This is a genomic window from Terrabacter sp. 2YAF2, assembly GCF_052114705.1.
Lineage (GTDB): Bacteria > Actinomycetota > Actinomycetes > Actinomycetales > Dermatophilaceae > Terrabacter.
Genome location: NZ_JBFRFG010000002.1, coordinates 1 through 56947 on the forward strand (window position 1 = coordinate 1; position 56947 = coordinate 56947).

At 69.9% G+C, this 56947-nt stretch carries 52 protein-coding genes and 2 tRNA genes (1 of these 54 cut by a window edge); 36 read left to right on the forward strand and 18 right to left on the reverse strand.

Going from position 1 to position 56947, the window contains the following annotated elements; translation table 11 throughout:
- Positions 1–181: hypothetical protein (locus AB4030_RS02950; protein WP_442277694.1), on the reverse strand; the 181-nt coding region annotated here is incomplete at its 3' end.
- A 54-nt stretch (positions 182–235) separates the two neighbouring features.
- The gene (locus AB4030_RS02955; RefSeq protein WP_442277695.1) at positions 236–535 is read right to left on the reverse strand and encodes a hypothetical protein; all 300 of its coding nucleotides are present in this window, start codon (positions 533–535) and stop codon (positions 236–238) included.
- 256 nt (positions 536–791) lie between these two features.
- Between AB4030_RS02955 and AB4030_RS02960 the strand changes: the two genes are divergently transcribed.
- From AB4030_RS02960 to AB4030_RS02970, 3 genes are all read left to right on the forward strand, one after another.
- Positions 792–870 (forward strand) — tRNA-Gln (locus tag AB4030_RS02960).
- A 235-nt stretch (positions 871–1105) separates the two neighbouring features.
- Positions 1106–2566, forward strand: coding sequence for a bifunctional UDP-N-acetylglucosamine diphosphorylase/glucosamine-1-phosphate N-acetyltransferase GlmU (glmU, locus tag AB4030_RS02965; RefSeq protein ID WP_442277696.1), 1461 nt, complete (start codon positions 1106–1108; stop codon positions 2564–2566).
- Positions 2563–3543: a ribose-phosphate diphosphokinase gene (locus AB4030_RS02970; protein ID WP_442277697.1), complete on the forward strand. Its 981-nt coding sequence runs from the start codon at positions 2563–2565 to the stop codon at positions 3541–3543. The genes glmU and AB4030_RS02970 overlap by 4 nt, the downstream gene beginning before the upstream one ends.
- Positions 3544–3714: 171 nt before the next feature.
- Here the strand turns inward: AB4030_RS02970 and AB4030_RS02975 are convergent, their stop codons facing one another.
- On the reverse strand, positions 3715–4275 hold the full coding sequence (locus tag AB4030_RS02975; RefSeq protein ID WP_442277698.1) for a CGNR zinc finger domain-containing protein: 561 nt from the start codon (positions 4273–4275) through the stop codon (positions 3715–3717).
- A gap of 108 nt (positions 4276–4383) precedes the next feature.
- Here AB4030_RS02975 and AB4030_RS02980 point away from each other — a divergent pair, with 108 nt between their 5' ends.
- The 10 genes from AB4030_RS02980 to AB4030_RS03025 all read left to right on the forward strand — a co-directional run bounded on the left by AB4030_RS02980 (position 4384) and on the right by AB4030_RS03025 (position 15556).
- The gene (locus tag AB4030_RS02980; RefSeq protein ID WP_442277699.1) at positions 4384–5448 is read left to right on the forward strand and encodes an EamA family transporter; all 1065 of its coding nucleotides are present in this window, start codon (positions 4384–4386) and stop codon (positions 5446–5448) included.
- Positions 5449–5712: 264 nt separating this feature from the next.
- Positions 5713–6393, forward strand: a complete 681-nt coding sequence (locus AB4030_RS02985; RefSeq protein WP_442277700.1) for a 50S ribosomal protein L25/general stress protein Ctc — start codon at positions 5713–5715, stop codon at positions 6391–6393.
- 122 nt (positions 6394–6515) lie between these two features.
- Entirely contained in the window at positions 6516–7109 is a 594-nt protein-coding gene (gene pth, locus AB4030_RS02990; protein ID WP_442277924.1) for an aminoacyl-tRNA hydrolase, read from the forward strand.
- 312 nt (positions 7110–7421) lie between these two features.
- Positions 7422–8252, forward strand: coding sequence for a 3'(2'),5'-bisphosphate nucleotidase CysQ (locus AB4030_RS02995; RefSeq protein WP_442277701.1), 831 nt, complete (start codon positions 7422–7424; stop codon positions 8250–8252).
- A gap of 65 nt (positions 8253–8317) precedes the next feature.
- Positions 8318–9163 (forward strand): sulfate adenylyltransferase subunit CysD, encoded by an 846-nt coding sequence (gene cysD / locus AB4030_RS03000; RefSeq protein ID WP_442277925.1) that lies wholly within the window; start codon positions 8318–8320, stop codon positions 9161–9163.
- A 4-nt stretch (positions 9164–9167) separates the two neighbouring features.
- Positions 9168–10424, forward strand: coding sequence for a sulfate adenylyltransferase subunit CysN (cysN, locus tag AB4030_RS03005; RefSeq protein WP_442277702.1), 1257 nt, complete (start codon positions 9168–9170; stop codon positions 10422–10424).
- A gap of 131 nt (positions 10425–10555) precedes the next feature.
- On the forward strand, positions 10556–11644 hold the full coding sequence (locus AB4030_RS03010) for a glycosyltransferase family 4 protein (protein ID WP_442277926.1): 1089 nt from the start codon (positions 10556–10558) through the stop codon (positions 11642–11644).
- The gene (cysC, locus tag AB4030_RS03015) at positions 11641–13068 is read left to right on the forward strand and encodes an adenylyl-sulfate kinase (protein ID WP_442277703.1); all 1428 of its coding nucleotides are present in this window, start codon (positions 11641–11643) and stop codon (positions 13066–13068) included. The genes AB4030_RS03010 and cysC overlap by 4 nt, the downstream gene beginning before the upstream one ends.
- Positions 13065–14039, forward strand: a complete 975-nt coding sequence (locus tag AB4030_RS03020) for a sulfite exporter TauE/SafE family protein (RefSeq protein ID WP_442277704.1) — start codon at positions 13065–13067, stop codon at positions 14037–14039. The genes cysC and AB4030_RS03020 overlap by 4 nt, the downstream gene beginning before the upstream one ends.
- A gap of 14 nt (positions 14040–14053) precedes the next feature.
- Positions 14054–15556, forward strand: coding sequence for an oligosaccharide flippase family protein (locus tag AB4030_RS03025; RefSeq protein WP_442277705.1), 1503 nt, complete (start codon positions 14054–14056; stop codon positions 15554–15556).
- A gap of 87 nt (positions 15557–15643) precedes the next feature.
- Here the strand turns inward: AB4030_RS03025 and AB4030_RS03030 are convergent, their stop codons facing one another.
- The 4 genes from AB4030_RS03030 to AB4030_RS03045 all read right to left on the reverse strand — a co-directional run bounded on the left by AB4030_RS03030 (position 15644) and on the right by AB4030_RS03045 (position 18967).
- Entirely contained in the window at positions 15644–16414 is a 771-nt protein-coding gene (locus AB4030_RS03030) for a sulfotransferase family protein (protein WP_442277706.1), read from the reverse strand.
- Positions 16407–17552 carry a hypothetical protein gene (locus AB4030_RS03035; RefSeq protein ID WP_442277707.1) on the reverse strand — a complete coding sequence of 382 codons (1146 nt, stop codon included), beginning with the start codon at positions 17550–17552 and terminating at the stop codon, positions 16407–16409. Before AB4030_RS03035 ends, AB4030_RS03030 begins: the two co-directional genes overlap by 8 nt.
- A gap of 76 nt (positions 17553–17628) precedes the next feature.
- Complete coding sequence (locus AB4030_RS03040; protein WP_442277708.1) at positions 17629–18573, reverse strand: sulfotransferase domain-containing protein; 945 nt, start codon at positions 18571–18573, stop codon at positions 17629–17631.
- Positions 18574–18802: 229 nt separating this feature from the next.
- A complete protein-coding gene (locus AB4030_RS03045) occupies positions 18803–18967 on the reverse strand; it encodes a hypothetical protein (RefSeq protein WP_442277709.1) in 165 nt (54 codons plus the stop codon).
- A 28-nt stretch (positions 18968–18995) separates the two neighbouring features.
- On the opposite strand from AB4030_RS03045, the gene AB4030_RS03050 reads away from it, so the two are divergent.
- The 4 genes from AB4030_RS03050 to AB4030_RS03065 all read left to right on the forward strand — a co-directional run bounded on the left by AB4030_RS03050 (position 18996) and on the right by AB4030_RS03065 (position 23194).
- Complete coding sequence (locus tag AB4030_RS03050; protein ID WP_442277710.1) at positions 18996–19442, forward strand: hypothetical protein; 447 nt, start codon at positions 18996–18998, stop codon at positions 19440–19442.
- Between the two features lie 376 nt (positions 19443–19818).
- Entirely contained in the window at positions 19819–21234 is a 1416-nt protein-coding gene (locus AB4030_RS03055) for an O-antigen ligase family protein (protein ID WP_442277927.1), read from the forward strand.
- Positions 21235–21432: 198 nt separating this feature from the next.
- Positions 21433–22686 (forward strand): phytase, encoded by a 1254-nt coding sequence (locus AB4030_RS03060; protein WP_442277711.1) that lies wholly within the window; start codon positions 21433–21435, stop codon positions 22684–22686.
- Positions 22687–22768: 82 nt separating this feature from the next.
- Positions 22769–23194: an Ig-like domain-containing protein gene (locus AB4030_RS03065; protein ID WP_442277712.1), complete on the forward strand. Its 426-nt coding sequence runs from the start codon at positions 22769–22771 to the stop codon at positions 23192–23194.
- Between the two features lie 54 nt (positions 23195–23248).
- Here AB4030_RS03065 and AB4030_RS03070 read toward each other — a convergent pair whose 3' ends face one another.
- Positions 23249–24271 (reverse strand): hypothetical protein, encoded by a 1023-nt coding sequence (locus AB4030_RS03070; RefSeq protein ID WP_442277713.1) that lies wholly within the window; start codon positions 24269–24271, stop codon positions 23249–23251.
- Positions 24272–24833: 562 nt separating this feature from the next.
- On the opposite strand from AB4030_RS03070, the gene AB4030_RS03075 reads away from it, so the two are divergent.
- The gene (locus AB4030_RS03075; protein ID WP_442277714.1) at positions 24834–27293 is read left to right on the forward strand and encodes a hypothetical protein; all 2460 of its coding nucleotides are present in this window, start codon (positions 24834–24836) and stop codon (positions 27291–27293) included.
- Positions 27294–27414: 121 nt separating this feature from the next.
- A complete protein-coding gene (locus tag AB4030_RS03080; RefSeq protein ID WP_442277715.1) occupies positions 27415–27594 on the forward strand; it encodes a hypothetical protein in 180 nt (59 codons plus the stop codon).
- Here the strand turns inward: AB4030_RS03080 and AB4030_RS03085 are convergent.
- Positions 27576–28523 carry a sulfotransferase gene (locus AB4030_RS03085; RefSeq protein ID WP_442277716.1) on the reverse strand — a complete coding sequence of 316 codons (948 nt, stop codon included), beginning with the start codon at positions 28521–28523 and terminating at the stop codon, positions 27576–27578. The genes AB4030_RS03080 and AB4030_RS03085 overlap by 19 nt on opposite strands.
- Entirely contained in the window at positions 28520–29797 is a 1278-nt protein-coding gene (locus tag AB4030_RS03090) for a glycosyltransferase (RefSeq protein ID WP_442277717.1), read from the reverse strand. Before AB4030_RS03090 ends, AB4030_RS03085 begins: the two co-directional genes overlap by 4 nt.
- A 219-nt stretch (positions 29798–30016) precedes the next feature.
- On the opposite strand from AB4030_RS03090, the gene AB4030_RS03095 reads away from it, so the two are divergent.
- From AB4030_RS03095 to AB4030_RS03125, 7 genes are all read left to right on the forward strand, one after another.
- Positions 30017–30754, forward strand: coding sequence for a hypothetical protein (locus AB4030_RS03095; RefSeq protein ID WP_442277718.1), 738 nt, complete (start codon positions 30017–30019; stop codon positions 30752–30754).
- Positions 30755–30774: 20 nt separating this feature from the next.
- Positions 30775–31752: a hypothetical protein gene (locus tag AB4030_RS03100; protein ID WP_442277719.1), complete on the forward strand. Its 978-nt coding sequence runs from the start codon at positions 30775–30777 to the stop codon at positions 31750–31752.
- Positions 31749–33215: a hypothetical protein gene (locus tag AB4030_RS03105; RefSeq protein ID WP_442277720.1), complete on the forward strand. Its 1467-nt coding sequence runs from the start codon at positions 31749–31751 to the stop codon at positions 33213–33215. The genes AB4030_RS03100 and AB4030_RS03105 overlap by 4 nt, the downstream gene beginning before the upstream one ends.
- A complete protein-coding gene (locus AB4030_RS03110) occupies positions 33212–34051 on the forward strand; it encodes a sulfotransferase family protein (RefSeq protein WP_442277721.1) in 840 nt (279 codons plus the stop codon). The genes AB4030_RS03105 and AB4030_RS03110 overlap by 4 nt, the downstream gene beginning before the upstream one ends.
- A gap of 155 nt (positions 34052–34206) precedes the next feature.
- The gene (gene mfd / locus AB4030_RS03115; protein WP_442277722.1) at positions 34207–37854 is read left to right on the forward strand and encodes a transcription-repair coupling factor; all 3648 of its coding nucleotides are present in this window, start codon (positions 34207–34209) and stop codon (positions 37852–37854) included.
- 72 nt (positions 37855–37926) lie between these two features.
- Positions 37927–38448 carry a hypothetical protein gene (locus AB4030_RS03120; RefSeq protein ID WP_442277723.1) on the forward strand — a complete coding sequence of 174 codons (522 nt, stop codon included), beginning with the start codon at positions 37927–37929 and terminating at the stop codon, positions 38446–38448.
- Between the two features lie 19 nt (positions 38449–38467).
- Positions 38468–39457 carry a MazG family protein gene (locus AB4030_RS03125; protein ID WP_442277724.1) on the forward strand — a complete coding sequence of 330 codons (990 nt, stop codon included), beginning with the start codon at positions 38468–38470 and terminating at the stop codon, positions 39455–39457.
- A 189-nt stretch (positions 39458–39646) separates the two neighbouring features.
- On the opposite strand, the gene AB4030_RS03130 is transcribed toward AB4030_RS03125, so the two are convergent.
- A complete protein-coding gene (locus AB4030_RS03130; RefSeq protein ID WP_442277725.1) occupies positions 39647–41089 on the reverse strand; it encodes a sugar transferase in 1443 nt (480 codons plus the stop codon).
- Between the two features lie 373 nt (positions 41090–41462).
- On the opposite strand from AB4030_RS03130, the gene eno reads away from it, so the two are divergent.
- The 4 genes from eno to AB4030_RS03150 are packed head-to-tail and all read left to right on the forward strand — an operon-like array spanning position 41463 to position 45064.
- Positions 41463–42764 carry a phosphopyruvate hydratase gene (gene eno, locus AB4030_RS03135; protein ID WP_442277726.1) on the forward strand — a complete coding sequence of 434 codons (1302 nt, stop codon included), beginning with the start codon at positions 41463–41465 and terminating at the stop codon, positions 42762–42764.
- 5 nt (positions 42765–42769) lie between these two features.
- The gene (locus tag AB4030_RS03140; RefSeq protein WP_442277727.1) at positions 42770–43480 is read left to right on the forward strand and encodes an FtsB family cell division protein; all 711 of its coding nucleotides are present in this window, start codon (positions 42770–42772) and stop codon (positions 43478–43480) included.
- 35 nt (positions 43481–43515) lie between these two features.
- Entirely contained in the window at positions 43516–44085 is a 570-nt protein-coding gene (locus AB4030_RS03145; protein WP_442277728.1) for a DUF501 domain-containing protein, read from the forward strand.
- Positions 44078–45064 carry a Ppx/GppA phosphatase family protein gene (locus AB4030_RS03150; RefSeq protein WP_442277729.1) on the forward strand — a complete coding sequence of 329 codons (987 nt, stop codon included), beginning with the start codon at positions 44078–44080 and terminating at the stop codon, positions 45062–45064. Before AB4030_RS03145 ends, AB4030_RS03150 begins: the two co-directional genes overlap by 8 nt.
- Before the next feature lie 9 nt (positions 45065–45073).
- Here the strand turns inward: AB4030_RS03150 and mptB are convergent, their stop codons facing one another.
- Together mptB and AB4030_RS03160 are read right to left on the reverse strand one after the other, a co-directional pair.
- Positions 45074–46657 (reverse strand): polyprenol phosphomannose-dependent alpha 1,6 mannosyltransferase MptB, encoded by a 1584-nt coding sequence (gene mptB / locus AB4030_RS03155; protein WP_442277730.1) that lies wholly within the window; start codon positions 46655–46657, stop codon positions 45074–45076.
- Between the two features lie 204 nt (positions 46658–46861).
- A tRNA-Leu gene (locus tag AB4030_RS03160) sits at positions 46862–46936 on the reverse strand.
- A 139-nt stretch (positions 46937–47075) separates the two neighbouring features.
- Between AB4030_RS03160 and AB4030_RS03165 the strand changes: the two genes are divergently transcribed.
- The 3 genes from AB4030_RS03165 (at position 47076) to AB4030_RS03175 (ending at position 48905) form a co-directional block, all read left to right on the forward strand.
- On the forward strand, positions 47076–47960 hold the full coding sequence (locus AB4030_RS03165) for a Bax inhibitor-1/YccA family protein (RefSeq protein WP_442277731.1): 885 nt from the start codon (positions 47076–47078) through the stop codon (positions 47958–47960).
- Positions 47961–47967: 7 nt separating this feature from the next.
- On the forward strand, positions 47968–48282 hold the full coding sequence (locus tag AB4030_RS03170; protein ID WP_442277732.1) for a hypothetical protein: 315 nt from the start codon (positions 47968–47970) through the stop codon (positions 48280–48282).
- A gap of 344 nt (positions 48283–48626) precedes the next feature.
- The gene (locus tag AB4030_RS03175) at positions 48627–48905 is read left to right on the forward strand and encodes a hypothetical protein (RefSeq protein ID WP_442277733.1); all 279 of its coding nucleotides are present in this window, start codon (positions 48627–48629) and stop codon (positions 48903–48905) included.
- A gap of 344 nt (positions 48906–49249) precedes the next feature.
- On the opposite strand, the gene AB4030_RS03180 is transcribed toward AB4030_RS03175, so the two are convergent.
- Complete coding sequence (locus AB4030_RS03180) at positions 49250–50473, reverse strand: acetyl-CoA C-acetyltransferase (RefSeq protein WP_442277734.1); 1224 nt, start codon at positions 50471–50473, stop codon at positions 49250–49252.
- Between the two features lie 287 nt (positions 50474–50760).
- On the opposite strand from AB4030_RS03180, the gene AB4030_RS03185 reads away from it, so the two are divergent.
- Entirely contained in the window at positions 50761–51516 is a 756-nt protein-coding gene (locus AB4030_RS03185; protein WP_442277735.1) for a hypothetical protein, read from the forward strand.
- Positions 51517–51589: 73 nt separating this feature from the next.
- Here the strand turns inward: AB4030_RS03185 and AB4030_RS03190 are convergent, their stop codons facing one another.
- Positions 51590–52651, reverse strand: coding sequence for an SGNH/GDSL hydrolase family protein (locus AB4030_RS03190; RefSeq protein ID WP_442277736.1), 1062 nt, complete (start codon positions 52649–52651; stop codon positions 51590–51592).
- A gap of 149 nt (positions 52652–52800) precedes the next feature.
- On the opposite strand from AB4030_RS03190, the gene AB4030_RS03195 reads away from it, so the two are divergent.
- Positions 52801–54171 (forward strand): cystathionine beta-synthase, encoded by a 1371-nt coding sequence (locus AB4030_RS03195; protein ID WP_442277737.1) that lies wholly within the window; start codon positions 52801–52803, stop codon positions 54169–54171.
- 93 nt (positions 54172–54264) lie between these two features.
- On the opposite strand, the gene AB4030_RS03200 is transcribed toward AB4030_RS03195, so the two are convergent.
- Together AB4030_RS03200 and AB4030_RS03205 are read right to left on the reverse strand one after the other, a co-directional pair.
- On the reverse strand, positions 54265–54837 hold the full coding sequence (locus AB4030_RS03200; RefSeq protein WP_442277738.1) for an HhH-GPD-type base excision DNA repair protein: 573 nt from the start codon (positions 54835–54837) through the stop codon (positions 54265–54267).
- A 59-nt stretch (positions 54838–54896) separates the two neighbouring features.
- On the reverse strand, positions 54897–55547 hold the full coding sequence (locus AB4030_RS03205) for an IMPACT family protein (protein ID WP_442277739.1): 651 nt from the start codon (positions 55545–55547) through the stop codon (positions 54897–54899).
- 125 nt (positions 55548–55672) lie between these two features.
- On the opposite strand from AB4030_RS03205, the gene AB4030_RS03210 reads away from it, so the two are divergent.
- Positions 55673–56251, forward strand: coding sequence for a WXG100 family type VII secretion target (locus tag AB4030_RS03210; RefSeq protein WP_442277740.1), 579 nt, complete (start codon positions 55673–55675; stop codon positions 56249–56251).
- A 40-nt stretch (positions 56252–56291) separates the two neighbouring features.
- Here AB4030_RS03210 and AB4030_RS03215 read toward each other — a convergent pair whose 3' ends face one another.
- Positions 56292–56947 carry the 3' portion of a sirohydrochlorin chelatase gene (locus tag AB4030_RS03215; RefSeq protein ID WP_442277741.1) on the reverse strand. 34 nt of this gene lie beyond the right edge of the window, so 656 of the gene's 690 nt are visible here — the last part of the coding sequence; the start codon falls outside the window, past its right edge; it ends in the stop codon at positions 56292–56294.

Below are 56947 nucleotides of genomic sequence, written 5' to 3' on the forward strand. Positions count from 1 at the left end.
CCCCCGCGGCCGTGGTGGTCACCGCCGGCCCGGCTGTCGCGCCGCCACCGGCCGCTGCCGCGCCGGCCTCGTCCGCATCGGGACCGGCAGCGGCCCCAGGAGCGGCCGCACTGGCAGCCGCCGCACCGGCACCTGCCGCGCCCGCACCGCCGCCCTCCCCGACCGACCTCCTGCAGCTCATCGACCTCACCCCGGCCCTGCCCGGTGCGGGCAGTGTCGTGGCGTCGCCCGCGGCTCAGTCCGCTCCTGCGGACACCACGGCTTCGACGGGCACCGGCTCGGCCGCCGTGCCGCCGTCGACGACCACGGCTCCGACCGACCCGGCCACGACGAACCCGACCACGACGACCCCGACCACGACAGGCTCAGCGCCCGTTGGCGCCGCGACCGGAGCTCCTGCCGGCTCGGCGACAGCTGCCGAGAACGACCTCTCGGTGACGACTCCGACGACGACGCCCTCGCCGGTGCCCGTCCCGCCCGCCGCTGCCCCCGCCGCCGTGGAACCCGCTCCGGCCGCTCCGACGTCGGCGGACACCTCTCCGGCTGACCCGGCGCAGGTGGCCCCGGTCGACCCGACGCCCGCACCTGCCCCTGCTCCCGTCCAGACTCCGGCCGGGCCGGCGCCTGCCCCCACCGCCGACCCGACACCCGCATCGCCCTCGGCCGACGCGGTCGCGCCGGCGTCCGACCCCTCCGGTGGGCTTCAGGCCGCGGCTGCGCCGAGCTCGCCCTGACCGTCCCGCGCCAGATCCGCCGCGCCGCTGCACTACCCTGTGCTCGTCCCTCGACGATCCCCGGTTGGTCTGCCGGCAGGGCCCGCCTGACTTTGAATCAGGACAAGCGACGCAGGTTCGACTCCTGCCCGGGGAGCAGTCGCACGCCGAGCGGGGCCCGCGATGTCCACGCGGCCCGCTCGGCGGCATACGCACCCTCGGGCGGCGTACGCGAGGTGCAACTCCGTGTGGAGGGGATCACGGTGGAGCCCGGGGCGGGACGGCGACCCCAGCCCCACGGGTAGCATGGCCGAGGCGCACCCCGGCGCCGACGTCGGCCGGGGTCGTACGCACCCGAGTGCACCCCGATCCACCCAAAGGAGCTGCGCCCTGTGAGCGATCGACGGCCCACCGCCGTGATCGTCCTCGCCGCCGGTGAGGGCACACGCATGAAGTCAACGACCCCCAAGGTCCTCCACACGATCGGCGGCCGCAGTCTCGTGGCCCATGCGATCCGCGCGGCCCGGGGCACGAGCCCGCAGCACCTCGCCGTCGTCGTGCGTCACGAGCGCGACCGCGTCGCAGAGCACGTGAGGCAGGTCGACCCCGAGGCGGTCGTCGCCGACCAGGACGACGTCAAGGGGACCGGCCGCGCCGTCGAGTGCGCCCTCGACGCGCTGCCCGCCGACCTGTCCGGCACCGTGGTCGTCACGTACGGCGACGTCCCGCTGCTGACGAGCGAGACGCTCGAGGGACTCGTCGCGGCGCACCACGAGTCCAGCAGCGCCGTCAGCGTGATCACCGCGACGCTCGAGGACCCGACGGGCTACGGCCGCGTCATCCGTGAGGCCGACGGCTCGGTCGTCGCGATCGTCGAGCAGAAGGACGCCGACGAGCACCAGCGGGCCATCCGTGAGGTCAACAGCGGGTTGTATGCGTTCGACGCGGCCGTGCTGCGCGACGCACTCGCCGAAGTGGGCACCGACAACGCCCAGGGCGAGAAGTACCTCACCGACGTCATCGCGATCGCGCGCGGCCGGGGGCTCGGCGTGCGCGCCCACCTCGTCGCCGACCTGTGGCAGACCGAGGGTGTCAACGACAAGGTGCAGCTGGCCCGCCTTGGTGCCGAGCTCAACCGCCGCACCGTCGAACAGGCCATGCGCGACGGCGCGATCGTCATCGACCCCGCCACGACGTGGCTCGACGCGGACGTGACGATCGGACCCGACACCGTCGTGCGCCCCAACACCCAGGTCCTCGGCGCCAGCACCATCGGCCGCGACTGTGTCATCGGTCCCGACACGACCCTGACCGACGTCGAGGTCGGCGACGGCGCGAGCGTGGTCCGCACGCAGGCCGAGCTCGCCGAGATCGGGCCCGGCGCCACGGTCGGCCCCTTCTCGTTCCTGCGGCCCGGCACGCGTCTCGGCGCGAAGGGCAAGATCGGCGGCTTCGTCGAGACGAAGAACGCCGTCATCGGGGAGGGCGCCAAGGTGCCGCACCTGACCTACTGCGGCGACGCGACGATCGGCCCGGGCGCCAACATCGGTGCGGGCACGATCTTCGCCAACTACGACGGCGTCACGAAGGGCCACACCGACGTCGGAGCCCACAGCTTCGTCGGCAGCAACTCCGTCATCGTCGCACCACGCACCATCGGTGACGGTGCCTACGTCGCGGCCGGCTCGGCCGTCGTCAGCGACGTGGCACCCGGCCAGCTCGCCGTCACGCGGGCCCAGCAGCGCAACGTCGACGGCTGGGTCGCTCGCCGTCGCGCCGGCACGAAGACGGACGAGGCCGCCCGAGCCGCCCAGCGACAGCCGACCACCGAGACGAAGGACGCGCAAGCATGAGCGGCATCAACAAGGCGACCGAGAAGCACCTGATGGTCTTCTCCGGCCGGGCGCACCCGCAGCTCGCCCAGGAGGTCGCGAAGGCGCTCGGCACCGATCTGGTGCCGACCTCGGCCTACGACTTCGCCAACGGCGAGATCTATGTGCGCTACGAGGAGTCGGTGCGCGGCTCCGACGCCTTCGTCATCCAGAGCCACACCGCTCCGATCAACGAGTGGATCATGGAGCAGCTCATCATGATCGACGCGCTCAAGCGCGCCTCGGCCAAGCGCATCACGGTCGTGCTGCCCTTCTACGGCTACGCCCGGCAGGACAAGAAGCACCGCGGCCGCGAGCCGATCTCGGCGCGCCTCATGGCCGACCTGTTCAAGACGGCCGGGGCCAACCGGCTCATGGCGATCGACCTGCACACCGCGCAGATCCAGGGCTTCTTCGACGGCCCCGTCGACCACCTCATGGCGATGCCGATCCTCGCCGACTACGTCGGCAGGAAGTACGGCCACCTCGACCTCGCCGTCGTGTCACCCGACGCCGGCCGCATCAAGGTCGCCGAGGACTGGAGCTCACGCCTCGGCGGCGCTCCGCTCGCCTTCATCCACAAGACGCGTGACATCAACCGGCCCAACGAGGTCGTTGCGAACCGCGTCGTCGGCGAGATCAAGGGCCGCACCTGCGTGCTCGTCGACGACATGATCGACACCGCCGGCACCATCACCAAGGCGGCCGACGCCCTGATGGACCAGGGCGCTGCGGGCGTCATCATCGCCGCCACGCACGCGATCCTCTCGGGCCCGGCCGTCGACCGCCTCAAGGCGTGCAAGGTCGAGGAGGTCATCGTCACGAACACCCTCCCGATCCCCGACGACCGCCGCTTCGACAAGCTCGAGGTCCTCTCCATCGCGCCGCTCGTCTCGATGGCGATCAAGGAGGTCTTCGAGGACGGTTCCGTGACGAGCCTCTTCGACGGCAGGGCCTGACACACGGGGGGCTTCGCCCCCCGTGGACCCCCCGAAGACCCGCAGGGCTGGGTCCGGCGTGCGCCCCCGAGTGCCCCCGAAAGGCCAGCGGGGTTGGTGGATCGCCAAAGACGGAGGGCGTATGCCGTGGGCTCGGGCCCACGGCATACGCCCTTCGTTCGTGGGGCGGTCTCAGGCGAGGGCGGACCGGCGGGCGCGGTAGGCGGCGGTGTGGGCCCGCGCCGCACACCCGCCCTCGCAGAAGCGACGCGAGCGGTTGCGCGAGAGGTCGACGACGACGTCGTCGCAGTCGGCCGCTTCGCACACGCGGAGCCGGTCGAGCTCGCCCGCCCGCACGACGTCGATGACCGCGATCGCCGCCTCGACGGCCATCCGTCGGGGGAGCGGGGCGTCGGCCGGTGTCGCATGGACGTGCCAGCCGACGCCGTCGTGGTCGACGAGCTGGGGGACGGCGCGGGCCTCGGCGAGCAGCTCGTTGACGAGGTCGACGACGGCGGCCTCGTCAAGCTCCCAGAAGCCGCGCAGCCGGGTGCGCAGCGCGCGGACCCCCTCGAGCTCGGCGGCATCGCGGTCGAAGCGCCCGGTCCAGCCCTGGTCACGGTAGAGCGCCGCAAGCTCGTCGAGGCTCGTCAGGCGGTCGGGGTCGCGGTCGCCGGGCACCGACCCGGGCATCGTGTTGACGAGGGCAGCGGCGGCGGCGAGGGCAACCTCGGTGTCATGGGTGAAAAGCATGTTGACTCCTGACGGCGGCGGTCGCTACTGTCATGAGTGTAATCAGTTTTGATACTGACATCAGGCAGGGCGGGGGCGAGCCCGCCGGCCGGAGCAACGAGGACTGTCATGGCGGAGCGCATCCGGGTCGGAACGTCCGTGGTGGCTCCGGCCACCGGAAGTGGCGACGCGGCGCCGACGGCGCCGACGGCCCTGCCGGCCTCGCCCGTCCGACGGAATCGGCCGGTCCGGCACCCGCTCGTCGGACTGGGGGTCGCGCTCGCGTCGGCCGCGGCGTTCGCCACGTCGGGCGCCTTCGGCAAGTCGCTGCTCGTCGGCGGCTGGTCTCCGGGCGCCGTCGTGACCCTGCGCGTCACCCTGGCGGCCCTCGTGCTGCTCGGTCCGGCGCTGTGGTCGCTCCGCGGTCGGTGGGCGGCCTTGCGGCGCAACGTCTGGGTCGTCATCGGCTACGGCCTGACCGGGGTCGCGGGCTGTCAGCTCGCCTACTTCAACGCGGTGACCCATCTCTCCGTCGGCGTGGCCCTGCTGCTCGAGTACCTCGCCCCCATCCTCATCGTCGGCTGGCTCTGGGCGCGGCACCGGCAGGCCCCGCGCCGCCTGACGCTGGCCGGGGTGGCGCTCGCCGTCGCCGGGCTGTTCCTCGTCCTCGACGTCGTCGGTGGCGCGAGCATCAGCCTCGTCGGTGTCCTCTGGGGCCTGTGCGCCGCCGTCTGCCTCGTCCTCTACTTCCTGCTCGCCGACCACGTCGACGACGACGTGCCGCCGATCGCCCTCGCCGGTGGCGGCCTCGCCGTCGGTGCAGCGGCCCTGGGGCTCGCAGGTCTCGTCGGCGTGCTCGACATGACGCGTGGGGCCACCAGCGTGCCGCTGGGTGGTGTCGTCGTGCAGTGGTGGGTGCCGGTGCTCGTCATCGCCCTCGTGGCTGCGGCGTTCGCCTACGTCACGGGCATCGCGGCGGTGCGCATGCTCGGCGCCAAGGTGGCCTCGTTCGTGGCGCTCACCGAGGTCCTCTTCGCGGTGCTCTTCGCGTGGCTCGTCCTCGCCGAGCTGCCGACGAGCGTCCAGCTGCTCGGTGGGGTGCTCATCGTCGTCGGGCTCGTTGCCGTCCGCGCGGACGAGGCGCGGGCGCTGCCCGGTCCCGACGCGCTCCCGCCCTGCGCCGACCAGCCCTAGCCCACGGATTTCGCTGCCCGGGCGTCCGTCGCGTAAGATCGAGCAGTTGCCTCGGCGAGGGACGGTGCACGGCTGCCACAGCAGGACGTGACGAGGTCCGTGATCGACGCGGTGGCCTGACGTGGAGCTCTCCATGGTCGGGTTCGCCTCTGCGTGCGGACCACATGACCGGACCGCTCCGTCACTGCCGATCACCGCGCGTCGTCCCGCGTCGAGGCCGACCACCCAGAGACCCGCCTCACCCGAGATCCCCAGGAGACTCCTGTGTCTGACACCTCCAAGCTCGTCGCCGAGAAGCGCACCGACTTCGGCAAGGGCGCCGCCCGCAAGATCCGCCGCGCCGGCAACATCCCCGCCGTCATGTACGGCCACGGCACCGACCCCGTGCACATCTCGCTGCCCGGCCACGACACGATGATGGCCCTCAAGCAGGCCAACGCCCTGCTCACCATCGTCATCGACGGCAAGGAGCAGCTCGCCCTCGCCAAGGACGTCCAGCGCGACGCGATCAAGCCGGTCATCGACCACGTCGACCTCGTCGTCGTCCGCAAGGGCGAGAAGGTCACCGTCGACGTCGCCGTGCACCTCGAGGGCGAGGCCGCTCCCGAGACCGTCGTCACGCTCGACCACAACACCCTGCAGATCGAGGCTCCGGCCACGAGCATCCCCGAGAACGTCGTCGTCTCCGTCGAGGGCCTCGAGGCCGGCACGCAGATCCTCGCCGGTGCCGTCGAGCTGCCCGAGGGTGCGACGCTGGTCACCGACCCCGAGGCTCTCGTCGTCAACGTGACGCAGGCCATCTCCGCCGAGGCCCTCGAGGCCGAGCTCGCCGAGGCCGAGGCCGAGGCCGGCATCGAGCGCGAGGAGTCCGAGGAGGAGGCCGCCGCCGAGGGTGCCGAGAGCGCCCCCGCCGAGGGCGCCGAGGCCGAGGGCGACGAGGCCTGAGCCACACCAGGAGTGGCGCGCGTCGCCACCCGATGCGTCTGCGGGTCCCGCTCGAGCTCCGGCTCGGCGGGGCCCGCACCCGCACCCGCCCGACAACGAACTGACCAGTGATCGAGGACCCCATGGACACCTGGCTCGTCGTCGGGCTCGGCAACCCGGGGCCGGAGTATGCCGGCAACCGGCACAACGTCGGCGCGATGACCGTCGAGGAGCTCGCCGGCCGTGACGCCACCGGCGGCCGAGCCTCGTTCAAGGCGCACAAGGCCCGCGCCCGGGTCGCCGAGGTGCGCCTCAAGCTCGCCGGTCCCAAGGTCGTCCTGGCTGTCCCGTCGACCTACATGAACGTCTCCGGCGCTCCGGTCGCGGGCCTCCTGAAGTACTACGACGTCCCCGCCGAGCGCCTCGTCGTCATCCACGACGAGCTCGACATCGACGCCGGTGTCGTCCGCCTCAAGAAGGGCGGCGGTGAGGGCGGGCACAACGGCCTGCGCTCGATCTCGCAGTCGATCGGCACCAAGGACTACCTCCGCGTCCGCCTCGGGATCGGCCGGCCTCCGGGACGCCAGGATCCCGCCGACTTCGTCCTCAAGGACTTCTCCAAGGCCGAGCGCGCGGACGTGCTGCCCTTCCTTCTCGACGACGGGGCCGACGCCGTCGAAGCGCTCATCGAGGTCGGGCTCCTCGACGCCCAACAGCGGTTCCACGCCCCTCGCTGACCTCGAAGGTCCGCCGGATCTCGTTGGGCCTCAGCCGAATTGGTGATCCGAGCGCTGTGGCACGACCGTGCGCCACGTCGCAGCCCCAGGCGAACCATCAGCGGCGCAAACGTGCAAACGGCACCTTTGCGCATTCCCCGGACACGCCTGCGACCCGGTCGTAGCATGAACCCAATGCACGGCGGGGCGCCAACAGGGATCGCCGCCGCAGATGTCGCGGGGGGCCGCTGATCACGCAGACGCCGTCACAGGTGACGGCGGGCGTGACGCCGATCCCACGCGTCCAGAATCGGATGTGCCGGGGGGGTACAGATGAGTTTTTCGGACGGGCGCGAGCATGCCGCGCAACGGGTTTCGACGGCATCGGGGGATGACGACGACCCGCTGGATGATGCGCGACTCGCGCGTCGGCTGGCTGAGTCGGCAGGGCGGGTGCTGCTCGAGCTGCGCCGCGACCAGCCCGACCTCGACCCGTCGGCGCTCAAGGCGGCGGGCGACCAGCGGTCGCAGGAGCACCTGGCCGCGCAGCTGCAGCGACATCGGCCGGCGGACTCGGTGCTGAGCGAGGAGGCGACCGACGACACGACGCGTCTGGACGCAGACCGCGTCTGGATCATCGACCCGTTGGACGGCACGCGTGAGTTCTCCGAGATCCCACGTGAGGACTGGGCCGTCCACGTCGCCCTCTGGGAGGGTGGCGAGCTCGTCGCCGGCGCCGTGGCGCGACCGGCCATGGGTGACACCTTGGCCACCGACGACCCTCCGTCCCTGCCGGCGGCGGTCCAGGGGCCGATCCGGCTCGCTGTCAGCCGAACCCGGCCGCCCGCCTTCGTCTCCGCTCTCGCGGCACGCCTCGGCGCGGAGCTCGTGCCGATGGGGTCGGCAGGAGTCAAGGCCACGGCGGTGCTGGATGGGACCGTCGACGCCTACGTCCACGCCGGGGGCCAGTACGAGTGGGACTCGGCCGCACCGGTAGCGGTGGCCCGCAGCGCTGGTCTGCACGCCAGCCGCATCGACGGTTCGCCCCTTCGCTACAACCAGCCGGACCCACTGCTCCCCGACCTGCTGATCTGCCGCCCGGAGCACGCCGATCTGCTCCTGGCAGCCATGTCCGCCCTGAGAGACGAGGACGATTCGAAGTGACGTCACCAACGCACGACTACCAGCTGAGCCAGCTCGACCTGCTGGAGGCCGAGGCCATCTACATCATGCGAGAGGTGGTCGCCGAGTTCGAGCGGCCGGTGCTGCTGTTCTCGGGCGGCAAGGACTCCATCGTCATGCTGAAGCTGGCCGAGAAGGCCTTCCACCCGGCGCGGATCCCGTTCGCGGTGATGCACGTCGACACGGGCCACAACTTCGACCAGGTGCTCGCCCTGCGGGACAAGCGGGTCGACGAGCTGAAGGTGCAGCTCATCGTCGCCAGCGTCCAGGAGGCGATCGACGCCGGCACGGTGTGCGAGCCGCCGGACGGCACCCGCAACCGCATCCAGACACCCGTGCTGCTCGACGCTCTCGACAAGCACCGGTTCACCGCCATCTTCGGTGGGGCGCGACGCGACGAGGACAAGGCGCGGGCCAAGGAGCGGATCTTCTCCTTCCGTGACGAGTTCGGACAGTGGGACCCGAAGAACCAGCGCCCGGAGCTCTGGAACCTCTACAACGGGCGGATCCACACGGGGGAGAGCATCCGCGTCTTCCCCCTGTCGAACTGGACCGAGCTCGACATCTGGCACTACATCAAGCGCGAGGACATCGAGCTCCCCTCGATCTACTACGCGCACGAGCGCGAGGTGTTCGACCGGGACGGGATGCTGTTCGCGGTCCACGAGACGAAGCAGCCCAAGCCCGGCGAAGAGGTGTTCACCGCGATGGTGCGGTACCGCACTGTCGGCGATGCGAGCCTCACGGCCGCCGTGCGATCCGAGGCCGACACCGTCGACCTCGTCATCGCCGAGGTGGCCTCGACCCGCGTGACCGAGCGCGGCGCGACCCGTGGGGACGACAAGTTCAGTGAAGCGGCCATGGAAGACCGGAAGCGTGAGGGGTACTTCTGAAATGATGGACATCCTGAGGTTCGCCACGGCGGGCTCGGTGGACGACGGCAAGAGCACCTTGATCGGCCGCCTGCTCTACGACACCAAGACCGTGTTCCAGGACCAGATCGAGGCCGTCGAGAAGGTCAGCCACGACCGGGGCGACGACTACGTCGACCTCGCGCTGCTCACCGACGGGCTGCGTGCGGAGCGCGAGCAGGGCATCACGATCGACGTGGCCTACCGCTACTTCGCGACGCCCAACCGCAAGTTCATCATCGCGGACACCCCGGGCCACATCCAGTACACCCGCAACATGGTGACCGGCGCCTCCACCGCTGACCTGGCCCTCGTGCTCGTCGACGCTCGCAAGGGCCTGGTCGAGCAGAGCAGGCGGCACGCCTTCCTGGCCACCCTGTTGCAGGTGCCGCACCTCGTGCTCGTGGTGAACAAGATGGACCTCGTCGACTTCTCCCAGGAGGTCTACGAGAAGATCCGCGACGAGTTCACCCAGTTCGCCGCCAAGCTGCGGGTGCCTGACCTGACCGTCATGCCGGTGTCGGCCCTCAACGGCGACAACGTCGTGACCCGTTCGGAGAACATGCCGTGGTACGACGGGCCGAGCCTGTTGCACCACCTCGAGAACGTCCACGTCGCCAGCGACCGCAACCTCATCGACGTCCGCTTCCCGGTGCAGTACGTCATCCGCCCGCAGTCCGACGCGTGGCACGACTACCGGGGTTACGCCGGGCAGGTGCTCGGCGGCATCCTCAAGAAGGGTGACGAGGTGATGGTGCTGCCGTCGGGCTTCACCAGCAGGATCCTGTCCGTCGAGACCGCTGACGGAGAGGTCGACGAGGCCTACCCGCCGATGTCGGTGACCGTCCGGCTCGAGGACGAGATCGACGTCTCGCGGGGCGACATGATCTGCCGGCCGAACAACCAGCCGACCGTGGCCCAGGATCTCGACGCGATGATCTGCTGGATGGACGAGTCCGCCCCGATGCGTCTCGGAGGCAAGTACTGCATCAAGCACACCACCCGCACCGCTCGAACGATCGTGAAGGCGCTGCAGTACCGCCTCGACGTCAACACCCTGCACCGTGACGAGGAGGCGAACCAGCTGTCGCTCAACGAGATCGGTCGGGTGCGGCTGCGCACGACGGTTCCGCTCATGGCCGACGACTACTCCCGCAACCGCAACACAGGCGGCTTCGTCCTCGTCGACGAGGCGACCAACCGCACCGTCGCCGCCGGCATGATCACCGACAACGTCCGGTGACTCGGCAGCTCGGAGACCTCGAACCCTCCTCGCGCGGTGCGCCAGGAGGTGACGGGGCTGCCGGCGCCGGTGCCCCTGGGTGGCGGCCGCTGACCATCGCGATGGTCGGTCAGAAGGGGCTGCCCGCGACGATGGGTGGGGTCGAGAGACACGTCGAGGAGGTGGGCAGCCGACTGGCATCCCGAGGTCACGAGGTGCTCGTGTTCTGTCGGTCGTCGTACGGCTCGAGCGCACATCAGTCGTATCGCGGCATGACGTTGCTCGAGGCCCCGACGATCGCGACCAAGCACCTCGACGCGATCGTGCACAGTGCTGCCTCGACGTGGGGCGCGCTGGCTCGGCGTGCAGACGTCGTGCACTACCACGCACTCGGTCCGGGCCTGATGACGCCGGTGCCGCGATACCTCTCGCGTGCAGCCGTGGTGATGACGGTGCACGGCCTGGACCACCAGCGGGACAAGTGGGGAGCGCCGGCACGGGCCGTTCTCGGTGCGGCCCACTGGATGAGCGGTCGGGTGCCGAACCGCACCGTGGTGGTCTCCCGTGATCTGGCTGCGCACTACGGTGAGCACTTCCGCAAGACCGTGGCGTGCATCCCCAACGGGGTCACGACTCCCGTGCTCACGGACGCCAGCGACTTCGTTCGATCGATCGGCCTCGTCCCTGATGAGTACGCCTTGTTCGTCGGCCGTCTCGTTCCCGAGAAGCGCCCGGACCTGCTCATCCGGGCCGTGCTGGCGAGCGACTGCATCCGCCAGCTGGCGATCATCGGGGACTCGTCCTTCAGCGATGAGTACAGCCGGCGCCTGCGTGAGCTCGCCGGGGACGACCCGCGGATCGTGTTCGCGGGCTTCGTGGGTGGCGCGCACCTGGAGGAGGTGTTCCAACGCGCCGGCGTCTTCGTGCAGCCCTCCGACCTCGAGGGACTCCCACTGACTCTGCTCGAGGCGATCGCCAACGGTGTCCCGGTGCTGGCGAGCGACATCGCTCCCCACCTCGAGGTCATCGGCTCCGGTTCACCGGCGCACCGGATCTTCACCCGAGGGGACGTCGACTCGCTGCGGACTGCCTTGGAGCAGATGCTCGCCGGCGCCCTGGGGGGATCCGGGGACGACCTGCGGGTCCGCGTCCTCGAGGACTACTCCTGGGACTCCGCAACCGACCAGCTGGAGGACCTCTACCTCCGAGCGGTGGACGGACGGCGGGGGAGAGTCCGGTGACCGTGGTGAGAGCGGTGCCCGTGCGCGTCATGGCGCCGAGAGAGATCCGTGACGTCGAGCTCGTCCTGGACGGCATCCTGCCCAGCGGGCACGTCCTCGGCGGACGGATCGTCAGTGCGCCGCGGCCGTCTGCTCGACCACGGGGGGCGGTCTGCGCCGGGTTGGTGGTGGATCCCGATCTCGCACGTCTGGCCAGTGCCGCAGGATGTCTCACCCTCGTCGACCAGGAACAGACTCCGCTGGCCTCACTGGCGATGATTCGCGCAACGCCCACGGCGGTCGGCAACGACGTCGGCGACGTCGGCGACGTCGGCGACGAGGTGCTGGTGACGGGGACCCTGACGCGCGAACGGCTGCGTGAGAGCGGCGCCGCTCGAGAGCTGGCCGTCGACCTCACGGTGTCCGCGGGTGCCTACGACGGCCTCATCGTGTTCGGCCGACCGGCCCTGACCTCCGACGAACCGCGGCTCACGACGTTCCTGCGCGAGGTCCGTCGCAGCAGTCCTCGAGCTCGGGTACTCGTGGCGGTGCCTGACCAATCGGTCGACACCGCAGGGGTGCCCACACTGCTCATGGCGGAGCTCGCCTCTCGTTCGGTCGATCGGGCCTCCGCCGGAGCGGGCGGTGTGCACGTGGACGTGGCCACCGCGCCGTTGGCGTGGCGTGACCCGGTCAGCGACCCCGCGCTCGTGGCAGCCCTGTCAGCTCACGTGGGCGCTCGCAACGTGCTCGTCCTGAGCGACGATGTCGGGCTCGACGACGCCGCCGCTCGCTGGCGCGACGTGGTGGGACAGCTCGACGACGGAGGCGTCCACCCCGCGGTCCTGCATCCCACCGATCTCGAAGCCCTGAGCCGCTGGCGACCTCCTCGTGCCCGCCGCGGACTGGTCGTGATGTTCACCGGCCTGTCGGGGTCCGGCAAGTCGACCATCGCCCGCTCGTTGGCGGCGAGGATCAGCCAGCAGACGGGCCGCACGGTGTCGCTCCTGGACGGAGACGTCGTGCGGCAGCTCCTGTCGTCCGGGCTGGGCTTCGACCACGAGTCCCGGCTCCTCAACGTCCGGCGTATCGGCTTCGTCGCCACGGAGGTCGCACGTCATGGCGGGCTCGCGATCTGCGCTCCCGTTGCTCCGTACGCGCAGGCCCGAGACGATGTCCGGACGATGGTCGGCGAGGTCGGGGACTTCGTGCTCGTGCACGTCAACACGCCCCTGCAGGAATGCGAGCGCCGCGACCTCAAGGGTCTGTACGCCAAGGCCCGAGCGGGGCTCATCCCGAACTTCACCGGCATCTCCGACCCGTACGAGGCTCCGACGAACGCCGAGATCACGATCGACACGACGGCCGTCTCGAATGCCGCCGCGGTCGAGCGACTCTTCATCTATCTGGCCGGCGGAGGCTGGCTCGAAACGGGGACCCCATGACCATCGACTGGCTCCTGGTCGCAGCCTCTTTCGGGATCGGCGTCGTCGTCGGCCTCACGGGCATGGGTGGTGGCGCGCTGATGACGCCCGTGCTCGTGCTCGTCTTCGGCATACCACCCCTGACCGCCGTGTCGTCCGACCTCGTCGCGGCCGCCGTGATGAAGCCCGTCGGCTCGATCGTTCATCTGCGACGCGGGACCGTGAACCTGTCACTCGTCAAATGGTTGTGTGTCGGGTCGGTGCCGATGGCATTCCTCGGGGTCATGGTCGTCAAGTCGCTGGGGACGGACGCCGTCGTCCAGCAGACCATCCAGGTGGCCCTCGGGGTCGCCCTCCTGATCGCCGCCTTCGGCCTGGCCTTTCGGGCCTACACCAGACTCCTCGAGCGGGCCCGACGCCGCGACGGCCGAGCGGAGCCCCTTCCCCAGGAACGTCCGCAAGTGGAGGTTCGCAGGCTCCCGACGATCCTGGTGGGGGCGGTCGGGGGGCTCGTCGTCGGGATGACGTCGGTGGGCTCGGGTTCCCTCATCATCATCGCCCTGATGGCGCTCTACCCCGTTCTCAAGGCCAGTCAGCTCGTCGGGACGGACCTCGTGCAGGCCGTGCCTCTGGTTGCCGCGGCAGCGGTGGCCCACATCTTCTTCGGCGACTTCCAGCTCGCCCTCACCACCTCGCTGCTCGTCGGCTGTGTCCCCGGGGCCTGGGTGGGGGCCCGGTTGTCCTCGCGGGCTCCGGGAGGGTTCATCCGGCGCGTCCTGGCGTTCGTCCTTCTTGCCTCGGCGCTCAAGCTGCTCGGCCTCGGGACCGCGGCGACCGGCATCGCCCTGCTGGCCGCGTTGCTCGTGGCCCCGACGGTCTGGATGGTCGTCCGTCGCGCCAACGGCTTTCCTGCCCTGGCTCGAAGCCAGCGTCACGCGAAGGCTCGCGCGGCATCCGACGTCGGGAACAACCCCCAGACCGCAGCACGATGAGCACCGGTGCGTCCGTGGAGACATCGACATCGAAGTCGGACCGTCGCGCTGACAGCGACCGGATGGCCCGTGGGGGCGGGCTCAACCTAGCCGGCGCCATCCTGCAGCAGTCGGCCCTCTTCGCCATCGTGACCCTGCTGGCGCACGTCCTCGGCAAGGACGACGTCGGCCGGTATGCCGAGTGCTTCGCGCTGCTCTCCCTGCTCGGCCTCCTGGCGATGGCAGGTTTCCGCTCCGGGCTCACACGTTTCGTCGCGATCCACCTGGCCGACGCGGATGTGTCGCGGCTGCGTGGGACGGTGCGCCTCGGGATGGGGATCACCGCCGCCGGCTCCCTCGCGCTGGCGGTGGCCCTGGGTCTGCTCGCGCCCACCATTGCGCGCGTGATGGGCGATGCCCAGCTGGAGACGGGAGTTCGCCTGGTGGCGCTGACGCTGCCGGCGCACGCGCTGTCGGAGGCAGCGCTGGCAGCCACGCAGGGGTGGCGGAGCCAGAAGGCGTACACGCTCATCGGCCGCATCTTCGACCCGGTCCTACGTCTGGCCCTGACCGTCGCGGCGCTGTGGCTGGGCTATGGGTACCTCGGGGCGATGTGGTCGTTGGTCATCGCGTCGTGGGTGACGGTTCTGCTCGCCCTGGGGGCGCTCTGGTTCCGGATGAAGCACGTGCCGCAGGAGCGAGCCGTCTACACGATCAGGGACATCATGTCGTTCTCGATGATCAGCTGGGCGTCTGCTCTCGCCGCCACCGGCCTGATCTGGGCCGACACCCTGATCCTCGGGGCGATGACCGATGCCGGACAGGTCGGCGTGTACAACGTCGCGACGAGGCTGGTCACGCTGGCGGTCTTCGTCCTGCCGCCGATCACCGCGACCTTCGCCCCCCACATGGCCCACCTGCACCACTCCCAGGACTACGCCGGAGCAGCCCGGGCCTACGGCAGCGCAACCCGCTGGACCCTGCTCCTGTCCATGCCGGCCTTCGTCGTACTGCTCGTCTTCCCCCAGCAGCTGCTCAGAGTCTTCGGCGGCGGGTTCACCGAGGGCGCGATCGTCACGGTCATCCTCGCGTGTGGTCAGCTCGTCGGCGCAGCCGCCGGACCGTGCGGCGTCGTGCTCAACATGTCGGGACGAGTCGGACTGAGCCTCTTCGACAATGCCCTCATCCTCGTCGTCAACATAGGGCTGAACCTGCTCCTCATCCCCCGCTGGGGGATCGTGGGTGCAGCGGCGGCCTGGAGCGCATCGATCATCATCGTCAACGCGGTCAAGGTCATGCAGGCCTGGAGGATCGTCGGCATCCGCGCCGACGGGGCCTCGACCGGCAAGATCGTGCTGGCAGCTCTCCCGGCTGCCGGCGTCGGTGTGCTGGTCAACCACGTCATCGACAGCTGGGTCACGTCCCTCGTCGTCGGTGCGACCGCGTGTGCCGTGGTGTACCTCGCCTTCATCGTGGTCCTGCGACCCCACCCGGAGGACGTGCGTGCCCTGCGCCGCCTCCGCCACCGTCTGTCCTGAGCCTCGAGGGCGCATTGCAGTGCGCAGCACACAGGGAGAGGCGGTTCAGCTCGAACCGCCTCTCCCTGGGTTCGGGCCCGCGTGGGCTCAGTACCCCAGCTCGCGCAGCGTCCTCCTTGAGGTGAACCAGAACAGGCTGCGGACCAGGGGATCCAGCTCAGCGCGGTAGGTCCCCACCCGCGACGCGTACACGCTGCCGTCAGTCCCGGCTTTCTGGTTGCGTGCAGCGAGCTGCCGGTGGTAGCGCTCAGGGACATCGTGCTTCTTGGTCGCGAACTCGAGAACCTCCGGCTCCCAGTCCTCACCGAGCCACTCGAGCAGCGACCGCAGGGTCCGCTCCGTGTCGCCCACGAGGTGGTCGTAGCGGAGCTCGTAGTACGAGCCCGTCGGCAGCGCCAGGCCGGCGCTGCGGGCTGCGCTGATGTAGCGCGGCCACTTCACCGACGACTTGACACTCGACCAGTACCCGAACCGTTTGCGGTGTGAGACCGCCACGTCGCGACCGTCCCGGATCACGTGCACGATCTGCGCGTCTGGAAAGACCTGCAGGAGAAAGGGAATGTGCAACGCGTACCGCGGGCTCTTGTCTGCCCACCGCGTCTTCCCGCGCGAACGGGCGTAGTCGCTCTGGATTCCCTCGAAGAACACGCGGATCCGCCTCAGCCACTCCTCCTGCGAGTAGCCGAACTGTGAGAGCCGCTTCCAGTCCGGCCCGACGATGCGCTCCAGGTCCTCGAGGAAGCGCGTCTCCGGACCGCAGCTGATCTGCGAGTGGGAGTCGAGCATCAGTCGGAGCATCGTCGTGCCGGACCGTTGGCAGCCCACGATGAAGATGGGCTGGTGACTCCCGTCAGACACGGCTCCTCGCCGCCTCAGGCGCAGCCTCCTGCTCGGTGTCACTGAGGATGTCCGGATCGTCGATGCTGCGCGTCCTCGTCGAGCCTGCGACCGGGGATGCGTCGGCGTTGAACGGCTCGTGACCGTTGATGGTGTGGGCGTCGGGCCCCGTGGCGTGCTCGTCGTGCTCAGCAACCACTGCTTCCTCGTCGACCGCTGCTGTCTTCCGTCCGCGCAGACGAGTGGTCACCTCGATCAGCAGAACGAGCAGAACCGCAAGGAACAGGCCGACTCCGATGATGACGGGGAGGGTGGCGACGAGTGTCGCCTTCTTGTCCGCGGGGGTCGCCGGTCCGAGGTAGACGACACCGTCAGACGTGGCGGCCGCCTTGAGCGCCAGCGCATGACGCCACTCTGCCTGGGCCTGCGCCAGGTCGCTGCTCGCCGCGGTCTGGCGTGAGTTGAGGTCGTTGTACTCCGCCAGGATCGGCAGGAACGCCACCAGCTCCTTCTTCGCCGCGGCGATGGGCGCGTCCATGGCCGCAGCACCGATCGCGTTTCCGCTGGCTCGCATGGTGGCCTGCTGCTGCTGCAGGCTCGCGACCTGGCCGAGCTGGGTCTGGTACGCCTTCGGCGGGTCGGCCATCTGGTACTTCGTCGCGAGGGCATCGATCGCCGCATTGGCATCCGTAGCGGACTGCTGGGCCCGATCACGCGTGGCCACCGCCTGGTCAGCACGTACGGTGACCATGTGCTTCAGGGTCTCCTTGGCAGTCGCATTCGCCACAGCCGCGGACAGCTTGCGGTCCCCGCTGGTGAAGGCGACCTGGATGTCGCTGCTGGTTCCGACCTGGGTGACCGCGACGCCATCGGCCTGATCGACAGCGCTCACACCGGTCTGGGTCTGAACGGCCTGTCGCGTCTGCGGGTTCTGTGAGGCAGCAGTGAAGGCGGCGACGAACTGGGCCGTCCCTTGAGGCCCGCTGAAGGGGCTGCCATCGCTGCTGACCAGCGCTCCCGACGACACGGTGGCGGTCGTGGTGTACGAGGCGGGTGCCGAGAGGATGAGGACGGCGGCCGCCAACCCAGCCAGTACGGGCACGGCGACAAGAATCCACCACCGCCGACGGGCGATGCGGAGGTAATCGATGATCTCCATGGTGTTCCTATCTTGGTGAGAAACGATGTCGGTCGACGGTTCGGTCGTCCGTCACGGGTGCGTGCAGGTGGTGGGCTCAGCGGTCGTAGTCCCAGGCGAAGTCGATCCCGGGCATGGCGCGGAGCTGGTCGTTCAAGGGCGTGTAGTAGTCGACGAGACGAGCGAAGGTCGCCGGAGTCATCTCGCCGTAGGGCTTGTTGGCGTTGCGCGGCTCGAGCTGGTCGCTCCGGTGCGGCTCGAGGCCGAGAAACGAGAAGACGCGGTCCATCTGGCCGTGCGGGTCGGCGAACAGGGCCTCGCTCTGGACGACGAGAACCTGCTCGGGTCCGAAGAGGTCGTGGAAGGTCTGCAGCTGCTGGGCGTAGTGTCCGCGGCGGAGGTAGGCGTGGTAGCGCCAGTGGACTGCCGAGTACGCCGGGTCGGCAACGATCCGAGCCTCTTCGCCCTCGAGGCGTGAAGCCTCGAGATCCAAAGCGCGCTCGAAGGATTCGTCTTCGTGCCCGCGCGCCATCTCGTACGCATGATGCGACCAGGCGCGAGCCACGGGATCCCGCAGGCACATGACGATCTTGACATCCGGCAGCGCGTCTCGAATCCGGCGCGGGGAGAGCGGGTGGAACATGTAGTACGGGCTCGACTCCCCGACGAGCCCGAAACTCTCGTCGAGTTTCGGGAACTGCGATGTGTACCAGTGGAATCCACGATCGAAGTTCACATCGAAGTAGTGCGTGCCCTTGCCGGACCTGCTCTGCCCCACCTGGGGATGCAGCGTGATCCACTCGGCGAGCGAGGTCGAGCCTCCTCGTTTGGTACCCACGACCAGGTATCCCGGCAGCAGTCGCTCACCGCGCGAAAGCCGCGCGCGCAGCGGAGCCAGTGTGGCCCCCATTGAACGGCGTGACATCACAATCTCTCCCGGCGCGAGCACGTTCCCCCCATGGTCCTTGTGACCCGGCGCCGCTCGAGCGATTTCGAGCCTAACCGGCGGACTGGCGCTGCACTGGGGATTCGCGAATTCCACGGAAACCTCCAGAAAGGGCACCTCTCGAGAACTGAACGGTTACAGTCCCAGCGGGGCCAGGTCGCGGCATGCACCCCGCCCGACAAGGAAGAAGACCAGTGAGTTGCACCATGACGAGAACGCAAGAACTCACCGCGAGCGCCACAGGGGGCCAGAGTGCCCGGCAGGCCGCTCACGGCCTGGCGGTGTTGGGGGCGGCGGTCTGCGCCCTGGCCGGCTGCACGTCCAGTCAGGGCGTCGCGGCGCCGGTCTCGACAGCAGCCGTCACGAGGACGGAGTCCACGTCGACCACTGCTCCGCTCCCGTCCGTGACCATGTCCAGCAACAAGCCGAGCTCGTCGGTCACAGCGCCGGCGCCGGGTCCGGCGGTCGGCGCGGCCCTGGCGGCGGCCATCGACGACCTCTCGAGCAAGAAGCGCAACGTGGTGTCGCTCGATGGCGCCCGAAAGCAGCTGCAGGCGGGCAACGTCGCACTGGGACAGGCCCGAGCCACAATCACGGCCATTCGGACCGCCGTTTACGGCAGCCCTCGTAATTGCCCGGCAGCCTTGGCGCAGAACGGCATCGGCCGGACCAAGGCCGGCGTGGCCGTCAACAGCGCCAACGCCGTCATCAACGCTCTCGTCTCGCGACGCGCGCAGCTCGCTGCGCTGGCGCAGGCCGCCACGACCGTGGAGCGAGCGGTAACGGCCCAGCGCTCGACGCTCGCATCCATGCCCAACGTCCAGGCTGCCGTGGCCTCAGCTCGATCCACGATCGCGGCGGAGACCGCGGCCACTGACAAGGCCACCCAGTCAGCGGTGTCCTTGCGTGACAATGCAATTCAGGTCAGTGCCAACGGTGCGCAGATCCTGTCCAAGACCTGCTGATCCGACTGCGCGCTGTCGCTCGTCGACCGGGAGCTTCCCGTCCTGCGTCGAGAACGACACTGGGTCGATTCGCTGTGTCGGACCATGAGAAGTATTGTGCCGCAAGCATTTCGACCGTTCCGGTGGCGCGCTCTGCGAACTTGCCCGGGTCACTTCCGTCGTTGCACCACGAGAAGCCGTGACCGCGGGGCATAGTGGACCCGGCAGGAGGTTTCGATCGACCTCACCATGCAGTCACAGGGAAAGCACTCGGGCCAGCATGTCACCATCGCAAATCGCACAGCAGTGGGCGCCAAGAGGGCCGGCGCAGGCACGGAAGGGTCGCCACGCGAGTCCCGGCAGTGCGCGAAGGTCGGCGCTGACCGTCGTGCTGCAGATGGCCTTGGTGGTGCTCGTGACGGCGGGGGCGCTGGTCAGCGGCCTCAGCATTGTCGGGGGCGACAAGACGCGGGCCGTGCTTCCCGTGGTCGCCATGGTCGCCGTCGGCCTGGGGTTGCTGGCCTTGACCCGGTTCTCGGCTTTCGTGCTCCTCCTTCTGGCGGTGCGGCCGACCCTGGACCTGCTGAAGCTGAGCTCGAACTCGACGGGGACGGCCGTCGGCAACACTGCCTCCCAGCGCGGACTCGATCCCTCCAGCATCGTGGGTGTGCTGTTCCTGCTCGCGGCAGTGGTCTGGCTGGCGGGTCGTCTGCGGAGCGGCCAGCTCGTCGCGGGCTCGAGGCTGCGCACAGCGATGCTCGCATTCCTGGCCGCATGTGCACTGAGCGTCGTCGGGTCGATCCAACCCCAGGCAAGCGTGCTCGAGGTGCTCCGGATCGGCACGGTGGTGATGATGTTCATCGTGCTCGAGCAGCTCATCACGTCCCGAGCTGCATTGATCCGGGTCCTGGTCACCTGTTATGGCGCCATGCTCGTACCGCTCGGCTTCACCCTTTTCGGGATCCTGACCGGCTCGCCCAGCTCTGAGGTGCGAGGGAGTTTCACGCGGCTCACGGGGCCCTTCAACCAGTCGAACACCTTCGCCCGTTACCTCGCCTTCCTCCTGGTCTTCGGGATCGCGATCTATCCGTACGTCAAGCCGAAGCTGAAGCTCCTCTTCGTCGCGATGTTGGGTCTCTCGTCGGTGTTCATGCTCCTCACCCTGACCCGTACAGCCATTCTCGGATCGGTCGCCGGGGTTGTCGTCATAGCCCTGGTGCAGAAGCGCAAGGGCCTCATCGCAGGTCTGGTCGCGATCGGAGTCGCCGCCCTGATCGCCCTGCCCGGTGTGGCTGCCCGTTTCGGGACTCTCGACAGCGGGAGCGTTCCGCAAGGGACCCCGACCGGGAACACCCTGGTGTGGCGTCTGCACTACTGGACCGAGGTCATTCCTCTGGCCAACGCCAATCCCGTAACGGGCATCGGGCTCGACTCGACCCAGTACCAGACCGATGCGGCCAAGCAGCCGCACAACGACTTCATCCGGGCCTATGTGGAGACCGGCCTCGTCGGCTTGGCCTTCTACACCTGCATGCTTGTCGCATTGGTGGGCAACGCGCGCCGTGCCGTGCAACGAGCGCCGAGGAGCACGCTCGAGGGTGGGGTTGCGGCAGGGGCGCTGGGGTGTGCGGTCTGTTTCGTGCTGGACAGCATGGCAGCCAACGTCATGTCCAACGTGGTGAGCCTGTGGTACCTGATCGCCTTCGCCGCTGCCGCAAGGTATGTCTCGCGTACCTACGCGTCGGGACCGCGGGGTTCCAACGACCTGCAGAGCAGGCCTGATGTGGGTGTCGTGTCTGCAGGGACTGCCTGACGGGGGCCGCCGCCCGCACGGCATACATACGGCGAAGGGGACGACTTTCAGCCAATTCTCAGCAATGGGCCACCGCAGGCTCGGGGCCGCCTTATGGTCGAGCAATTCGAAGCGGTGCCTGGGACGTCTGTCGAAGAGGGTCGACACATTTCCACCGGGGGGTGGCACGTCGGGGGCGCTCGAGGGGGAGGTTAGGACATGGGCAAGCAGATCCACCGAATGGCCATTGCCGCAGCAGGGGCGGCGCTCGTGGCCCTGGGGCCGGCGGCCTACGCGGCGACGTCGACCGTCGCGGCGACGGCAGAGACCATCGACCGCAAACCGGCCGGCACGAACGATGCGGACGACCCGTCGTTCTGGGTCCATCCGAGTGACCCGTCGAAGAGCCTGGTCATCGGCACCGTCAAGGAGGCCGGTGTGGACGTGTACCGGACGGACGGCTCGCTGGTGCAGACGGTGCCGATTCCGTCGGGCAGTCGCTACAACAACATCGAGGTCCTCTACGGCATCAACCTCGGCGGGACGACTCGCGATCTGGCTGTGCTGAGCGACCGCGGCACCGACAAGCTGCACATCTTCGCCATCAACGGCGCCAGCGCCACCGCGCCGCTCAGCGAGGTCACGGCGAGCTCCGCTCCACTCGTCTTCGGGGGCACCAAGAAGATCAACTCCAAGACCACCTACGGTCTCGCTGGGTGGCGCAACCGGGCGACCGGCAAGGGTGAGGTGTTCGTGACGCAGGAGAACACCACCAACCTGGCCAAGCTCGTGCTCACCGACGCCGGTGGCGGCAAGGTGAGCTATCAGCGCGTGGCGTCACTGAGCCTGCCGGACCACTTCACTCTTCCGAACGGTTCGACGTGGAAACCCTGCTTCAACCCGAAGCACCCCGACTGGGTGGCGCATGCCGAGGGCATGGTCGTCGACCCTGACACGGGAACGCTCTGGGCCGACCAGGAGATCGTCGGTCTGTGGAAGATGAGCACCGACCTGACCGACCCCGTGCTCGTCCACAAGCTGACCCGGTTCGGCCAGAAGTACAGCGTCGTGAGCGACAAGTGCAAGATCGACGCCGCCTCGACCAGCTATGGCGAGTCCTACCTTCCGGGTGACCTGGAGGGCATCGGCCTCTACCGGGCTGGGACGACCTCCAACGGCTACCTCATCATCTCTAACCAGCAGAAGTCGATCTTCACCGTCTTCAGCCGCAACGGCTCGAGCTATCTCGGAACGCTCGCCATCGGCGGCGGGGCGTTCGACGCGGTGAACGCCACCGACGGCCTGGATGTCATCAACGTGAACATGGGTCCGAAGTACCCGCAGGGCATGCTCGTCACCCAGGACGGGAAGGACGCCCCCGAGGGCGGGACCAACTTCAAGTTCACGCCGTGGCAGAGCGTGGCGGGCTCCATGGGCCTCGTCATCGACACCGCCGGCAGCCCCCGGAACTGAGGCAGGAACGCATTCTGAGCGATACACGACAAGTCACTTGGTGGGGCTGGCGTGGCCCCACCCTGATCCAGAGGAGACGGACATGCATAGGGGAATAGCGCTGATGAGCGTGGCTGCTGCAGCGGCAGCCTGGGGCGGCATGGCGCTGCCCGCACAGGCGGCGACGAGCTATCGGGTCACGGTGACTTGTTCGGTGCCCAAGTCGCAGCCCGAGCGGCAGCTGGCGCCCAACTCGTGCCTCAACTACCTTCCCGACGGCACCCAGACGTACACCGCGAAGGTCCGCGACAGCAGCGGCAAGCCGGTTCGCGGCGTCGTCGTGACGTGGACCGACTCGGACGCCCAGGACGCGCTCTTCCGGGTCAACCAGAACCCCTGCGTCACGAACTCCAGCGGATCGTGCTCCGCCGAGCTCGTCGACAAGCACCCGAAGGCCCGGGAGAAGATCAGCGTCACCGCGTCCGCGGGCGGGTCGTCGGGTAGCGGTCTCCTGACCTTCCAACGCTGATCCACACCACGAAAAGCCCCTGGTCGCTACGGCGCCAGGGGCTTTTCGAGGTGGTCAGCGCGCGGTGAACTTGGCCAGGTGCGCGACAGGCTGTCCGGCGACCTTGGTGAAGTCGCCGCCGAGCCACAGGTCGTGGGTGTTGGGGTCGACCGCGGCCGAGAGCACGCCGAACGGGCTGTCCAGGGTGGGAGCCCAGGAGGTGACCTGTCCTCCTGACCACGAGACCTCGAGCACCTTGCGCCTCGGGAGGTTCTTGTCACACATGAAGGGCGCCCCGGCTCCCGTGTTGCCGACGCAGTAGTTGGTGAAGTGGCCACCACCGAAGACCGAGTCGCCGTCGACGGCGACAGCTTGGACGTCGCCGTCCAGCTGGTAGACCTGCTGTTGCAGGGTGCCGTCCTGCTTGAGCAGGAGGAGGTGGCCGCCAGAGCCGGCCTGGCCGACGTACACGCCTTGCGCGTCGGCGACGACCTTCAGGACCGGGAACAGCGAGTGCGGGGCGAAGCCGGAGTCGTTCTTGCCCGTGGCGGCGCTCACGGCGCCGAGGTAGGGGTAGGCGCCCTGCCCGTTCAAGGTGGTGAAGAGCCCCCCGACGTAGACCCTCCCGCCGTCGGCGCTGAGAGCCAAGGTGTTGACCTTGGCGTTCGCCTTGGGCTGCCAGCCCGGGTCCAGGGCGCCGCTGGCGAGGGAGAAGGCGGCCAGCTTGGACCGGCTCGCGGCCCCGACCTTGGCGAACTCGCCGCCGACGTACAGGCTGGAGCCGGACGCGGCGAGCGCCCTCACCGGCTTGTTGATCACGGGGCTGAACGACTGCACCTGTGCACTGGCGACGCTCAGGGCCGCGATGTTGCTCCGGCTTGCGCCGCCGACGTTGGTGAAGGAGCCGCCGACGTAGACCGTGCTGCCGGAGACGGCGATCGACAGGACCTCGCCGTTCGCGGCTGCGGTCCAGGACGTCAGGTCACAGGTCGCGACGTCGATCGCGGCCAGCCGGCTGCGCACCTGGGCCTTTCCGGACCGGTCCGTGACCTGGGTGAAGGTGCCCCCGATGAAGAGGGTCCCCCCACTGATCGCCATGGAGCTGACCCGCCCGTTCGGTTGAGCGCACGGCCGGACGGCAGTTGGAGCGACGGCGGCCATGGCGGCCGATGCGCCCCCCACCACCAAGGCGGTGGTACAGAGCGCGGCAAACGGAAGTCGAGTACGCATGTGAGTTCCCCCAGTTGAGACGTTTTGATCGGCGACGCCCCGCGGTCGCCTCGGCAGCACGGTGCCGCGGTCTCAGCAAAATAACGCAAAGAGTTATCGCGAGGACGCGAATCGGCCATGCGTATTTATGCCCCGACAGAGCAAATATCCTCTTAGCAATACATATCCGACTTGTCGTATTCGCCGAGTGTGCGCATCCTTTCCCCGGTCAGGCGCGTGGTCGGAAAGGGCGTGTTTGCATCAGTTGTCTGCACTTTTTGTGTGCTGAGACGTAAATATCCGCGATGTGTTCTCCGCAAAGCGCTTTTTGCATTCTTCCTTGTTGCTAAGGTCCTTTTCGTTGGTCCTGGGGGGCAGGACCGGTGGGCGCCGTTCGGTGCACCGCCTGGGGGAGGCGAGCCGTCGCTCGCTCGTTACCTGTGGAGCATTCATGAGGACATCTCGTATCCGTGCACTGGGCCGACACGCGTCAGGCAGTCGGGGGCGATCGGATCGATCCACAGGGGTCCGGCTCACCCTCGCTGCCGCCGCCGCGGCAAGCCTGACCGTCGCAGCAACGCTGTCGGTGACGGCGCCGGTGGCGTCGGCCGCGACGGTCCAGCCCGCGGGTCCGGCGCTCTCGCCGAGCGCCGACGGCACCTTCTGGGGCACGAACGGTCGCGTGGTCGACATCGTCTCCAACGGGACCAAGGCCTGGATCGCGGGTGGGTTCGACTACGTCGGTCCCACCACAGGTCGAGCGGTCACGGTCGACTCGAGCTCGGGTGCCGTGGCGCCGTCCTCCAACGTCGTCGACGGCACAGTCAACGCGTCCGCACCCGACGGCAAGGGCGGCTACTACCTAGCCGGCGACTTCTCGCGTGTCTCTGACGTGCGGCGCCAGGGCCTCGTGCACATCAAGTCCGACGGAAGCGTCGACCGTTCGTGGCCGGCGTCCGCCGTGACGACCACCGTCACGGTCAAGGGGGTCGCCAAGGCACAGACCGGTTCGGTCAAGTCGATCGCCGTCGCAGCTGACCGGCTCATCATCGGAGGAGACTTCGACACGGTCAACGGCGTGCGCTCGTCCCGTCTCGCCGCCATCGGTCTGGACGGCAACGTCATCTCGACCTGGCAGGCGTCGGCCAGCGCCACGGTCAACGCCGTGGCGGTGGTCGGCAGCAAGGTCTATGTGGGTGGCTCGTTCACCAGCCTCAACGGCGCCAGCCGCGCCTACCTCTCCCGGGTCCAGCTGGCCGATGGCGCCAGCGACCCGACATTCGCGGCGCAGACGAACGCTCCGGTGTACGCCTTGGACATCCAGGGCGGCGCCACGAGCGCCCAGGACACCGTGAAGCTCGGTGGCGACTTCACCAGCGTGACCAGTGCTGCCGGCACCACGAGTCGTTCCCGTCTGGCCGCCGTCGACGGCGGCGGTGCGGTGCTGCCATGGGCGGCCTCGGCCAACGGGACGGTCAGAGCCATCGCGACGGACCCGGCGACCGGGACGACGTTCGTGGGTGGCACGTTCAGCCAGCTGTCCGGACAGAACCGCACGCAGGTCGGCGCGTACACCTCAGCGGGGGTGCTGACCAGCTTCAGCGCTTCGCTGGCCGGATGCCAGGCTCCGCACACGCTCAAGTCGACCTACACCCTCCCCGCCTGCGCCGTCGAGGTCCAGGCCCTCCAGGTCGTAGGAGGAACGGTGTACGTCGGCGGCGTCTTCACCACCAGCCAGGGCAGTCTGCGCCACGACGCGGCCTCCTACTCCGTGGCCACCGGGCAGCTCACGCCGTGGCTGCCGATGCCGGGGGCCCGGGTCCGCACCTTCACCAACCTGGGTGCCACCACGGTGATGGCCGGCGACTTCGTCAGCGCCGGTGGCCAGTATCGCCGGGGCGTCGCCAAGATCGACCTCGCCACGGGGACCCTCGATCCCACCTTCAGGGCCGACGCCGACAACATGGTGGTCGACCTGGACCTGAACGCGGACCGCACCAAGCTCTACCTAGGCGGCACGTTCAAGGCCGTCAACGGGGTCACCCGCCAACGGATCGCTGCGGTCGATGCCACCACCGGTGCCCTCGACGCGGCCTTCGTGGCCAAGGTGAACAAGGACGTCTACACGATTGCGGTGCGGCAGGGCTTCGTCTACCTCGGCGGCCAGTTCACCCAGATCGGCAAGGTGGCCCGAGCGCATGCGGCCCGCATCTCGGCCGTCGACGGCTCCGTCGACACCACGTGGACCGCGAACACCAACGGACCCACTGGGACGACGTACCACGAAGGCATGGTGCTGTCCCTGGCTGTCGCCCCCGACAACTCGCGGGTCTTCCTCGCCGGGCCCTTCAAGACCGTGAACGGCGTGGCCCTGAGTGATGGTGTCGTGGCCCTCAGCGGGGCCACCGGGGCAGTGCTGCCCAAACAGCTGGGCGGGGTCCGCAGCTGTGGGATCTACCACTGGATCGTCAGTCTCAAGCTCAGTGACGACGGGCAGCGGCTCTACGGAGGCGACGTCTGTCCCGACTGGATCTACCAGTGGGACGCGGTCAACCTCTCGCAGACCAAGGCCAACGGTCTCAACTGGAGCACGGCCTGCAACGGCGGCATGCAAGGCACGCTCGAGGTGAACGGGACCTTCTACTACGGCACCCATGGCGGCGACAAGGGCAACGGCGGCTACTGCTGGCAGTCCCCGACCGTTCCCACGCAGGTGGCCCAGCAGAGGTTCTTCGCCTTCCGAGCGAGTGACGGAGCGCTGACCGACTATGCCCCGGCATTCGACTCACCCATGGGTGTGTGGTCCTTCGCAGCCGTCCCACAGGGGCTGCTCGTCGGTGGCGACTTCACCGTCGCCGGTGACCGCAACACGGTGGCCCAGGGTCTGACCCTGTTCCGCGGAACGCCCTGACCACCCTGAGGCACGGCCGACGGACACGAGCGGTCGCTCCTACCCGGCGGCGCGGCTCGCGACGTACCTTCCGGCGACCGGGACCTTCGACGTCAGCTGGACTCCGTCTACCACGGGAACGGTGTATGCCCTTGAGTCAACAGCGCCGTGCACGTATGCCGTGCTCACTCGCAACGGCGCTGGCGACAGCGCGCTCAGCGAGGTCGTGCAGGCGACGCCCGTCGCCGCGGCGCTGACGGTGCCGGGGGCGCCGACAGCGTTCCACGCCGCCGCCCTCGCAGCTCAGCCCCGGACCGAGTAGCCGAAGTGGCGCAGTCCCGGCAGCGTGAACAGTGACACGACAGCCCGCTGCAGCACCGGCATGGCCCGACGCCACTCCTCGTCCGGGCGGAGCGTGACCAGGCCCCGGTCGTGCCGGTTGGGATTGCCGGCCACCGTGTGGGTCGGCTGCATCCTGACACTGCGCTCGTCGACGAAGGGGGTCGGACTGGTGTCGAGGTCGAGCAGCTGTGCGATGCGCTCGACGGTCTCGCGCGGACGATCGACGAAGTCCTCGTAGCGGATCCGGACCGTGCGTCCGCGCTTGACGGGCCACCAGAACTCGACGAGGTAGTTCCACACGACCCACATCGCCGACGAGCGCCACAGCTCGAGCCGTTCCATGGTGGCGTCGTCGTCGTCGCGGTCGCCAGTCACCTTCACCCGACGCCACGAGAACGCGTTGGCCCGCGGGTCCCGGACGACATGGACGACGTAGAGCTCGATCCCGGGAAGGCGCTCGAGGATCTTGCCGTAGGGCGGCAGCTTCGAGGAGTCCACGATCACTGCGGGATGCTCGAGCTCGGACAGGGCGCTGTAGAGGGCAGCGATCGTGTCGTCGTTGGGGTGCGGCGGCACGGCCGGTCGACCCCTGAGCTGGCGCAGCACCATCGAGGGGATGCGCATCATCCGCAGCCGGGACAGCAGGTCCTGCGACACTGCGAGCGGGTCGGGTGGCGGGGCGCCCTGGTAGGCGCGGTCGACGACGGCCCTCCAGACGGGACACTGGCTGAACGGCAGGCCGCATCCGCACCGGTGGTCCTCGAGGAAGCCGCGCTCCCAGACGTAGCGGAGCTCGCCGACGGCCATGGCACCGGGGAGCTGACCCAGGATCGTGCTGAGGATCGTCGTGCCACTGCGGCCCGTGCCAGCCACGAAGAGCACCTTCGTGGAGGCCGGATGGGTGCTCACCGGGAGGTCTCCGATCGTTGCGCGACAGGCGGTTTCGTCGATCGACCCGCCCGCGTCGAGGCCTTGTCGTAGACGACCTCGAGCCTCGAGAGGTGCGCAGCGGCAGCGAAGTCCTGCTCGAGCCGACGGCGGCCGGCGACGCCCATGGCCACCGCCTCCTCGGGGTTCGAGTCCAGGCGAGCCAGGGCTCCGGCGAGGAGGGCGTCGTCGTCAGCGGGAACGACGAGACCGTGGACGCCGGGCTCCACCAGCTCGGGCATCCCGCCCATGTCCGTGACGACGACGGGGGTCGAGGCGGCGAACGCCTCGAGGATGGTCATCGGCTGGTTCTCGTACCAGCGCGAGGGCACGAGCAGGGCGCGGCTGTGCCGCACCAGCGGAGCGAGCTCGTCCGCGCTGAGGCGGCCATGGAACACCACCCGACCCGGGGCCACCTCGGCCGCCAGCCGTTCCAGGCTCGGTCGTTCCGGACCGTCTCCTGCGACGTGGAGGACGCAGGCGCTCGACAGACGGCCGATCGCCCGGATGGCGGTGTCGACGCCCTTCTCGTGCGACAGGCGTCCAGCGACGACGAAGCCCTCGCCGGGCACTGGATCCTGCGCAGGCTCGGGGATGTGGGTGAAGTTGTTCACCACGCTGATCCGATCCTCCGCGATGCCCTGGCGCACCATCACCGCAGCCAGGAAACGGCTGGGGCTGACGAAGGCGTCGACCGGGCCGTAGGCGTCGAAAGCGCGATGGAGTCCCGACTCGACCGCGAGAAGCACACTCCCGCCAAGGGATCCGCTCTTGCACCGGTGCGCCGCAGCGTGCCACGTCCCGTGGCCCACGCACGCATCACACGGACGTCCGTGGTCGAGCATCTGGTAGCTGGGGCAGGCCAGCTTGTAGTCATGGAGGGTCATGACGCACGGGATGCCGGCGCGACTCACCGGCCGCAGCACGGCGGGGGAGAGCTGGTGGTAGATGTTGTGGCAGTGCACGATGTCGGGTCGGAACTCGCGGATCGCCTGCTCGATCCCTCGGGCGCTGGAGCTCGACCGCACCATCCGCGCCGAGGCCTTGATGCCGGCCCACCCACTGGGTGCAGGCTCCAGCTCCACGAACGACGGGAAGGTCCGACCCAGGGGCTGCGGAGTCTCGTTCTCCGGGTGGTCCATGCCGAAGAAGCCGACCTCGTGTCCGGCCGACCGTTGGAGGGCGGCGACGTCCAGCATGTAGCCCTCTGCGCCTCCGCGTCGGTAGAGGAACTTGTTGACGTGAAGAATGCGCATCGCCGGTCCCTTCTGAACTCGCACAGTTGACCACATGCCGTCCCGAGATGTCCGCGAATCGTGGGGAACGGTCGGCCGATTCGGCTGGCTTGAGCACATTTTGCGGTTCTCCCGTGCGAGCTCGGCAGCCGATCAATAATGAGCCGGGACAGCATCGGCTCTGAGGGACCCCGGGGGGGACGCCCGGCTGTCGATGTTCGACGGAGGGGACGTAACAGCGTGGCACGATCCGTGGTGGCAACCGCACGACGAACGGTGCGCCGTGCAGCGACGTGGAGGCCCAAGCGCGACGGGACCGAGAGCGTCGACGTGGCTCGGCTGATCAGCCCGTTCCGCTACGACGTGGTCGTGCGGGCGCAGCTGTTCGACGCGGTGGCGGCGCGACCGGACGGCCAGTCGATGGATGAGTTCGTGTCGTCGGTGGCGGAGCATCCCTACGCGGTGTGGTTCCGTGAGGTCGAGCTCCGTCGCTTCTTCCCGTGGGTGCTGAACGAGCCACGGGACGTCGCCGACGCGTACGCCGCTCGGGTCGAACGCGCGGTCCGCACCTTCGAGTCGTTTCAGCAGCGCGGCTTCGATGCCCGCCAGCCGATCATGCTGCGCCGTCTGGCTCGCCCCACGGTCAGCGACTCCGGCGTCCTCGTCCCACGGGTGCTCCACCTCGGCGACGGTGGACACCGACTGGCCCTCCTCTACCGCTCGGGAGGCCTTCTCGAACCGTCGATGCACCGCATCGACCCGCGTCCGAGCAAGGTCATCGACAACACCGCGATCCTCGCCCCCGCACTGCGGTTGCCTGAGCGGGAGTATGCGGCCTTCCTCTCCCTCGGCTTCCTCGACGCTGCCGTGGACTCGCTGGACGCGCTCTGGACGGGAGTCGAGCACACCTGCCCGGACCGCCTCGCGGAGCTCGAAGCCCTGGTGAAGGCGCAGTGGCTGGACGTGGTCGAGCGATGAGCGCGTGGTGGGACCGGTACGTGAATCCGCCGACGGGTCCGCAGACCCCGAGGCAGCACCTGACCCGCAAGATCGTGCGCCGGATCCACTGGGCCCGGACCGAAGGTGTCGGCCGGGTCATCGAGGAGGACCGCCTCGACCCGCGCCCTCGGCTGCGAGCGGCCGCCCGCAAGCGCCGGTGGCGTCACCGTCACCCCGTCGCGCCTGGTTCGGCCGTGCCCGTCTACGTCGTCGGACTCCAGCGGTCGGGGACCAACATGCTCATGCGTGGGCTGGACGAGGCGCCCGAGACCGAGGTGCGCAACGAGAACGACCGCGTGCTGTTCCACCGTTTCCGGATCAGGTCCGTCGACGTGCTGCGTTCGACCGTCATGGCGAGCCGGCAGCAGTTCGTCTTCGTCAAGCCGATCTGTGACTCGCAGCTGCTCGACACCTTCCTGGACATCGACGGGCTGGCCCCGGGACGCGGGGTCTGGGTCTACCGCGACCCGGACTCCCGGGCCCGGTCGGAAGTCTCCAAGTTCGGGCCGGCCAACCTTCTGGCCCTACGTGACATCGCCGCCGGCAAGGGTGAGATGCGGTGGCAGGGGGAGCGTCTGCCCAGGGCGAGTGTCGAGCTCGTCCAGTCGTTCGATCTCGACACGATGACTCCTGTCACCGCGGCGGTGCTCTTCTGGGCCATCCGCAACCAGCTGTTCTTCGAGCTCGGGTTCGACCGTCGCGAGGACGTGCTGCTGGTGTCCTACGACGCCTTCGCCGCCCACCCGGCGGACGAGATGCGGCGTCTCTGCCGGTTCGTCGGGGTGACCTACCGGCCCCAGCTCGACGAGCACGTCGATCGCAGGGTCTCGCACGGGACGATGCCGCTGGAGATCGATCCTCGAGTCCGCGCACTCGCCACCGAGGTCCACGAGCGTCTCGAGGCCGCGCGCGAGGCCCAGAACCGCCGGTCGGCGGACCAGGACTCGTCCGCGGCCGGCGGGAGAAGCGCCTCATGAGGACCAGGACCGCGGCGATGCGCACCGCAGCAGGCGTGGTGGTCGGCGCCCTGCTGCTCGGCGCCTGCACCGGCCCGGCCGACGTCAACAGACCCCCGACGACCAGCCCCACCGGGACGCCGAGTGGTCCACCTTCCGGGACGGCTGCCGACCTCACCGCCCCGCTCGGCGCGAAGTACGACTGGTCGCGGTTCGACATCGTCTCGCCGTACCTGAAGAACCTGTCGGGAAGCTCGACGTTCTACGAGCTCGTCTGGTGCGACATCGAGCCGACCGAGGGCAAGCAGGACTGGGCAACCATGGACGCCGTTGCCCGCAAGGCGAAGACCGTCGGTGCGCAGCTGATGATCAAGATCCGGGTCGGTTCCTGCTGGGCCACCACCCAGAGCGACCCGCAGCACGTGCGCGGTACCAAGAACAAGACCGAGTCCTTCATGCCCAAGGACATGAGCAAGTACAACGCGTTCGTCTCCTCGGTCGTCAAGCGCTACTCCGCCCAGGGTGTGCACACCTACGCCGTCGAGAACGAGATCAACTCGGAGTCGTTCTGGGGCGGCAGCACCACCGAGTTCGAGTCCCTGGCCAAGGCTGCCGCGGCCTCGATCCGCGCCGCGGACCCGGCTGCAGCGGTGGCCGACCCGGGAATCAGCAGCACGGCATACGGGGCGGCCATCGCCAAACGCCTGATGGACCAGGGCAAGGTCGCCGAGGCGGTCAAGGCCTGGAACACCTACTACTCACGCCGCATCGGAACGCGTGGCGAACAGCTCCAGTCCGTCACGGACGGGGCGAGTCTCTCTGCGGCTCTCGCCGCTCCCCAGGCGGCGCGCAACCTCGAGTACCTCGCGCTCGCCGAGAAGCTCCAGAAGGACAAGGTGGTCGACATCAGGCAGGTGCACTTCTACGAGAGCTGGCAAGCCGCCCCTGCCTTCGTCGACTACCTCAAGGCCACGACTCCAGCCGGCATGCCGATAGAGGCGTGGGAGGTCGGCCAGTTCCTCAAGGACGGAACCCTCACCGACGAGCAGCGCGCGCAGGAGATGGTCAAGACCGTGTCCCTCCTGCTCGCCGGCGGGGTTCGGCGCGTGCTGTGGCTCCCGCTCGTGATGAACCCGGTCGGACGCAACAGCAACGAACCGCGCTACGGCCTGCTCAACCCGGATGGTTCAACGCGTCTGACCGGCACCGCCTTCACGGCAATGGCCCAGGCCGCGGCCGGCGCGACGGCGACCGCAGTCTCGGGGAAGGGCCTCAGCGGGGTGGCCCTCGAGAAGGACGGCAAGACACAGGTGTTCGCCTGGAGCCCGGCCGGCGACGTCATGATCAAGCTCGGTCCTGGTGAGGTCGTCAAGCCGGTTGCCGCCCAGGGTGGCTCGGGGGCCACCGGGTCGGCCAAGGTCGGTGCGGTACCGGTCCAGATCGCCTCCAACCGAACGGTCTCCGAATTGTTGAGCACGCTATGAGCCTCGATCCCGACCCGAAGCGACTCGTGTTCGTCGGCGGACTGCACCGCAGCGGCACGACGCCCTTCGCCAAGATCCTGGACGGAAACCCGGAGATCAGTGGACTCGTCAACACCGGGGTCCGCGAGGACGAAGGACAACACCTCCAGCGGGTCTACCCCAAGGCGAAGGTCTACGGCGGGTCCGGCCGGTTCGCCCACCGACCGGAGGCGCACCTCACTGAGGCGTCACCGCTGACGTCGCCGGCGAATGCGCAGGCGATGCTCGACAGCTGGGTCCCCTTCTGGGACACCAGCCGGACGTTCCTCGTGGAGAAGTCCCCGCCGAACATCATCATGGGCCGCTTCCTCCAGGCGCAGTTCCCCGGGTCGGCACTCATCGTCGTGGTCCGGCATCCGGTGGCGGTCGCCCTGTCCAACAAGAAGTGGCGACGCATCACGTCCACCAACCCTCGCAAGTTCCAGTCGCTCAACCAGATGGTGGAGCACTGGCTAGCGGCTCACACGATCCTGGCGGCCGACGCACCACACCTCGACCGGCTGCTCGTGGTGCACTACGAACGCCTGATCCAGAGCCCGGACGAGGAGCTGAAGCGCGTGCAGTCGTTCCTCGGCCTGAGTCAGCCGATCGACTCCTCGAAGCTCAGCAGGAGTCACAGCGACTCCTATGCGGAACGGTGGGCGTCGTACGAGGGCTGGTGGCGGCCGGGCGCATGGCAGCGTCGCATCATCGGGTCTCGCCACGCCGAGGACATAGCCGCCTTCGGCTACGACTGGGCCGACCTGTCCGGTTTCTCCCAGCACCGCACCCCGCTGGGGCTGACGGCAGCGATCTGACGGGGTACGGCGTGACCGTGCCGGCGCGGTGAAGCTGTGCTCGCGGCGCGATTACTCTGGTGGGGCACCCCGTGTCCGATCGACGTGGGTCCGTCATGCTGCCTGCGCGTCGGGGGACCTGTCGATCGCCGTCTGAAATGTTGGGACGTCTGCTCATGAGCACAACCACCACCCGAACCCCGGCTCGCCTGTCCGGGCTCCTCGACGCCTGGCAGGCAGAGCCCACCGCCCGCCGGGTGCTCGAGCAGGTGGGGCGGGCCCAGCTCGTCGACGTGTCGGGGAGCGACGGCAGCCGTCCGTTCCTCGTCGCGGCCCTGGCGCGCGCCGCCGGCGACGCCGGGCCGGTCGTGGTCGTGACGGCAACGACACGTGAGGCCGACGACCTGGCCGCGGCCCTCGAGGCCTTCCTGCCGCGCGACGCCGTTGCCGTCTTCCCGAGCTGGGAGACCCTTCCGCACGAGCGCCTCTCGCCCCGCAGCGACACGGTCGGCCGGCGACTGGCCGTCCTGCGGCGGATCGCGCACCCCGACCCCGACGACACGGCATACGGCCCCCTGTCGGTCGTCGTCGCGCCGGTCCGTGCGGTCCTCCAGCCGATCACGAAGGGTCTGGGTGACCTCGTGCCGGTGGCGCTGCGTCCCGGCGACGAGCAGCCGCTCTCCGACGTGGTCGAGGCGCTCGCCGCCGCGGCCTACACGCGCACCGACCTCGTCGAGCGTCGCGGTGAGTTCGCCGTGCGCGGCGGGATCCTCGACGTCTTCCCGCCGACCGAGGAGCACCCCGTCCGCATCGAGTTCTGGGGCGACACCGTCGAGGAGGTGCGGTGGTTCAAGGTCGCCGACCAGCGCAGCCTCGAGGTCGCCGAGCACGGTCTCTGGGCCCCGCCGTGCCGCGAGGTCCTGCTGACCGACGAGGTACGGGCGCGAGCGGCCGAGCTGGCCACGCAGCTGCCCGGCGTCGCCGACATGCTGACCAAGGTCGCCGAGGGGATCGCGGTCGAGGGCATGGAGTCGCTGGCGCCCGCGCTCGTCGACGGCATGGAGTCCGTGCTCGACGTGCTGCCCACCGAGTCGATCATCGTGCTGGCCGACGCCGAACGCATCCGCACCCGCGCCCACGACCTCGTCCTCACGAGCGACGAGTTCCTCCAGGCCAGCTGGGCCAACGCAGCCGCCGGCAACAACGTGCCCGTCGACCTCGAGTCGGTCCTCGGTTCGGCCTCCTACTGGACGCTCGCCCAGGTGCGCGCGCACGCCGTTGCGTCCGGACGTCCGTGGTGGACGCTGACCCCGTTCAGCTCGGACGCCGAGCTCGTCATCGAGGATGACGACGTCGACGTCCGGCTCTCCCTCGGGACCGTCGACCCCGAGGCGTTCCGTGGAGACACGGACCGGGCGGTCGCCCACCTCAGGGAGCGCACCGGCGACGGGTGGCGGGTCGCCGTCGTCACCGAGGGGCCAGGTCTCGCCAAGCGCGTCGAGGAGGTGCTGCGCGACCACGAGGTGCCCGTCGACCGGCTCGCCGACACGGTCCCGAGCGGCCGAGCCCTCATCGCGACCGCTTCTCTCGGAAGGGGATTCGTCGACGAGGCCGCACGCCTCGAGGTGCTCACCGAGACCGACCTCACGGGTCAGGTCGGCAGCTCGACGTCGACGAAGGACATGCGGCGTATGCCGTCACGCCGGCGCAACCAGGTCGACCCGCTGCAGCTGCGGCCGGGGGACCACGTCGTCCACGAGCAGCACGGCGTCGGCCGATTCGTCGAGATGATGCAGCGCACCGTCGCCGGAGCCACCCGCGAGTATCTCGTCATCGAGTACGCCCCGAGCAAGCGCGGCCAGCCGGGCGACCGCCTCTTCGTCCCCACCGACCAGCTCGACCAGGTGACGAAGTACGTCGGCGGCGAGGAGCCCACCCTCAACAAGATGGGTGGCTCCGACTGGACCAAGACCAAGTCGCGGGCCAAGCGCTACGTCAAGCAGATCGCGGCCGACCTCATCCGCCTCTACAGCGCCCGCCAGGCCACGAAGGGTCATGCGTTCGCGCCGGACACCCCGTGGCAGCGCGAGCTCGAGGACGCCTTCGCCTACATCGAGACGCCCGACCAGCTGGTCAGCATCGACGAGGTCAAGGCCGACATGGAGAAGCAGGTGCCGATGGACCGGCTCATCTGCGGGGACGTCGGCTACGGCAAGACCGAGATCGCCGTGCGTGCGGCGTTCAAGGCGATCCAGGACGGCAAGCAGGTCGCGGTCCTGGTGCCGACCACGCTGCTCGTCAGCCAGCACCAGCAGACCTTCGCCGAGCGTTACGCGCAGTTCCCGGTCAAGGTCGCCTCGCTGTCGCGCTTCCAGAGCGACAAGGAGGCCAAGGAGGTCATGGCCGGCATGGCCGACGGCAGCATCGACCTCGTCATCGGTACGCACCGGCTGCTCGCCAAGGATGCGCGCTTCAAGGACCTTGGGCTCGTCATCATCGACGAGGAGCAGCGCTTCGGCGTCGAGCACAAGGAGCTGCTCAAGACGATGCGCACAGCCGTCGACGTGCTGTCGATGTCGGCCACGCCGATCCCGCGCACCCTCGAGATGGCTGTCACCGGCATCCGTGAGATGTCTACTCTCGCAACGCCGCCCGAGGAGCGTCACCCGGTCCTCACCTTCGTCGGCGCCTACGACGAGAAGCAGATCACCGCCGCGGTGCGTCGGGAGCTGCTGCGCGAGGGTCAGGTTTTCTTCGTGCACAACAAGGTGAGCAGCATCGAGAAGGCGGCTGCTCGACTGCGCGAGCTCGTCCCCGAGGCGCGCATCGCGACGGCGCACGGCCAGATGGGGGAGCACCGCCTCGAGCAGGTCGTCGAGGACTTCTGGGAGAAGCGGTTCGACGTCCTCGTCTGCACGACGATCGTCGAGACCGGGCTCGACATCTCCAACGCCAACACGCTCATCGTCGAACGCTCCGACATGCTCGGTCTGTCACAGCTGCACCAGCTGCGTGGTCGCGTGGGCCGTGGACGCGAGCGCGCCTACGCCTACTTCCTCTACCCGCCCGAGAAGCCGATGACCGAGACGGCGCACGACCGCCTGCGCACCATCGCGAGCAACACCGACCTCGGCTCCGGCATGGCCGTCGCCATGAAGGACCTCGAGATCCGCGGCGCGGGCAACCTGCTCGGCGGCGAACAGTCCGGTCACATCCAGGGCGTGGGCTTCGACCTCTACGTCCGCCTCATCGGCGAGGCCGTTGCCGACTTCCGCGGCGACGCCGTCGACGTGCCCGCCGAGATCAAGATCGAGCTGCCGGTCGATGCCCACCTCCCGCACGACTACGTGCCGGGAGAGCGGCTGCGTCTCGAGGCGTACAAGAAGCTCGCGACCGTCGAGACGTTCGAGGCCGTCGACGAGATCGAGGCCGAGCTTCGCGACCGCTACGGGGCGCCGCCCAAGCCGGTGCAGAACCTCCTCGAGGTCGCGCGACTGCGTGTCGTGGCCCGCGCCGCGCGCATCGGCGACATCGGCGTCCAGGGCAAGGTCGTGCGCTTCGGCCCGGTCAAGGAGCTGCGCGAGAGCCAGCAGCTGCGCCTCATGCGCCTGTATCCGGGCACGCTCGTCAAGGAGGCGCTCGGCACCATCCTCGTTCCCGTCCCGATGACGGCGCGCGTCGGTGGCAAGCCACTGCGCGACGTCGAGGTGCTCACGTGGGCGCGGCAGCTGATCCAGGCCGTCCTGCTCGACGACATCGCGGCCGCATCGTCGGCGTCGTCCGCATCGTCGGGTGCGACCAGGTCCGGCGTGGGAGCACCGTAGGATGTCAGACGCATCCGCCAGAGGAGGAAATTCGTGAAGGCTTGGTCTGCTCAATCCGCGAAGCGTGCGGCCGTGGTCGGCGTCGCCACGCTCGGTGCCGTGTCGCTGCTCGGCGGGTGCGGTTTCGAGACGCGCCAGCAGGCTGCCGCCGTCGTCAACGGCAAGGTCATCCACGAGTCCGACGTGCGCGAGACGTTCGACCAGCTCAAGGCCGCCAAGCTCGACTTCGCCGAGAACATCGTCGTGACGGCCCTCGTCGCGGCGCCGCTGCTCAAGGACGCCGTCGCGACCTCCGGCAGCTGGAAGCCCGACGCGACCTACGCCTCCGTCATCTCCTCGATCCCCGGCGCCACCGACACGACGAAGGAGTTCGTCGCGGCGGTCGCCCTCATCCAGTCGCAGAAGATGACGCCGGCCGACGTCGCCGCCTATCGCGCCGACCTCCAGAAGGCCGACATCACGGTCAACCCCAAGTACGGCTCGGTCGTGAAGTCCGACCAGGGACCGGTCTACTTCACGATCGGTCAGCAGACGCCCAACTGGGTCAAGCCCGCTGCCAACCCTGCTCCCGCCACGCCGTCCGCCGCGCAGTAGCCCTGCCACCTTCGCCGCCGTGACTGCCCGCGTCGTCCTGCTCGTCACGACCCCCCGCATCGCGCCGGGGCTCCTCACCCGCGAGGCGTGGTCGAGCCTCGAGCAGGCGTATGCCGTGTGGGGACGTCCCGACGAGCCGCAGGTCGCCGCGCTGGTCGAGGCCGGCGTCGAGGTGCTGCCCCGCGAGCCTGCCCACCCGGCCGACCTGGCGCGTGACCTCGTGGCGGCCTCCGAGGTCGGCGACGTGGTGTGGGTCGGCTCCTCCGATGGCGACCCCGGCCTCAGCGACGCCATCGCCGTCGAGGTGACGCGACTTCCCGAACCTCCCGACGTCGAGCTGCTCATCGGCTCCTTCGACGTCCCCGGTGCGCGCCTGCTCGACGTCGTCGCCGTCATGGACCGGCTCCGTTCGCCGGGCGGCTGCCCGTGGGACGCGAAACAGACGCACGCCTCACTCGTCCCCTACCTGCTCGAGGAGGCCCACGAGGCGATCGAGGCCATCGAGAGCGGCGATCCCATGCACATGCAGGAGGAGCTGGGCGACCTGCTCCTGCAGATCGCCTTCCAGGCCCGCGTGGCCGAGGAGCACGCGACCGAGCCGTTCGACATCGACGACGTGGCCGGCGGCCTCGTCGACAAGCTCGTCCGGCGTCATCCCCATGTCTTCGCGGAGGTCGAGGCGGCCACCGCTGATGCTGTCGAGGCCAACTGGGAGGCCATCAAGGCCGCCGAGAAGCAGCACCGGACGCACCCCCTCGAGGGTGTGCCGAGCTCCCTCCCGGCCCTCGCCCGGGCCGAGAAGTTCGTGTCGCGGCTGCACCGGACCGGCCGGGACGACCTCGTCGACGCGGCCGTCGCGGCAGGGGACGTCGGCGCCCAGCTGCTGGACCTCGTCCGTCGTGCCCGGGCCGAGGGCGTCGACGCGGAAGCCGCACTGCGTGAGACCCTGCGGGAGCTGGAGCAGCGTTCAGCCGCGACCGATGGAGTCGAGGACCACCCGGCCTCCTGAGCCGTGGCTCAGTCTCGCGTCACTCGCGTCACTCGTGTCACTCTGGCGCGCATCCGCCCCTTCGGCCCGGCGTGAGGCCGAAGGGGCGAGCCCGGCGCAACTCGGCAGGGGGGGTGCCGGGAGCGCCGGGCCCGCGGGCGGATGCACGGGCTGAGGTACCCGCGCCCCCGCCGTTCATGGGGTCCACTCTCAGTATGCTCCGTGTGAGGCGAAGACGGCATGGACCGTGCGAGCCAGGATCGCGAGATCCTGGACGATCGACCAGTTGTCGACGTAGTAGAGGTCGAGGCGGACGGTGTCCTGCCACGAGAGGTCGCTCCGACCCGAGACCTGCCAGAGGCCCGTCAGCCCGGGCCGCACGTGGAGCCGGCGCTGGACGTCGGTCTCGTAGCGGCGGACCTCGGCCGGCAGGGCCGGCCTCGGCCCGACGAGGCTCATGTCGCCGTTGATGACGTTGATCAGCTGCGGAAGCTCGTCGATGGAGAACCGGCGCATGACGGCTCCGATTCGCGTGATCCGCGGGTCGTGCTCAGCCTTGAAGAGGACGCCCTCGGCGTTCTTGTTGAGGTGGCTGACGCCCGACAGGCGGGCCTCCGCATCGACGACCATGCTGCGGAACTTGAGGCACTCGAAGAGCTGACCGTCGCGGCCGACACGGGTCTGGCGGAAGAGCACCGGGCCGCCGTCCTGCAGCTTGGTCAGCAGCGCGAAGGTCAGCATGACCGGCGACGCGAGGAGCAGTGCGACGGTGGCGCCCACCAGGTCGAAGGCGCGCTTCAGGCCGCGGGAGGCCGCGAGACTCTGCGGCGGTTCGACGTGCACGAGCGGCAGACCACCGACGGGGCGCATGGCCATCCGCCCTGACGAGATGTCGCTGAGGCTCGGGACGACCGCCATCTGCACGTCGTGACCCTCGAGGTCCCAGGCGATCCGGCGGAAGTCGACCGCCGACGGGAAGGCGCCTTCGGAGAAGAGCACGAGGTCGGCCTCGGAGGCGAGGGCGTTGGAGGCGGTCTCGTTCGTGAAGCCGATGACCGGCACCCCGCCCGGCGTCTGCTCGACCGGCCGCGTCGACGGCACCAGGGCGCCGATGATCTGGAAGCCCAGCCACTTCTCGCGGCGCAGGACGCTCGCGACCTCGTCGATCCGGCTCTCGGACCCGGAGATGATCACCTTCGTCAGCAGGCGCCCGCGGCGGTGCAGACGGTGGACGATCCTGCGGGCCGTCCACCGCCACAGCAGCAGCACCGGCACGCCGACGAGGAACAGCAGGACGAAGAAGACCCGGGAGAGCTCGAACTTCGTCAGGTAGCTGGAGATCCCGATGGCGCCGGCCGTGAGTCCCGCAGCGCCGAGCACCCGGGCGTACTCGACGGTGCCGACCCCGATATGGGCCTTGGTGTAGGACCCTCGCGCCACGTTGGCCAGCATCCAGGCGACGATGATGGCCGGCCCCACGGACAGTGCGACCGTGTTGACGTCGTTCGCCACCGGCAGCAGCACCGGCGTGTCGACGCGCCGGACGGAGGCCAGCAGCGTCGCTCCCACGATGATGACGAGGTCACCGGTCGCGATCCCCAGCTGGAGCAGCCGTTGCCCCCGCAGCCGCTCCGTCGTCCTGCGTGCATCCACTCTCGCGTTCAGGTCCAGGAGAATAGCTCCTGGCTGTTGCACGGCTTGCCCCATGACAGCACCAACCCCCCGCTGGCGTCGTAACTCCCCAATGAAACCAGCCACCCCCCGGTGACACTTCGGAGTATGTCGGGTTCGGTCACGCCAAGGTCAAGAACCGGTAAGTCTTTTCTCAGGTTGGGTGTGAATGAACGCGTATAACCCGTAATGTCTGACCCATTTTGCGGCGCCGGTCGGCCCGCGTCCCGGGATGGGCCACCGGGCCGGGTCGCTGAGGGCCGACGGGGTGGCCACCGACTACGCTTTGGTGCGATGCACGCACCCGCGCGATCCGGCGGTGGGTGTCCGAGCGCGACCTGCACAGGAGTTGTCAGTGGCCAGCATTGAGGAGATTGGCGCCCGCGAGATCCTGGACTCGCGCGGCAACCCGACCGTCGAGGTCGAGATCCGTCTCGACGACGGCACGTTCGCTCGCGCGGCCGTCCCGTCCGGCGCCTCGACCGGCGCCTTCGAGGCGTCCGAGCGTCGCGACGGGGACAAGGGCCGCTACCTGGGCAAGGGTGTCGAGCAGGCGGTTGACGCCGTCATCGAGGAGATCAACCCGCGCCTCGTCGGTTTCGACGCCAGCGAGCAGCGGCTCATCGACGCCGAGATGATGGCGCTCGACGGCTCCTCCAACAAGGAGAACCTCGGCGCCAACGCGATCCTCGGCGTCTCGCTCGCCGTCGCTCATGCCGCCGCCGAGTCGGCCGGTCTGCCGCTCTTCCGCTACGTCGGTGGCCCCAACGCGCACGTGCTCCCGGTCCCGATGATGAACATCCTCAACGGCGGGTCGCACGCCGACTCGAACGTCGACATCCAGGAGTTCATGATCGCGCCGATCGGCGCTCCGACCTTCCGCGAGGCGGTCCGCTGGGGCGCCGAGGTCTACCACGCGCTCAAGAAGGTCCTCAGCGAGCGCGGCCTCGCCACCGGGCTCGGCGACGAGGGCGGCTTCGCCCCGAACCTCGAGTCCAACCGCGCCGCGCTCGACCTCATCCTCGAGGCGATCAAGGCCGCCGGCTACGAGCCCGGCCGCGACATCGCCCTCGCGCTCGACGTCGCCGCGTCCGAGTTCTTCGAGGACGGCTCCTACGCCTTCGAGGGGGCCAGCAGGTCGGCTGACGAGATGGTCGCCTACTACGCCGAGCTCGTCGAGGCCTACCCGCTCGTCTCCATCGAGGACCCTCTCAACGAGGAGGACTGGGACGGCTGGCAGTCCATGACCGAGCTGCTCGGCAGCAAGGTCCAGATCGTCGGCGACGACCTCTTCGTCACCAACCCCGAGCGCCTCGGCCGCGGCATCTCGACCGGCACCGCCAACGCGTTGCTCGTCAAGGTCAACCAGATCGGCACGCTCACCGAGACGCTCGACGCCGTGACGCTCGCGCAGAGCAACGGCTACCGCTGCATGATGAGCCACCGCTCGGGCGAGACCGAGGACGTCACGATCGCCGACCTGGCCGTGGCCACCAACTGTGGCCAGATCAAGACGGGCGCCCCGGCCCGGTCCGAGCGCGTCGCGAAGTACAACCAGCTGCTCCGCATCGAGGAGGAGCTCGACGACGCAGCGGTCTACGCCGGCACCGGCGCGTTCCCGCGCTTCGACGCGAGCCGCTTCGGCGCCCAGGGCTGACGCCGATGGCCGACCGCACGCCGTCCCGTCCGGGCCGCCCGTCGTCGACGGGCCGTCCGGGCGGTGGGGCGCGGCCGGCCGCAGCCCGTCCGGCTCCCCGCACGTCTTCAGGCAGGTCCTCGGGCACCGCGTCCGGTGGGTCCTCCGGCACGGCGACCGGCCGCTCGGGAGCGGGCCGCTCGTCCGCGACCCGTCCCGGTCAGTCACGTCCGGGCGCGTCACGGGCGAGCCGCCCGGGCGCCGGCAAGGAGCGGCCGGCTCTCGCCGCGCGACCGCGAACCCCGCAGAGCGCCCCGCCCTCGGCCTCGACGGCCTGGGTGCGCGGAGCCATCCTCCTCGGCATCCTCGTGATGCTCGCCGTGACCATCGTGCCCACGCTGCGCTCACTCGTGCAGCAACGGGGCGACGCGGCGGCCATGCAGGACAAGGTCGCCGAGCAGCGCCAGAGCGTCCAGCAGCTCGAGCGGCAGGCCGCGCTGTGGAAGGACCCCGCCTTCATCGAGGTCCAGGCCCGTGAACGGCTGAAGTTCGTCCGCGTCGGCGACCGCGCCTACACCGTCATCGACCCCGCGGCCGACCACGCCAGCGCTCCTGTCGCTCCGCGGCCCGTCGTGGCCGCACCCCTGGCCAACGCGGCGTCGCCGTGGTACGGCAAGGTGTGGCAGTCGGTCCAGATCGCCGACCGACCGACGGCCGGGGTCACGCGCAGCAAGTGACCGCGGCCAGCCCCGAGACCGAAAGGGAGCCTCGCGTGAGCGACTCCGCACCTCCGTCCCCGCCGCCCGTCGAGACCTCCGACCTCGACGCCGTCGAGCGCCAGCTCGGGCGGCGCCCCCGCGGGGTGGCCGGCGTGGCGCACCGCTGCCCGTGCGGCGAGCCCGACGTGCTGCGCACCGAGCCCCGGCTGCCCGACGGCACGCCCTTCCCGACGACGTACTACGCCACGTGCCCCCGCCTCACGGGCGCGGTGAGCACCCTCGAGACGGCCGGCGTCATGAAGGAGATGACCGAGCGCCTGGCCCACGACGAGGAGCTCGCGGCAGCGTATGCGAAGGCGCACGAGCACTACCTGGCGCAGCGTGCCGAGCTCGGCGACGTGCCCGAGATCGACGGGATCTCCGCGGGCGGCATGCCGACCCGCGTCAAGTGCCTCCATGTCCTCGTCGGTCACTCCTTGGCCGCTGGTCCGGGCGTCAACCCGCTCGGCGACGAGGCGCTCGCGATGCTCGACGAGTGGTGGCGGCCGACGTCGTGCGCGGCCGTGCACGCGGCCGAGGACGCCGCAGCCTCCACCTCCGCCGGGGAGGCGACCCATGAGTGACCCGACCAGCACCGAGACTCTTCGTGTCGGCGCGATCGACTGCGGTACCAACTCGATCCGCTTGCTCGTCGCCGACATCGACCCCGGCACCGGGGCGCTCACGGACGTCCTTCGCCGCATGGAGATCGTCCGGCTCGGCCACGGGGTCGACCGCACCGGTGTCATCGCGCCCGAGTCCATGGAGCGCACGCTCGCCGTGACGCGGGAGTATGCCGCCGTCTGCCGTGACCTGGGCGTCGCCCGCGTGCGCTTCGTCGCGACGTCCGCCTCACGCGACGCGCGCAACGCCTCGGACTTCATCGAGGGCGTGCACACGGCCTTCACCGAGCACTTCGGCTCCGAGGTGTCGCCGGAGGTCGTCACGGGTGATGAGGAGGCTGCCCTCTCGTTTGCCGGCGCCACCGGTGGGCTTGCCGCCCAGGGCATTTCGGGCCCCTACCTCGTCGTCGACCTGGGCGGCGGCTCGACCGAGCTGGTCCGTGGCACCCAGGACGTCGAGGCCGCCCGCTCGGTCGACATCGGGTGCGTGCGCATGACCGAGCGCCACCTCGTCGGCGACCCGCCGACCGACGGCGAGATCGGGGCTGCCATCCGCGACATCGACGCGGCGCTCGACGTCGCCGAGTCGGTCGTGCCACTCGAGGGTGTCGCAACGCTCGTGGGCCTGGCCGGCAGCGTCACGACGATCACGGCGCACCTGCTGCGCCTGCCGGCATACGACCCCGAACGGGTCCACCTCGCGCACTCCGCACCCGCTGACATGGTCGTCGCCTGCGACGAGCTGCTCGGCATGCCCCGCGCGCAGCGCGCCGAGCTGCCCTACATGCACCCGGGCCGCGTCGACGTCATCGGGGCCGGTGCCCTGGTGTGGCGGCGGATCGTCGAGCGGGTCGTCGACCGCGCCGGCGTCACCCAGGTCGTCACCTCCGAGCACGACATCCTGGACGGCATCGCGCTCAGCGCAGCACGACGTGGCTGACCGACCCCGTCAGCGGCCCGGCAGGATGGCGGCGAGCACGGGCTCGTCGGACTGCTCGTGCAGGCGCCGGCGGTTGGCGCGCAGCCGCGCGGCCATCCACAGGGCTGCCGAGACGCCCAGCGCCCAGGTGCCGTTGGAGACCGTCGCGTCGACGACGCCGTAGGTGACGAAGAAGAGCGTCACGAAGACGACGGCGCGCACGTGCTTCGCCGACAGGCGCACGGCGGCGAGCAGCAGGCCGCCCCACAGGAGGTACCACGGGTGGATGACGGGGCCCGACGCGCAGAGCACGAGCAGGGCACCCGCCGTCGCGAGCACCGGGTTGCGCGGCGCGAACCGCCAGGTGATCCAAGCGATCCCCGCCAGACCGGCGACCAGGCCGATCGTCTGGGCGATCGGCACGGGCAGGGACCACGAGCTCTGGGGCATGCCACCGACGCGCATGAGCCACTCGACAGCGCTCCCGAGGAAGGTCGGCGGCGAGAGCAGCGAGCGCAGCGAGACGGGGACGGAGAGGTTGGGGATCCAGCCCCAGCCGAGGCCCGACACGGCGGTGATGGCGGTGAAGGTCGCCGCGGTGATGCCGCCGTAGACGAGGCCGTGTCGGACCATGGCCCGCAGGCGGGCGCGGGCGCCGGGCTCGAGGTCGCTCTGGGCCTGCAGCGCCATGCCGACGACGCCGATGAGGGCGAGGACGGCCGTCTGCTTGTAGGCGGCGGCGGCCGCGATCGTCATCGACGCGACGACGAGCTGGCCCCGGCTGGCGAGCAGCAGCGCCAGGGTGACGAGAGCGACCATGACGGCGTCGCCGTGGGCACCCCCGATGAAGTGCATCATGACGAGCGGGTTGAGCACGCCGAGCCAGAGCGCGTGCCGGCCGCTGACGCCGTAGCGCTCGGCGAGACGGGGGAGGGCGTAGGCGAGCAGCCCGACCGCGAGCAGTGCGGGCACGCGCATGGCGACGGCCGACACGTAGGCGTTCTCGGGGAAGACGCTGACGACGAGGTGCTGGACCTGCAGGGCCAGCGGGCCGTACGGCGCCGGGGTCTGCACCCACATCGGGTCGACCTGGTCGGCGAAGGGCCCCGCCACCCAGAACGGGCCGACGGCATACGGATCCATCCCACGCAGCACGATCTGGCCCTGCGCGGCGTAGCTGTAGGCGTCGCGGCTGAAGAGCGGCGGCGCGAGCATGATCGGCAGGCTCCACAGCAGCCACGCGAGGGACGGCGCCTTGCGCCCGTGGACCGGTCGCATCCGCAGCCACGCGTCGACGAGCAGGGCCATGCCGACCGCGAGCAGGATGGTGGTCAGGATTCGGCCGGCGCCGGTGCCGAGCCACTCGAGGCCGAAGCGCTCGATGAGCGGCGAGGCCGGCAGCTCGAAGGTGTCGGCAGGCAGGAACGCCGGGCTGATCGAGCCCGCGGCCACGAGCGAGGTGCCGAGCGTGCCCCGACGGACCATCGGGTCGGCCCAGCTGCGACGCAGGGCGGCGGCGAACTGCTCACCGTAGGCCGCGACGCGCGGGTCGACCGACCAGGCCGTGCGCGTCGGAGCCGTCGTCGTCGCCCCCGCGACACGCTGCTCCAGCACCCGCTGCTCCTTCATGTGGTTGAGGGGTCGCACTCGGGAGCGCGACACACTCCCCGGAGGAGCGCCGACGATGGGCCCCTGGACCTCGTTCTCGCAGGTCAGTCTAGGTGGAGAGGCTGAATGCATGCCGTGCCACGCCAAGGCGTGGGCGGGCCGTTACCGAACCGTGCCCGCACAACGCCCGCACAACCGACATACGTGACGTACCCCCGGAGGGACTCGAACCCTCACCGTTGGCGATTTTAAGTCGCCTGCCTCTGCCAGTTGGGCCACGGGGGCGCAGGCCCCAGTATGCCGTCGGCTCGGCCCGGTCTCGCGCGCGGGAACCTTTCGCCGGGGTGCGTTCGCTTACCCTTGGGGACAGTCGCCACGCCCATTCGCGGGTCGTGGCACCCAGTGCTTCGAGGAGCGCACTCACATGGCAGGTGGAAACCCGGTCTTCGACCGGCTCAACAAGCAGATCGAGAAGGAGCGCTACGCCGGTTTCGGTGCGCCCCAAGGCAGTCCGCAGCAGCCGGCGCAGCAGGGCACGCAGGCCGCAACGACCGGCTACGCGACCCAGGACGCGATGACCGCGCAGCAGCTGAACGAGCTCTACTCGCAGCCTCCGGCCGGTCCGGTCGACACCGGCCGCGTCACGGTCGACGACGTCGTCGTCAAGAGCCTCACGCTGTTCGTCGTCACGGTCGCCGTCGCCGCCGTCTCGTGGTTCTGGACCAAGGCCAACTCCGACATGACGCTGCCGTTCTGGCTCGGTGGCATGTTCGGCACGCTGATCCTCGGCTTCGCCATCGCCTTCATGAAGAAGGTCTCGGTGCCGCTGCTCATGGTCTACGCCGTGCTGCAGGGCGCCTTCCTCGGCGCCTTCAGCCAGTACGTCGCGTCGATCCCGAGGTATGCCGGCGTCGTGCAGATGGCGGTCCTCGCCACGCTCTGCGTCTTCGTCGCGATGTACGTCGGCTACGCGACGGGCTTCGTCAAGGTCAACGACAAGACCCGGCGGATGTTCTTCTTCGCGATCGTCGGCTACGGCCTCTTCTCGCTGCTCCAGGTCGTCCTGCTCATGACCGGCGTCATCAGCGGCTGGGGCTTCGGCGGCAGTGGCAGCCTCGGCCTCATCCTGTCGGTCCTCGGCGTCGGCCTCGCGTCGTACTCCCTGGCCATCGACTTCGACACGATCGACAACGCCGTCCGGGTGGGTGCGCCGAAGAAGTACTCCTGGCTGCTCGCCCACGGGCTCATCGTCTCGATCGTCTGGCTCTACATCGAGTTCGTCCGTCTCTTCGCGCGCCTGCGCGACTGACAGCCCGATGACACCTTCGCGCGCGGGTTCGCCGACCCCGCAGGAGGTGTCCGACGAGCTCCGGCGCGTGGTCGAGCGGTGGCACCAGCTGCCGCTCGACCACGCGCTTTCGCGTATGCCGTCCGTCCGGGCCGTCGTCCAGTCGCTCGCCGACTGCGTGGCGCGGGCCCGGGGCGTCGCGCCGCAACCGGTGCCCGACCTCGGGCCCGCCGCGGTCATGGACCAGCTGGCGGTGATGGTGCACGACCTGTTCGTGACCGAGCCGGACGCCGATCCCGCGGTGGTCGCGAACGCCCTGGCCGGCATACGCAGGCTTCTCTGAGCCCACCGGGGGCAGCGCCACACGGCGCCACGTGGCGGCTTCTCGCGGTCGCAGCGCGCCCTGGGCCGCAACAACCCGCCAGTCGGCGAGGTGTCGTGCCGCCGGCCTGCACGCCGAAGGGCCCCTCCCGGACGGCCTGTTCGGCTTTTAGTGGGGGTACCGGGGGCAAATCGGTACCACCGGAGGGCGCCTCCCAGCTTCTGCTGGGGGGCGCCCCCTTGTTGGGCAGCATGGAGGAAGAAGTCGCCCGCATCCGCGGCCGCGCTGGCTGCGGAAGTTGCCCAGGAGGCGGATGCGGTCATGGTGAGTCCGGACAAGAGCATCAGCAATCGAGATTGGAGGCCATGATGGCCAACAGCAACGCCGGCGAGGGGCGGCAGACCGCTCAGAAGGCGTACGTCGACTACGACTTAGACTCACCTCGCTACATCCCCGTCGGACACGTGGGCTGGTACGTCACCAGAGCTCGGTTCAGCGTCTCGCTTCGAGGGCACCTGCGCGCCTTGGTCACGCTCGTCGACGGCCGTCAGGACTGGGCCCCGATCGACTCAATGCCGGACCTTCGGGAGAGGGCCGCCCGGAGCCCCGAGTTGCGGCACCTCGTCGGGATCCGGCGAGTCTAGTGACGATCGGGGGCCCCGCCGCCCGAATATCGCTGACCAGACCAAGAGCTCCTCGTCCCTCCGGGGACGAGGAGCTCTTCTGTGTTCCCGGACTTTCGTCGAAGTCGCGCATCTAGTCCCCGCCGACAGCCGGGTGGTGGGAAGCCGGGATTAGACATAGGTCATCCGGATGGTTTGCCGAACTCGACAGCCCCTGAGACAAGAAGAGCGGCTCTCCCGCGACCGATCGACCGATCAAGACCACGGGAGACCCGGCGATGTTGCCCCCAGAACAACACTAAAAGCCGAACAGGCCCGGACGGAAAGGGCCCTTCGGCGTGAGTGGTGCAGGTCGGCTGACGGCGTCAGCTGAGGCGCTCGAAGATGACGGCCATGCCCTGGCCGCCGCCGACGCACATCGTCTCGAGGCCGAACTGGCCGTCGCGCTCGCGCAGGGCGTTGATGAGCGTGCCGGTGATGCGGGCGCCCGTGGCGCCGAACGGGTGGCCGATGGCGATGGCGCCGCCGTTGACGTTGAGCTTGTCGTAGTCCATCCCGATCTGGTCGGCCGAACCGATGACCTGGGCGGCGAACGCCTCGTTGATCTCGTAGAGGTCGATGTCGCCGATCGAGAGCCCGGCGCGCTTCAGCGCGAGGTTCGTCGCGTCCACCGGCCCGAGGCCCATGATCTCGGGGGAGAGGCCGGTCGCCGCGGTCGAGACGACCCGGGCGAGGGGCGTGAGGCCGAGCTCCTTGGCCTTGGTGTCGCTCATGATGACGAGCGCAGCGGCGCCGTCGTTGAGCGGGCAGCAGTTGCCGGCCGTCACGGTGCCCTGCTGGCGGAAGACCGGGTTCAGGCCCTGCACGGCCTCGAGCGTCACTCCGGCGCGCGGCCCGTCGTCCTTGGTGACGACGGTGCCGTCGGGCGTCGTGACCGGTGTGATCTCCCAGTCGAAGAAGCCGCGGCCGATGGCGGCCTCGGCGCGGTTCTGCGACGTGACGCCCCACTCGTCCTGGCGCTCGCGGGAGATGCCGTATGCCGTCGCGACGTTCTCGGCCGTCTGCCCCATCGCGATGTAGATGTCGGGGAGCAGGCCGTCCTCGCGGGGGTCGGTCCACGTCTCGTTGGTCTCGGCGATGCGCTTCGTGCGGGCCTGGGCCTCGGCGAAGCGGCCGTTCTGCTGGTCCTCCTTGGCGCCGCCGGCACCGGCCCAGTCGGTGTACTGCGAGACGCACTCGACGCCGGCCGAGACGAAGATGTCGCCCTCGCCGGCCTTGATCGCGTGGAAGGCCATCCGCGTCGTCTGGGCCGAGGAGGCGCAGAAGCGGTTGATCGTGGCGGCAGGGGTCGCGTCGAGGTCGAGCAGCGTGGCGACGACCTTGGCCATGTTGGAGCCGTGGCGGCCGGAGGGCTCGGCGCAGCCGAGGTAGAGGTCCTCGACGAGGCGCTTGTCGAGCGCGGGCACCTTGTCGAGGGCGGCCTGGATGACGCTCGCGGCAAGGTCGTCGGGACGGACCTCCTTGAGCGAGCCCTTGAAGGCCCGGCCGAACGGCGAGCGGGCGGTCGAGACGATGACGGCTTCGGTCACGGGAGATCTCCTGGTGCAGCATCGACGGCCCGCGCGGCGGTGCGACGGGCGACTAAGCGCTTGCTCAGTCCCCACGATGGTAGGACGTCCTCGCACCGGTTGGACAGGGCGCCGGCCATGACGTGCGTCTCGCCGCGGCTGCCGGGCCGCGGGTGGGTCCCACCGACCGGGTACGACCCCGGAGTTCGCCCACGCGACCGTTAGGGTGGACCGTCGGCGCTGCCGCGCCGAGCCTGGTCTGGGCACTCACCCCGGGCCATCCGACCAATCAGGGGGGCTCGTCCACCATGAAGACCATCACGACTCGCGTCCTCGCCGTGTCCGGCGCGATCGCGATCAGCCTCGGCACTGCCGCGTGCTCGAAGTCCGAGACGCCCGCCGCCACCGGCGGCTCGGGCAGCACCAGCGTGTCCACGCCGGCCGCGAGCTCGTCCACCACCGCCAGCGCCCCCGTGGCGTCCGAGATCCTCGCCAAGGCCAAGGCGAACGCGCTGGCCGCGAAGTCGGGTGCGTTCGTCGGTCAGGTCGACCAGAGCGGCAAGACGATCAAGATCGACTTCAAGGGCACGAGCGACGGCAAGACGGCTGACATCGCCATCGAGATGGAGGGCGATGGCAAGGCTCGCGTCATCTCCGTCGGCGACGGTGTCTACATCCAGGGCGACGAGACGTTCTGGAAGAAGCAGGGTGCGCCGGCGTCCGTCCAGAAGGCCGGTGACAAGTTCATCCAGGCCCCGGCGTCCGCGGGGTCGATGACCCAGAGCCTCAGCCTCAAGAGCTTCCTCGAGAAGGCCTTCGGCGCGGTCACCCCGGATCAGCTGGCCAAGGAGGTCGCGAGCGAGAACGTCGGCGGCGTGGACTGCTGGGTCCTCACCGACAAGAAGGGCAAGGGGGAGGGTGCGCTCTACGTCTCGAAGGACAAGTCCGAGGTCGTGCGCTTCACCGGCTCGTCGTCCAGCCCGGGCCAGCTCGACTTCTCCAAATGGAACGCCGATCTCGGCATCAAGGCGCCGGAGGCGGCCCAGATCATGAAGATCGGCTGACCTCCAGCACGGCGCGTTGGGGCCGTCCGCACGAGCGGGGCGGCCCCTTCGTCGTGTGCTCCCTGGGGCGGTGTCAGTGCAGGACGGCGTCCTCGGTGTGGTCGTCGGGAGGCCGGACGGCGGTCTCCGGCAGCCCGGATGATGCAACGGTCGGGCGCATGCGGTGCAGCAGGACCGCCCAGCGTCCGTGCGCACCGCGGGACTGACCGCCGACCTCGGCGCGAGCGACCTCGGTGCCGGGCCGGGTGACGGCCCGCGTCGCCGCGACCGCGAGCGGCCCGACGCTCTCGCCGCGACGCACGTTCGGCTGGGTCGGCGTGCTGCGCTCGCCGAAGAGGTCGAGGGCGGCGCTCACGGTCGGYAGCAGCGCCGCGGCGACCCGGGCGTAGCCGGCGGGGCTCGGGTGGAAGCGGTCCTGGCTGAACATGACGTGCGGCTCGGCCGAGAACGCCTCGCTCAACAGGTCGCCGACCGACACCGCCCGCCCGCCGGCCTCCACGACGGCGACCGTCTGTGCGGCTGCGAGGTCGCGGGACCAGCGGCGGGCGAGCAGCCGCAGCGGCTGCGGCACGGGTTCGATGGCCCCGAGGTCGGGGCAGGTGCCGACGACGACCTCGGCGCCGGCTTCGCGGAGGCTGCGCACCGCCATCTCGAGGTGGCGCACGGCGACGGACCTGTCGATGCGGTGGGTCACGTCGTTGGCGCCGATCAGGATGACGGCCACGTCGGGCTCGGGGACGGCTGCGAGCGCACGCTCGACCTGCTCGTCGAGGCCGGGGGACTCGGCGCCGATGACCGCGACGTTGGTCAGCTCGACCGGGCGGCGGCTCAAGGCGGCGATCTCCGTCGCGATCGTCGCGCCGATGGTCTGGTGTGGGTGGTCCGCCCCCATCCCGACGCCGGTGGAGTCGCCGAGCACGACGAACCGTAGGGCGACGCCGGACCCGGAGCCGTAGGTGCCGCTGTCGGACGGGGCGCCCTCGAAGGGCTGGCCCACGATCCTGCGGGCCATCATCGCCTCGACCCGCAGGATCCCGTAGCCGAGGGCGCCGAGGGCGCCGAGGCCCGCGACGCCCACTCCGCCGCCGTAGGCCGCAGCCTGCGCGATCTTGCGCGCGCGCCGTGCACGCCCCATCCCGAAGCCCCCCTCCTGCGCCGTGCTCCACCAGGTCCACCACGGTAACGCCCGGACTCGACGGTCCGTGCCCGGTTTGCGGGCAGCGGCCGGGACTCCGCGTGGGCCGCGTGTCTCGACCGGCGGGACAGCCCTCCTAGGATGGGCGGGTGAAGTATGCAGAGAACGTCGCCGACCTCGTCGGCAACACGCCCCTGGTCAAGCTCGGCTCCGTCGTCGCGGACGCGGGGGTGAGGTGCACGGTGCTGGCGAAGGTCGAGTACTTCAACCCCGGCGGTTCGGTCAAGGACCGCATCGCCCTGCGCATGGTCGAGGCTGCGGAGCGCGACGGCCTGCTGGGGCCCGGTGGCACCATCGTCGAGCCCACGAGCGGCAACACCGGCGTGGGCCTGGCCCTCGTGGCCCAGCGCCGCGGCTACCACTGCGTGTTCGTCTGCCCCGACAAGGTGAGCCAGGACAAGCGCGACGTGCTCAAGGCGTACGGCGCCGAGGTCGTCGTGTGCCCGACCGCCGTCGAGCCGGAGCACCCGGACTCCTACTACTCGGTCTCCGACCGCCTCGTGCGAGAGATCGACGGCGCCTGGAAGCCGAACCAGTACTACAACCCCGAGGGTCCCAACAGCCACTACCTGACGACGGGCCCCGAGATCTGGCGCGACACCGACGGGCGGGTCACCCACTTCGTCGCGGGCGCCGGTACCGGCGGCACCATCAGTGGCACCGGCAAGTACCTCAAGGAGGTCAGCGACGGCGCCGTGCGCATCATCGCCGCCGACCCCGAGGGCTCCGTCTACTCCGGTGGCACGGGTCGCCCGTACCTCGTCGAAGGTGTCGGTGAGGACTTCTGGCCCGGCGCCTACGACCCGTCGGTCGTCGACGAGGTCATCGCCGTCAGCGACGCGGACTCCTTCGAGATGACCCGGCGCCTCGCCCGCGAGGAGGGCCTGCTCGTCGGTGGCTCCTGCGGCATGGCCGTCGTGGCCGCGCTGCGCGCCGCGAAGGACCTGCCCGAGGACGCCGTCATGGTCGTCCTGCTGCCCGACTCCGGCCGCGGCTACATGAGCAAGATCTTCAACGACGAGTGGATGCACTCCTACGGCTTCCTCAACGACCACACCGAGGCGACCGTCGGCTCTGTCCTGCACGGCAAGTCGGGCGACATGCCGGCCCTTGTGCACACGCACCCCAACGAGACGATCCGTGACGCCGTGCAGATCCTGCGCGAGTACGGCGTCTCGCAGATGCCGGTCGTCAAGGCCGAGCCGCCCGTCATGTCGGGTGAGGTGGCCGGGTCCGTGAGCGAGCGGGCACTGCTCGAGGCGCTCTTCGCCGGCCACGCGCACCTTGCCGACTCCGTCGAGAAGCACATGGAGAAGGGTCTGCCGCTCGTGGGCGCCGGTTCACCCGTGTCGGCAGCGCGCAAGGAGCTCGAGGACTCCGACGCGATCCTCGTCGTCGAGGACGGCAAGCCCATCGGTGTGCTCACGCGCGCCGACCTGCTCGGTTTCCTCGCCGACTGACCTCGGTCAGGCGCCGCCTGATAGCACGTATGCCGCTGGGCTCGCTTCCACGAGAAGCGAGCCCAGCGGCATACGTGCGAAAAGCATTGTGTCTCAGGCTTCTTGCCTGGCCTTCGCCTCGGCCTTCTTGGCCTGCTTGAACTCCCGGACCTTGAGCAACGAGTCCGCGTCGACGACATCCGCCACCGAGCGGTAGCCGTCGAGGGCATAGTCGCCCGCTGCCGCCTCCCAGCCCTCGGGGCGGATGCCCAGCTGCTTGGCCAGCAGCGCCACGAAGATCTGCGCCTTCTGCTTGCCGAAGCCCGGCAGCTCCTGCACGCGCCGGAGCAGCTCCTTGCCCGTGGTGGCCTCGGTCCAGAGCCGCGTCACGTCGCCGTCGTAGCGGCTCTCGACGAGGGCGGCGAGCTCCTGCAGGCGCGCCGCCATCGAGCCCGGGAACCGGTGGATCGCCGGGGGTGTGCTGGCCATCGCCTTGAACTCGTCGGGGTCGGCCGCCGCGATCGCTGCGGGATCGAGCGTGCCGAAGCGGCTCAGCACCTTGTAGCCGCCGCGGAAGGCGTGCTCCATGCCGTACTGCTGGTCGAGCATCATCCCGACGACGACGGCGAACGGGTGCTCGTCGAGGACCTGGTCAGCGGCCGGCTCGTTGGCGATCTGGAAGCCCATGCAGGCATGCTCTCACGCGGTCCGGGCAGGACTCGTCGCATCGGGCGGCACTGCCCACGTCAGGGCGTGGCGTCGACCCACGCCGGCTGGCCCGGCGCGATCCGACCGGCCCCGGAGGTCAGGGTCGCGACGGTGCGCGCCACCTCCGCGACGGCATCGGGCGCTGCCGTGACGGACAGGCGCATGCCCTGCGGCAGGTAGTCGACGTTGCCCACCTCGACGTGGGCCAGCCCTCTCAGGGCGTGCTCGACCCGCGGACCGGACGTGTGGTCGACGTCGACGACGACACCTTCTCGCAGCTCGCGAGCCAGCATCGTCGCCTCGTGGAGTGCCTGCGACACGGCGTCGCCGTAGGCCCGGATGAGGCCGCCGGTGCCGAGCAGGGTTCCGCCGAACCATCGCGTCACGACGGCCACGACGTCGGTGAGACCACTGCCCCGCAGGACGTCGAGCATCGGCGCGCCCGCGGTCCCCGAGGGCTCTCCGTCGTCGTTGCTGCGCTGGGTCGCGCCGTCCGGCCCGAGCACGAAGGCCGTGCAGTGGTGCCGGGCGTCGCGGGTGCCCGACCTCACCTGCTCGACGAACGCGCGCGCCGCCTCCTCCGACGACGCCGGCGCCACGTCGCAGAGGAACCGCGACCGCTTCACCTCGAGCTCGGCGGTGGCGGGCGATGCGAGGGTCAGGTAGCGGCGTGGCGGGCTCAGCGGCATACCTTCCCTCGCGGGGCGGGCGGGACCTTTCGAGTATGCCGGGAGTCCGGGGAGCGCTCCCCATTGCACCGACCGTGCCCGTCAGGTGAGGATTGGTCCGGTTTGCAGGGGTGAAGGGGAGATCTGTGTTCTCGAAGGGTGCTGACGTCGACGCGCTGCGCGACTCGGCTGGTCGCATGACGTCGTTCGGCCGTGAGGTCGACGTGGTCCGCGCGCACGGTCAGCGGGCGGTGTCCACCATGCAACGGGCCTGGCAGGGGCCGGACCTGCAGCACCTCGTCGAACGCTGGCGTCGGGTCGAGCATGACCTGCACCGCATCAGCACCGAGTTCGACCAGCTGTCGCGACGCCTCCATGACAACGCCGACTTGCAGCACCGCTCGAGCGGCTCGTCGGTGGTCGGCAGCGGGTCGCACCGCGGGGGCGACGGGTCGGCGACGCTGCCGGCTCTGCAGGGGCACGGGGGACGTCAGGTCGGGCCCGGGGTCGAGTCGGCGGCAGGCCTCGTCGGGTGGGGCCCCGACCGCGGTCGTCCGGTCGTCAACCCGGGTGTGCCGCACGCAGCCCACGCGGTCGGCTGGGGCCACTGGATCGGGCGGGCGCCCGTCGGGGCAGCCGTGTTCGAGCCGCTGGCTTTCGGCCCGGTCGTGCCCGCCGGAGTCGCGGCGGCAGCCGCTCAGGACCTCGGCCTGCCGATCCGCTGACCCTCGACGTGGCCGCAGCCGCGCTCGTCAGCCGGGCTCGTCAGCCGAGGTAGCGCTCGACGACGACGTCGACGAGCTCAGCCGGAGCGGGTTCGTGCGGGAGCAGGAGCGGGGGAGTCACGACGTCGGCGCCGGACCTGGCGGCGAGGTCGGCGAAGAAGCCCGGTGCGAGCAGATAGGTCGCGACGACGACTCGACGTCCCGGAAGGCGCTGGGCCGCAACAGCATCCGCGAGCTTGGGTTCGGCGGCAGAGAGGTAGCCCGTGACGACGGGACGCCGGATGAGGCGGCCGAGCGCTGCCGCCACCTGCTCGCAGTCGCGCACGGCCGACGCCTGCGAGGACCCGGCAGCGCCGAGGACCACGACGTCGTCGTCGCGCACGCCGGCGGCCTCGAGGCGACGCAGGAGCAGGCCCGCGAGGCGGTCGTCCGGGCCGAGAGCCGGCGCGACCGTGGTGCCCGGGACGGCAGCCGCGGCCCCGGTGAGGTCGACGTAGACGTGGTAGCCGGCCGAGAGGAGCAGCGGCACGAGCCGGGCGGGTGCGGCGGCCTCGAGCGAGGACAGCACGGCTCCGGGTCCGGGTGGCTGCACGTCGACGAAGGCTGCTCGGACGGTGAGGTCCGGACGCCGCGCCGCCACGGCGGCGACGAGGCTTCCGATCGCCGACCGGCCGGCCGCCGAGGACGTGCCGTGGG

What these genes read in the sequence shown, in the direction of transcription:
- AB4030_RS02970 (WP_442277697.1), top strand. Translation starts at nt 2,563, where the DNA reads ATGAGCGGCATCAACAAGGCGACCGAGAAGCACCTGATGGTCTTCTCC.
- AB4030_RS02975 (WP_442277698.1), bottom strand. Translation starts at nt 4,275, where the DNA reads ATGCTTTTCACCCATGACACCGAGGTTGCCCTCGCCGCCGCCGCTGCC.
- AB4030_RS02980 (WP_442277699.1), top strand. Translation starts at nt 4,384, where the DNA reads ATGGCGGAGCGCATCCGGGTCGGAACGTCCGTGGTGGCTCCGGCCACC.
- pth (WP_442277924.1), top strand. Translation starts at nt 6,516, where the DNA reads ATGGACACCTGGCTCGTCGTCGGGCTCGGCAACCCGGGGCCGGAGTAT.
- AB4030_RS02995 (WP_442277701.1), top strand. Translation starts at nt 7,422, where the DNA reads ATGAGTTTTTCGGACGGGCGCGAGCATGCCGCGCAACGGGTTTCGACG.
- cysD (WP_442277925.1), top strand. Translation starts at nt 8,318, where the DNA reads ATGCGAGAGGTGGTCGCCGAGTTCGAGCGGCCGGTGCTGCTGTTCTCG.
- cysN (WP_442277702.1), top strand. Translation starts at nt 9,168, where the DNA reads ATGGACATCCTGAGGTTCGCCACGGCGGGCTCGGTGGACGACGGCAAG.
- AB4030_RS03010 (WP_442277926.1), top strand. Translation starts at nt 10,556, where the DNA reads ATGGGTGGGGTCGAGAGACACGTCGAGGAGGTGGGCAGCCGACTGGCA.
- AB4030_RS03020 (WP_442277704.1), top strand. Translation starts at nt 13,065, where the DNA reads ATGACCATCGACTGGCTCCTGGTCGCAGCCTCTTTCGGGATCGGCGTC.
- AB4030_RS03035 (WP_442277707.1), bottom strand. Translation starts at nt 17,552, where the DNA reads ATGGAGATCATCGATTACCTCCGCATCGCCCGTCGGCGGTGGTGGATT.
- AB4030_RS03045 (WP_442277709.1), bottom strand. Translation starts at nt 18,967, where the DNA reads ATGGCCGCCGCCAGGGCCGCGCCGACCGCCGGACCCGGCGCCGGCGCT.
- AB4030_RS03055 (WP_442277927.1), top strand. Translation starts at nt 19,819, where the DNA reads ATGGCCTTGGTGGTGCTCGTGACGGCGGGGGCGCTGGTCAGCGGCCTC.
- AB4030_RS03060 (WP_442277711.1), top strand. Translation starts at nt 21,433, where the DNA reads ATGGGCAAGCAGATCCACCGAATGGCCATTGCCGCAGCAGGGGCGGCG.
- AB4030_RS03065 (WP_442277712.1), top strand. Translation starts at nt 22,769, where the DNA reads ATGCATAGGGGAATAGCGCTGATGAGCGTGGCTGCTGCAGCGGCAGCC.
- AB4030_RS03070 (WP_442277713.1), bottom strand. Translation starts at nt 24,271, where the DNA reads ATGGCGATCAGTGGGGGGACCCTCTTCATCGGGGGCACCTTCACCCAG.
- AB4030_RS03075 (WP_442277714.1), top strand. Translation starts at nt 24,834, where the DNA reads ATGAGGACATCTCGTATCCGTGCACTGGGCCGACACGCGTCAGGCAGT.
- AB4030_RS03090 (WP_442277717.1), bottom strand. Translation starts at nt 29,797, where the DNA reads ATGCGCATTCTTCACGTCAACAAGTTCCTCTACCGACGCGGAGGCGCA.
- AB4030_RS03105 (WP_442277720.1), top strand. Translation starts at nt 31,749, where the DNA reads ATGAGGACCAGGACCGCGGCGATGCGCACCGCAGCAGGCGTGGTGGTC.
- AB4030_RS03110 (WP_442277721.1), top strand. Translation starts at nt 33,212, where the DNA reads ATGAGCCTCGATCCCGACCCGAAGCGACTCGTGTTCGTCGGCGGACTG.
- mfd (WP_442277722.1), top strand. Translation starts at nt 34,207, where the DNA reads ATGAGCACAACCACCACCCGAACCCCGGCTCGCCTGTCCGGGCTCCTC.
- AB4030_RS03140 (WP_442277727.1), top strand. Translation starts at nt 42,770, where the DNA reads ATGGCCGACCGCACGCCGTCCCGTCCGGGCCGCCCGTCGTCGACGGGC.
- AB4030_RS03150 (WP_442277729.1), top strand. Translation starts at nt 44,078, where the DNA reads ATGAGTGACCCGACCAGCACCGAGACTCTTCGTGTCGGCGCGATCGAC.
- AB4030_RS03165 (WP_442277731.1), top strand. Translation starts at nt 47,076, where the DNA reads ATGGCAGGTGGAAACCCGGTCTTCGACCGGCTCAACAAGCAGATCGAG.
- AB4030_RS03170 (WP_442277732.1), top strand. Translation starts at nt 47,968, where the DNA reads ATGACACCTTCGCGCGCGGGTTCGCCGACCCCGCAGGAGGTGTCCGAC.
- AB4030_RS03175 (WP_442277733.1), top strand. Translation starts at nt 48,627, where the DNA reads ATGATGGCCAACAGCAACGCCGGCGAGGGGCGGCAGACCGCTCAGAAG.
- AB4030_RS03185 (WP_442277735.1), top strand. Translation starts at nt 50,761, where the DNA reads ATGAAGACCATCACGACTCGCGTCCTCGCCGTGTCCGGCGCGATCGCG.
- AB4030_RS03200 (WP_442277738.1), bottom strand. Translation starts at nt 54,837, where the DNA reads ATGGGCTTCCAGATCGCCAACGAGCCGGCCGCTGACCAGGTCCTCGAC.
- AB4030_RS03205 (WP_442277739.1), bottom strand. Translation starts at nt 55,547, where the DNA reads ATGCCGCTGAGCCCGCCACGCCGCTACCTGACCCTCGCATCGCCCGCC.